The organism is Acinetobacter sp. S4400-12 (genome assembly GCF_024129495.1).
Taxonomy (GTDB): domain Bacteria; phylum Pseudomonadota; class Gammaproteobacteria; order Pseudomonadales; family Moraxellaceae; genus Acinetobacter; species Acinetobacter lwoffii_C.
In genome coordinates this window covers 1-57,671 of record NZ_JAMXYB010000013.1, presented here as the reverse complement: position 1 = coordinate 57,671, position 57,671 = coordinate 1, and the positions used below count along the sequence as shown (strand labels likewise).

Below are 57,671 nucleotides of genomic sequence, written 5' to 3'. Positions count from 1 at the left end.
CATGTACGGTTGCCTGTGGTAAAAGCTCAGGCAGGAAGGTTGCAATACAGGAAAAGCTATAGGCAGCAAGTGTACCTACTGCCACCAGCGAATTCATGTCCGGTGCCAGACGCAATAAGGCAGGAATTCCATGCTGATAAAAACGTCTTCCCGGAAAGACCAGAATCAGGGTGGTCAATACAAACTGTAAATACCAGCTATTCTGGGTCCCCAGAGTCTGCAAAATAAAATGATGAAATGCAGGAATTAGATGCGAACCCATTTCCAAAATAAATACCGGAATCGCCAAAGCCAGCGCCATCCACAGGTCACGCTTGAGTTCTGCGGTTTCCTCGGCTTTTTTCTCCTGAAACGCGGCATGAGTATCCATGGTTGCATGACTCAGCTCCCTGGCCTGAAAACCCGCCTTTTCGACCGCAGCAATCAGTTGGGGGAGCAGGCTGCGTGATGCCTGTACACACGCGGTTTCAGTCGCCAGATTGACCTGTGCTCCTTGAACACCTTCGACTTTAAGCAAAGCCTTTTCTACCCGTGCCACACACGAGGCACAGGTCATCCCTTCAATATTTAACTCAATGTGTTCCGCACGGACATGAAATCCTGCCTTTTCAATCGCCTGAACCAGAGTGGAGGTCTGCAGTGAGGAAAGAGCAATGACCTGTGCCTGTTCAGTCGCCAGATTAACTCGCGCATCCGTCACACCTTCCACCTTTTTCAAGGCCTTTTCTACCCGTGCCACACACGAGGCACAGGTCATGCCTTCAATGCCCAGATTCAATTGCTGGGTCGCCACAGCAAAGCCGGTTTTTTCAATGGCCTGTAGCAAGGTAGCGGCTGCAACGGGCTGCTGGCTTTTTACCCAGGCCTTTTCTGTAGCCAGGTTGACCTGTGCATCCGTCACGCCTTCCACCTTTTTTAAAGCCTTCTCTACCCGCGCTACGCATGAAGCACAGGTCATTCCTGAAATCTGCAATTGTTGTTCATACAGTTGGGGGCTATCGACTTTGCTCATCATGCTCTCCACTGGCTCATGGAATATATTTACTTTTATGAGTCTATAGCTTAAACATTCCCACTATGGGAAGGTCAAGTATTTCTCTATCTGGTGACTATAAAAATTAAAACCTGATTTTTAAAATAAAAGACCCGGAAGCTGCTCCGGGTCTTTTACATTTTGTGTGGTCTATTGCAAGTACGATGGCGAAATCAGCTTATTCAGCAGAGATGTCTTCAAACAGAATGGAAGATAGATAACGCTCACCACCGTCTGGTAAAATGACCACAATATTTTTACCCGCGTTTTCAGGTCGTGCAGCCAGTTGTGCCGCCGCCGCCATTGCCGCGCCACAGGAAATACCCACCAGAATTCCTTCCTGGGTTGCTGTCTTACGTGCCCATTCAACGGCATCAGTACTGTTGATGGCAATGACTTCATCGACCAGGTCCAGATCCAGATTAGCTGGAATAAAGTTCGCCCCAATTCCCTGAATTTTGTGTGGCCCTGGTGTCAGGGTTTCGCCACGCTTTGCCTGACCGATAATTGGCGATTCAGCAGGCTCCACTGCCACGGTATATAAAGGCTGGTTTTTAACCTGTTTAAAATAACGCGAAATACCCGTAATCGTGCCCCCCGTACCGACACCTGCAACCAGAATATCCACCTTACCACCAGTAGCTTCCCAGATTTCCGGTCCGGTGGTTTCTTCATGAATTTTCGGGTTGGCCGGGTTTTCAAACTGTTGTGGCAGGAAATACAGATCCGGATTCTCATTGAGAAGACGTGTGGCTTCGTCGACTGCACCTTTCATTCCTTTGGCCGGATCTGTCAGTACCAGATTCGCCCCCAAAGCTTTGACCACTTTACGGCGCTCAATACTCATGCTGGCAGGCATGGTTAAAGTAATATCATAGCCCTTGGCGGCAGCCACAAACGCCAGCGCAATACCAGTATTACCACTGGTTGGCTCAACAATATGCATGCCCGGCTTTAACTTGCCCGACTTTTCTGCATCGGCAATCAGCGCGGCACCAATACGGCATTTCACTGAAAAAGCAGGATTACGGCTTTCAACTTTTGCAAGTACCGTTGCCGCAGTCGAAATTACACGGTTAATACGAACTAGTGGTGTATTTCCAATCGCGTCTGCATTATTACTATATACGGCGATACCGAGATTTGAAGGAGTTGGAAAAGCTGGATCTGTACTCATGAGTATATCCCTAATGTTATAAGTTCAAGTGTTGGCACCATCATACAAGCATTTTTTCTGTTTGTAGATGCCCGATGACTTCTACACAAAATGGCGAGACTTTGCTGAAATAACATTTTTACTATGCATTAAAGTCTGCTTATATATTAACATCAAATACATAACTTTTTTTAATAACTGGATGCATTAAAAATAATAAAACTTAATCTTTTTGAGCAATGTAATCCCCTGTATGAGTTCATATAATCAGGGGCGCTGTAATTTTATAAATGGACATTCTGAATGAAAACCGATCTCGAAATTGACATCATGCGGGATTCAGCACAACAGGTCGTCGCTATTTTAAAGTCTCTGGCTAATACGGACCGTCTGCTTATCTTATGTCATCTTTCTCAATCAGAAATGAACGTCTCTCAAATTGAAGAAATGACCGAGATTAGACAACCCACCCTTTCCCAGCAGCTCATGATGCTACGCAGGAACGATATGGTCAGTACACGCCGCGATGGTAAACAGATTTATTATTCTATTAAAGATCCTCACTTGGTGGAAATGCTGAATACCTTATACCGGCTTTATTGCCCCCAGGAACTCTTGGGTTAAAGAATGGACTCTAATTTAAATTCCTAAAATACATTAAGTTATAGATGAAACCATTTTAAATGGAGGTTTAATCAAACAGTTTTAGACGATCAGGTTTCATCTAGGCTTTTTTACTCATGCTGCGTAAAATTTATCAGCTGCATTTTATTTTTAAGACTTCTTAGCAGAATTTGTGCATAATATATCTATATTTGTGATTTAGACCTTGATATGCCCAATTCCAAGTCCAAACTGCTGCATAAAATCCCTGCTTGGGCTTGGTTAAGCCAATATAATTCAATCAAATTTAAGTCTGATGCACTGGCTGCATTTATTGTGGTGGCTATGCTGGTTCCGCAAGGGATGGCTTATGCAATGCTGGCAGGATTACCACCCATGATGGGTTTATATGCCAGTATTCTGCCGATGATCATTTATGCCTTGCTCGGTGGCAGTTCTACTTTGTCTATTGGTCCCGTCGCCATCATTTCAATGATGACTTTTGCCACCTTGAATCCCCTGTTTGAGGTCGGTTCAGCGGCGTATATTGAAGCAGCCACATTGCTGGCTCTGCTGGTCGGTATCATTTCCCTACTTTTGGGTCTGCTCAGGTTTGGCTTCTTAATTCAGCTGATCAGTCATCCGGTCATTCACAGTTTTATTATAGCTTCCGCTTTACTGATAGCCTTGGGCCAGTTCAAGTTTCTGGTGGATTTACCCTTAAAAGCCAATAATATTCCGGAACTGGCGCTAAGCTTATGGGAATATCTGCCGCGTCTGCATCTGCCCAGCCTGATTTTCGGCATTTGTGCCCTGCTGATACTGATTTATCTTCCCAAGATTTTAAAATCGCAACGCATTCAGAGCCTGATCGGGTCAACTGACTTTCTGGTGCGCGCCGTACCGCTGATCTTGGTCTGTCTCGGGATTACTGCTGTGGTTTTTCTGGATCTTAAACTTCAAGGTATTCAGACGGTGGGAGAAATTCCATCTGGCTTTCCACCGTTGTCTTTTCCACACTGGAACGGGGATCTGGTGATCAGCCTGTTACCGGGTGCCGCCATGATTGCCATGATCAGCTTTGTCGAATCACTTTCCATTGCTCAAGCCACAGCCTTACAGCAACGCAGTAATTTAAACAGTAATCAGGAACTGATTGCACTTGGGGTGGCCAATATCAGTGCCGGAATCAGTTCGGCATTTCCTGTAACTGGCAGTTTGTCACGTACTGTGGTGAATGCCGATGCGGGTGCCAAAAGTCCTATGGCAGGTGTGCTGTCTTCATTGTCCCTGATTATTGTCAGCCTGTTCTTTACCAGTTTTTTCGAAGATTTGCCGCTGACCATTCTGGCCGCTACGATTATCGTTTCCATCTGGAAGCTGGTTGATTTTCAGCCTTTTGTAGATGCGTGGCGTTATTCCAAAGCCGACGGGATTGCGATGTGGATTACCTTCTTCAGCGTGGTGCTGATTGATATTAGTGCAGGCCTGCTGATTGGTATTGTGTCGACTTTTGCCCTGATGTTATGGAGAATCAGCCGGCCGCATATTGCCGTGCTGGGACTGGTAGAAGGTACGCAGCATTTTCGTAATATTCAGCGCCATCAAACCCGGACTTCTGAACGTGTCTTATCCTTAAGGATTGATGAAAACCTGACCTTTTTAAATGCCAATAGTTTTAAAGGGTATCTGATTAATCAGCTGAGCCATAATGATCAGTTGCAGCATGTTATTCTGAACTGCTCCAGTATCAGTGCGATTGATCTGAGTGCACTAGAAATGCTTGAAGAGCTGAATGCTGAATTGGCCAAGCTCAATATTCGCCTGCATTTTGCTGAAGTCAAAGGCCCGGTGATGGATCGTTTACATACCTCCAAACTGTTGACCTATTTAAGTGGTCAGATCTATTTGACCCATTTTCAAGCTATTCAGGACTTGGCCCCAGAAATTTTTGAAGCGCCTCAGGAGGATAATCTTTAAGTCCAATCCTGCTCAAACTCATGGTTAAAATGGACTTTCAACCATGAGTTATTTTATCTTGCATTCAATCATAATTTTAGGTGATTAATATTTAATTGCTATTTATTTGATAAATGAAAATCTGGAATTCTAGGTAAAATAAGCCCCAAAATAGATATTTTACGGACAGAATCGATTATTTTAAAAAAGGTTTTAACTATAATTTCCATTTCATATCAAGGGTTTATTTTTTATCTGAAAATATTTTCAATCCCTTTGAAATTTAAGTATAAAATAGTGCCAATTTTTTTTAAATTTCGCCCTCGTAATTTTCACAAGGCAACCTTATGTTTTCTGCCCTTTCGCGTATAAGTTTAGTCTCTCGAATCATTATCGCCATTATTTTAGGTGTAGCCGTAGCTGTGGTTTTTCCCGAAGCTGCGCCGTCACTCCGTCTGTTGGGTGATCTGTTTATTAAAGCACTAAAATCTGTTGCGCCGATTCTGGTATTCGTTCTGGTCTTAGCTTCAATCGCGAATTTTAAAGTTGGTCAGACCAATGTCGCGATTCGTCCCATCATGCTGATGTATGGTGCCGGCATGTTCTTGGCTGCACTCAGTGCCGTTGTGGCGAGCATGCTGTTTCCAAGCACGTTATTTCTGGACATTGCAGCCCAGGCTGACTTGCAACCACCGGGGAGCCTGGGTGAAATTTTGCAGAATTTAGTGCTGAGCTTTGTGGCAAACCCGATAGTGGCAATTTCGGAAGCCAACTTTATTGGCATTCTGGCTTGGGCAGTGGCTTTGGGAATGGCATTTCGCCATGCTTCGGACAGCAGCAAAACCTTGCTGAATGACACTGCTTCTGCCGTGAATCATGTGATTCGTCTGGTGATTAGTTTCGCGCCTGTCGGTATTTTTGGTCTGGTGGCAGTGACCTTTGCTGAAGCAGGTCTTGAAACCTTGTCCAACTACGCCCAATTGCTCACGGTTCTTCTGGGCACCATGCTTTTTGTTGCTCTGGTGATTAACCCCTTAATGGTGGCGCTGGTCACACGCCGTAATCCTTATCCTCTGGTCTTTACCTGCTTACGGGAAAGTGGCATTACCGCCTTTTTTACCCGCAGTTCCGCAGCGAATATCCCTGTTAATCTGGATCTGGCCAAGCGTTTAGGAGTGAGTGAGTCAACCTCAAGTGTAGCAATTCCCCTAGGTGCGACCATCAATATGGGCGGTGCTTCAGTCACCATTACAGTACTTACTTTAGCCGCAGTTCATACGCTGGGCATCAGCGTAGACTTTAGCACCATGCTGATTCTGTCTGTTGTTGCGGCGGTATCTGCATGTGGGGCCTCAGGTGTAGCCGGTGGCTCCCTGTTGCTCATTCCAGTAGCATGTGGCCTGTTTGGAATTTCTTCGGATATTGCCATACAGGTGGTTGCGATTGGTATGGTGATTAGTGTCTTGCAAGACTCGACTGAAACTGCCTTAAACTCCTCTACCGATGTTTTATTTACGGTAGCAGTAGACCGCGCTTTAAATTGATTTTATATTGATTAATCAATAATTTTTTTGTTAATGATGTTGTTATGCCGTTACAGCGTTTGCCAGTGTGGGTACAGTTGGGTGCGTTTTTACTTGCCCTGAATGCAGGTATGATTAACGTGCTGGGACTGCTGACCGTATTGAATCAGTCTGTTTCCCATATGACCGGTAATGTCAGCATGCTGACTATGGCTTTACTAGAATGGCAGCCAGAAATGATGCTATATCTGGTATTGATCATCCTGTGTTATGTAATGGGTTCTATGTATAGTGGCCTGATTCTTGGAAACAGCCACTTTCGCCTGGGGCGCCTGTATGGCTACCCTCTCAGTCTGGTGGCTTTTTTTATTTTTCTGTGCTGGTTATTACTGCCCTATTTTCCACGGTATGCCTTGCTTTGGGCCTGTGTCGCGATGGGTCTGCAAAATGCCATGGTCAGCCATTATAAAGGTACGATTATCAGGACCACTCATTTATCCGGTGTTCTCACGGACTTAGGTCTGGCTTTGGGCTATCGCCTGCGAAGGCTGGAAGTGGAATCTCGCCGCGTCATTCTGCATGGGCTGATTTTTCTTGGTTTTCTGATTGGTGGTATCCTTGCCAGTTGGACCTATCCTTATTTAAAATTGAATGCATTCCTGATTCCTACGGCGCTCAGCTTTCTGTTAAGCCTGAGTTACTGGATCATCTATTTGCGTTATCGGCATCAACACGACTAATTTCTGGAAATTCTCATGGTTAAAAATGCATTACAGGCACAATTGTTAAAAGCTGGCCTGGTCGATAATAAAAAAGCAAAAAAACTGTCTAAACAGGCAGTACATGAAAAACGTACGGGTGACAGCAGTGAAGCTGAAATCAAGGCGAAGATTGCACAGGACCAACAGGAAAAGCTGGCCAAAGATCAGGCCATTGAGCGAGCAAAAAAAGCCCAGTTACAGGAAAAAGAACTGCAAGCTGCCATCATACAGATGATCAATCAGCATAAAATCCGCGATACCGATGGCGAAATCAGCTACCAGTTCATTGACAATGATAAAATCAAAAAAGTCTATATCAATCAACAGATTTATAATGCCTTGGTGGCTGGCAGTCTGGTGATTGCACGTGACAATACCCAGTATGCTTTCCTGCCTAAAGCATTGGCAGAGCGTATCAATGCCAAAATGGAAGGTTTTATTCTGGTTAACAATTCAGAGAAAAATGAAAAAATTACTGATGAAGAAGATCCGTATGCAGCCTATGTCATTCCAGATGACCTGATGTGGTAGTTTGCTCTGCCACCTCGCCAGAAAACATCTGGAAATATAAACCGGCAAACCTGCCGGTTTTTTATATTCAATGAAACGATGAAGCTAAAAAAGTATAAGACCTAGAGGGATATGTTTTAAAAAGTTATCCAGGATTAAAAAGTCAGCTTCAAAGCTATAAACTCTATCAAATTTTTTAATCTAAGAGAAAGATCAGTTGGAACAGTTTAATTTTATTCAGAACATTCAGGATTGGACAGATCAGTATCCCTGGCTGGAAATGCTGTCTTCATTAAGCATCCTGATTCTATTTGCCCTTATTACCAATTTATTTGCTAAAAAAGTGGTTGTTCGTGGAATTCGTAAACTCATTTCCAAAATGCCTTTTGCCAATAACACGATTTTTGCTCAGCATAGCGTGATTCGCCGGATTGCCAATATTGTGCCGGCCATCGTGATCATGAATGGTATCAGTACCGTACCGCATTTATCAGATAAGGCTCAAGCCCTTATCGAAATGGGCGCACAAGCCTTTATTTTCCTGACCATTGCACTGGCACTCGGCGAGCTGCTCAATATTTTCAACCTGATTTACCAGCGTAATCCAAAATCACGTAATAAACCGATTAAAGGTTATTTACAATTGGTAAAGCTGATTATTTTTATCGTTTGCGGCTTGATGATTCTGGGCACTTTCCTGAGAAAGGATGTATTCACCCTGCTCGCCGGTTTTGGTGCGATGGCCGCGGTGCTGATGCTGGTTTTCCAGAACACGATTTTATCGCTGGTGGCTTCAGTCCAGATTTCCTCGTATGACATGGTACGTATTGGTGACTGGATTGAAATGCCTTCACTGAATGCCGATGGTGATGTCATTGATATGTCATTACATACCGTGACAGTGCAAAACTTTGACAAGACCATAACGACCATTCCCACCAACAAACTGGTCACGGATACCTTTAAAAACTGGCGCGGTATGCAGGAAGCGGGTGCACGCCGGATCAAGCGTTCAATCCACATTGACCAAAGCAGTGTGCATTTCATGAGTGCCGAAGAACAGACCAAGCTGAAAAATTTTATCCTGCTGGATCAGTATTTGAATAGTAAAAGTGAAGAAATAGAAAAATTCAACCAACAGTTACAGCATCATTCCCAATATAACCAGCGCCGTCTGACCAATCTAGGAACGTTCCGTGCCTATCTGGAGTTTTATTTACAGCAGCATCCCGGGATTGCCAAAGATTTTTCTTTAATGGTGCGTCAGTTACAACCGACCAGTGAAGGCTTACCGCTTGAAATTTATGCCTTTACCAATACCACTGCCTGGACTGAATATGAGAATATCCAATCCGATATCATGGATCATATCTTGGCGATTATTCCCGAGTTTGAACTGAAAGTGTATCAGGCTCCTTCAGGTCATGATCTAAAAGAAGCTTTTACTCCACCACCTTCGCCGATTATTCACTAAACGTTTCGCTGAATAGCGCAAGCCTAAATGCAAGCCTGAAATGATGCGTCATTTCAGGCTTTTTATATGCGTATTGTCTGCTGCTTTACCCAATGCCATCAAGTATTTCTTTTAAATACAGCAATAGACATACAACTCATCTAAGCGTTCAACCTGCAATCTAAAGTTTGATTTCGTTAATCATTGTGTGGCAATTTCACCCAATTGCAGACTTTAAAAAATAGAATCCTTTATACTTCCTGAAAAGCAGCATGCATGAGCAAAGAGTACGACAATGTTTCGATGGCTTGAACGGCTGGTGGACCCTTATCCCACCAAACATCTGAATCAGCCCTTGCCTACCCAGTTTTTTCCTTTTGTCTGGCAGGCGGCCTATGGAGTGCGCCGTTATTTACTGATTCTGGTGCTATGTACCGCAGGTGCTGCCAGCTTTGAAGCCGTGCTCTATTCCCAGATTGGCGAACTGGTCAACTGGCTCAGCCGCAGCCAGCCAGAGACTTTTTTAGAAGAACATGCCCGTAATCTTATCTGGTTAAGCTTTATTCTGCTGGCCAATATTTTATTTGCCAGTGCCCAGTCGCTTATCAAGCATCAGATTCTATACAGTAACTTTCCGATGCGCTTGCGCTGGCGCTTTCATAATCTGTTACTTAAGCAAAGTCTGGATTTTTTCCATAATGATTTTGCCGGACGCTTATCTGCCAAAGTGATGCAAACCTCTCTAGCGATTCGTGAATTCTGGGTGATTCTGGGCGATATGCTGGCCTATGTCCTGATTTACTTCATTACGATCAATATCGTACTAGGCGCCATTTCTCCTTTACTGGTTCTGCCCCTGTTATTATGGCTGCTGCTGTTTATTTGTGCTGCCTGTTACTTTATTCCAAAACTGAGTAAAATTTCCTCGCAACAGGCTGATGCCCGTGCAGTGATGACCGGACGGGTCACCGATGCTTATACCAATATCCAAACGGTCAAGCTCTTTGCTCATGCCGGACGCGAAAGTCAGTACGCCAAGTCCTCCATGCAGGAGTTTATGCAGACTGTTTATAAACAAATGCGTCTGGGCGCCCAATATGAAATCAGCATTTTATTTCTGAGCGTGATTCTGTATGGAGGTGTCTTGGGGACGGCGGTCTGGCTCTGGATGCAGGGACAGGCTGAACTCGGCATTATTGCAGCTACCACCGCCATGGTGCTGAAATTGAACAGTATTGCCGAATTTATGATGTGGCAAACCTCTGCTCTGTTTGAAAATGTCGGCACCATTCAGGACGGAATGCGTACGCTGGGACGTAAAATTTCTATTGAAGACCGTCCGGATGCGAAAGAGTTACAGCTCAAGCAAGGAGAAATCAGGTTTGAAAATATCACCTTTGCCTATAATGAAAAACCGGTCATTGACCAGTTTGATCTAACGATTCGTCCGGGTGAAAAAATCGGCATCGTTGGTCGTTCAGGTGCAGGAAAATCCACCCTGATTCAATTATTATTACATTTCTACCAGCTGGATCAGGGCCGAATCCTGATTGATGGTCAGGATATTGATCATGTCACTGAGGACAGCTTGCGTAAAAATATTGCCCTGGTAACCCAAGACACCTCTTTATTGCATCGTACAGTCGCAGAAAATATCAAGTATGGCCGTCCGGATGCGACCGATGAAGAAATGTATGATGCTGTGCGCAAAGCCAAGGCAGAAGAATTTATTCCGAACTTGAGCGACTTACGTGGACGTAAAGGTTATGAGGCTTATGTGGGTGAACGCGGCGTGAAACTTTCTGGTGGCCAGCGTCAACGTATTGCAATTGCCCGGGTCTTTTTGAAAGATGCCCCTATTCTGATTCTGGATGAAGCGACAAGTGCGCTCGATTCTGAAGTAGAAGCGGCAATTCAGAGCAGTCTGGATGACCTGATGCAGGATAAAACAGTGATTGCGATTGCACATCGCCTCTCGACCATTGCCCAGATGGATCGCCTGATTGTCATGGATCAGGGCCGCATTGCAGAGCAAGGCACGCATGAGGAGCTGGTCGCGTTAAACGGTATTTATGCTCATCTCTGGCAGCGACAAACAGGCGGTTTCCTGATCGAACAGCAGGCTCACAAAGCGCCATCGACCGATCTATAATTTTTTCAAATAGCTTTGATTTAAAAGAAATACTGCTTCCAAAGCCGCAGGCCTGATCCAAATGTACATCTTTCGGATCAGGCCTGCGGCTTTGGTTAAGACTGATTGTGATGTCTCTTTTTTTCATTCATTAAGCGGTCTGTTGACATGATTGCCTTTTAATAAAACGGTTTTGATTATTCTGAAAGAATAAATTTTTCTCTTAGATACATGAATTATATAACTTTTAGATCATTTTTTGGCTATAATCAGGCTCATTCTCTAATTTAAGCAGGACAATTTAGCCAGCCTTTGTCCAACAATATGAATGAAAAAATGACTGTTTCATGCCAATATCAGGGCATAAGTAGAAAAACTTGTATGAGTGCAACGGATCGCGCATGAAAATAATAGCCTCACGCCAAGACCAGGGTATTCCTGGTGTATACGGTCTTTTACTCCTCGATGTGATTTCTCGCTGGGGATATAACAGTGAATCATTATTTACACCATTTGGCCTAACCGCTGAACAATTGGCCGATCCTGATTTTCGGATCCCGACTCCTGTGGCCAATGAGCTGGTTAAGCATGCCCTTAAACTGACTGGTGAACCAACACTGGGTTATCATCTGGGTACGCAAATGCGGATTTCGATTCATGGCTTTATCGGCTATGCCATCATGACAGCTCACGATATTACGGATGCACTGGTACTTGCGAACCGTTTTATCCAGTTGCGTATGCCCTTTCTGCAACTATTTTTTTCAACCTTTGGCAGCAAGGCCACAGTACAGTTACAAACAGATATTCAGTTGGAACCCCTGCGTACCGAAATTTCCATTGCGCTGATTATCGGCATGATCAGCATGGCCAAAGCCATTACGGGCATTGATCATGTCTCCGGTGAAATTGATTTTGACTTTAAAAAGCCCGACGGCTTTGAACGTTTCATGGCGAAATTTCCAAATCACCAGTTCCGTTTTGAACAGCCACATTTAATTTTAAGCTTTGATAAAAGCTACTTAATGAACAAGCTGGTCCACGCCGATCCAATTGCCAGCCAGATCGCCATTAACCAGTGTGAAGCAGAACTGTCTGCACTGGGCGAACGGCACCGGATTGCGATGCGGGTTCGGGATATTCTGACACATTCGGAGCAGCACTATCTGAGTATTGAAAGTGTGGCAGATCGTCTGCATATGTCCGACCGCACCTTAAAACGCCAGTTGGCGGCTGAAGGCACTTCTTTTTCAACCCTGGTCGATGAAGTACGCTACCGGCATGCGACCTCACTGCTGTCGCGGACCGACTTTACTTTAGAACAGATTGCCGATGAGCTCGGTTATAGCGATGTGGCCAATTTTAGCCGGGCATTTAAACGCTGGAGTGGTCGTAGCCCAAGCAGCTGGCGTAAAGATCCTTATTTATAAAGGATCATAGCCTTTTGTTTTGACCAAAAAGAATGTATAAAACATGTTGAAAATGATCTTAAGATATTTAAGGAGTTATCAATGAATCATCCTTCAGAACTAAAGTACGCAAGTACACATGAATGGGTACGCATTGAAGGTGATCTTGTTGTGACCGGTATTTCCGACCATGCACAGGATGCACTAGGTGATTTGGTCTATGTCGAAGCACCTGAACTGAATGCACAGCTTACCGCAGGTCAGCAGGCCGGCGTAGTTGAATCGGTTAAAACCGCCTCTGATATTCATGCTCCTGTATCGGGCGTGGTAGTTGAAGTTAATGCTGATCTTGAAGATGATCCAGATTTTATTAATGACGACCCTTATGGCAAAGGCTGGATCTATAAAATCAAACCGGACAATATGGATGATGTGAGCAAGCTGCTCGCCAATACAGAATATGAAGCAGGCTTATAATTCCACTTTTTATAAAATAGTGGTCCATAAAAAAATCAGCTTAAGGGCTGATTTTTTTATATCAGTTCAATGGTATAAAAGTCCTGTGAGTATTCAATTTAATGGATCGTATTAAAATATTATTGTAATTTTCACGTATTTTTCTTAAAGTTCCTATACATCTTGCTTCGCTCCTAGATATGTCGTGCTTATTTATCACAATAATTTTTTCATATTAAGCCCCGCATCTCGCAGCACATCATTTTAGGAAAATCATGAATACTGCTCCATCGCCGTTATGGACCAAGTCCTTTGTACTTTGTCTGGCCAACAACCTGTTTTTATTTATTTTCTATTTTGCGCAAACGACAATTTTGCCTATTTATATCTTAAATGAACTTGGTGGCAACTTGACCCAAGCAGGTCTGGCCATGACTTTGTTTATGGTTTCAGCAATTGCAGTTCGCCCTTTTAGTGGCCTGATTATTGAAAAATTTGGGGTGCGTAAAACTCTGATTGTTTCAGAAGTATTCTTTAGCCTGTTTTCTTTGGCTTATCTGCTGGCAGATCAGCTGACTCTCCTGTTCATCATCCGATTTTTACATGGGATCTGGTTCAGTATATTGACCACGGTTTGTGTCCCTGTAGTCAATCAGTTTATTCCAGAACAGCGTAAAGGCGAAGGTATGGGCTATTTCGTCATGTCGGTCAATCTGGGCATTGTGCTTGGTCCATTGCTGGGGCTTAGCCTAATTGAATACTGGTCTTATGTTGAGGTGAGTACCCTGCTGATCGCTCTGGTCTTTATCGGTTTCGGTTTCTGTTTTCTGATTCCGGTCAAAGAACCTGAAAAATTCGCTGGTCATTCCAATCAAAAGTCTATTGCTCTGACAGATTTGGTGGAAAAGAAAGTTCTGCCAATTGCCGTACTGGCGATGCTAATTTCATTTTCTTATGCCAGTATCATGTCCTTTATCGCCCCCTTTGCTGAAAGCAAAAACTTAATGGCCTATGCCGGCTTATTCTTCGTGGTTTTTGCAATTTCCATGATGAGTTTACGCCCCATTACCGGAAAAATTTATGATCGTAAGGGGCCGCAATATGTGATTTATCCTGCACTGGTGGCCTTTAGTCTGGGCTTGTTTCTACTGAGCCAGATTCAAACTTTATGGGGGTTTATGCTGGCTGCGGTGATGGTGGGGGTAGGTTTTGGGAGCGTACAGCCCTGTATGCAAACGCTGGCCATTCAACGTGCACCTAAACACCGTATTGGCTATGCAACTTCTACTTTTTATACCTTTTATGATCTGGGCATTGCCATTGGTTCCCTGTTGATTGGCGCCATTATTGCAGCCTACAGTTACCAGTTCGCCTTTATCCTGTGTAGCTTGTTGACTCTAAGCAGCATTGTGTACTTTAAGCTGGTCATTCAGCGTAAATCAACCTAACAGGCTCCATATTAAAAATACAAACAGGCAGATCAATCTGCCTGTTTTTTTTAGAAGTTTAGGCCGGGATTTTAAGGGTGTACATAAATGGCAGGACACCTTATAGGAGAAGTTTTACTTAGATCAGCACTTACAATGATTTTTGCTCTTCTTGAGAATAACTGTCTGCTAGCTTGGTTTTTTTACCAGTTAAATCCTACTGATTAAACGGCTTTATCAGGCCTTGATACTTAATACTTGGCGGAAAATCTGCGGTAATAAATCAATAAAAAATTTGAATCAATGATTTTTTACGAATTGTGCAATGCTTTGTGCCAGAAGGCAAAACAATTTACTGACAATAAAAATATTATTTTAAAGGGGTGATAGATGTCATATTTATCTTGTTTTTATAAAGCCGATCAAGCGCTAAACGAAAAAGGACTTTCCTCGGGAAAGTCCTTTTCTCTGAATTTAAGCGCTACGTTTTAAACAAGTCGATGCCAGAGTATGAGCCACTTCCAGTAAAAGCTGCTCGGTTTTCTCCCAGCCCAGACAGCCATCAGTCACCGACTGGCCATATTGCATCTCCGTAGAAATTTTCTGGTTACCATCTATTAAATGGCTTTCCAGCATCACTCCGCGCACATTGGTTTTCAGACGTTCTGTCACAATCGTATGCAGCACTTGCGGCTGTAGTAATGGATTTTTCGAGCTGTTTCCATGACTGCAATCAATTACCAAAGCGGGCAACTCTGCTGCATGCTGGACCTTGATCTTTTCAATGTCGGCCAACTGGTAATTTGGTCCATTATTTGAACCACGCAGAATAAGATGAGCCTGAGGATTACCCGCTGAGTGAATCATGCAAGGCAGCCCCGACTGGCTCATGCCTAAGAACTGATGTGGCTTAGACGCGGACTGGATGGCATCCAGTGCAATCTGAATAGAACCATCGGTACCATTTTTGAAACCAATGCTATAAGGCATATAGCTGGAAATTTCACGATGAATCTGGGATTCACTGGTGCGAGCCCCAATCGCACCCCAAGCCAAAAGATCATCGAAATATACCGTTGCCATAGGACTCAAGACCTCTGAGGCAATCGGCAAACCCAGCTCAAGGATATTTAAGTAAAGTGCACGTGATCTTTCCAAGCCAAGCTGCATATCAGAAGAGCCATCCAGATTTGGATCGTAGAGAAAGCCCTTCCAGCCAACGGTGGTACGTGGTTTTTCAATATAGGCCCGCATGACCAGAAAAATCTGATCGGCAACTTGAGTCTGGAGCTGTTTTAATTTTTTTGCATAATCCAGTGCAGAAGCTTCGTCATGAATGGAACAGGGTCCGGTAATCACCAGCAAGCGCTGATCCTTACCTGTTAGAATATTTTGAATAACTTGGCGATGTTCAGCCACCTGAGCAGTCAATTGAGGAGACAGTGGCAAGTGCTGCTTAAGCTGCTGGGGTAAGCTTAGAATTGTTTCAGTTTGATTTTTTACTAATGTATTTGCGGTATTCATGACTTTTCATCCTGGGACTGCTACTCAGTCCCAACTTTTATTTGAGCGTTATGGGTCTGATCGAAGAAATCGAAAGAGTTACTAACTGGCTAAAATAAGACCAATAAAAGTTGCTAAAGTATGAATAGTTAAAGTTGGTCATGGCTGTCTCCGAAAAAATTGTTAAATTACATGCATAAAAAAACCTGATCAGGGTTGCCGATCAGGTATCAACTGGTGGGCAACCTTTTCATCGCCCAAACGCATTCAGGCAATTATCTAAACTGCCAAAAATAAAAATAAACGTTTGAAATGATAGGTTGCTTTAACATGTTTATGTCTGTTCATAAAATGTGGTTCTTAACTTAAAATACGCGCTCTGAACCGGTTTGACAAGCCTAAAATACAAAAAAATCTTTATGAGTTAGATGATTTTTACTTATTAATCCGATTATTGGTCAACTCAGTGCAAAATTGACAAGCACTGAATCCAAGCAGGTCTTGTCAATTTTGCAGCATTTCGTTGCTAAACAAGCAGAATTAGCGTGTCACGCGGTTCCATGCATCACGTACTGCATATTTTGCCTGTTCCCAGGTCAGACGTGATTCACCTTTCATTTGTTCCCATTTGAGCTTCAGATCAGACTCGGCATCTTCAAAACGGGTATTGGCATCATAAGCCCCGCGATTTTCATAACCCACACGATAAGCTATGTCATAGTCACGGTCATAATCCAGATCACTATAAGTGCTACGTGCTTCTGAATAATAAGGGGTATGTACTGAATTTTCACGCCAGTAAGCGGCTTCTTCAGTCGGATTTATCGCTTCACCGACTTCTTTACCAGCAAGACCTCCGACGACTGCCCCCACTACGCCGCCGACGACTGCTCCGACAGGTCCACCTGCAGCGCCAACAGCTGCACCTGCTGCTGCACCACCGGCAGCACCGACACCTGTCCCCACCGGATGAGCACCGGGTTCACCGGTAATTGGATCGGCATTTAAATCATCCCGGACTTCCTTTGGAGAGTTCTTTATTTCATCACGATCAAAATTATCATTCGACATAGTGCTTATCCTTATTTTTTAAAATGGTTTTAATCACGTATAAATACGTTCTTATCAGAAACTATTGACATTTCATAAATGGATTGTGGTGCAGCGCAAACTGAAAGAGTTTTAGCTGCAGCCTTTTAGAACCAGCATATTTGTTGCTGCTATCTCGTGATGAGTCATTCATTTAAAAGGGCTAAATTTACTGTCTCATGTCTTATACCAGCTAAAAAAACATGCGTTGTCGCAAGCATAGAAGAAGTGTCAACAGTTCCTAATATAAACATATGTCATGTAATCACCTTAGAAGGCTTGTGTTTTTTCAGTTAATCTATGTGCGGCTTTAATAGGCAAATGTATCCGGAAGCAAAAATATAAAAAAAGACCGGTCAAAGCCGGTCTTTTTTGAGTCAAATGACTTAGTCAAAATGAATGACACTGCGAATTGACTTGCCTTCATGCATCAAGTCAAATGCTTCATTGATCTGCTCAAGTGGCATGGTATGAGTTACAAAAGGCTCAAGCTGAATATCCCCCTGCATGGCTTCTTCCACCATGCCTGGTAATTGTGAACGGCCTTTCACCCCACCAAAAGCGGTTCCTTTCCAGCTACGACCTGTAACTAGCTGGAATGGACGGGTCGAAATTTCCTGACCTGCCCCAGCCACACCAATAATAATCGATTGTCCCCAGCCGCGATGCGCACACTCTAATGCCGAACGCATCACATTGGTATTGCCAATACATTCAAAAGAATGGTCGACTCCCCAGCCAGTTTTTTCAACAATCACCTCTTGAATTGGACGATCATAATCTTTTGGATTTAAGAATTCTGTTGCACCAAATTGTTCAGCCAATTTGAATTTTTCAGGATTGGTATCAATGGCAATAATACGGCTGGCTTTGGCTTTCTTGGCACCTTGAACTACGGCCAAACCAATTCCGCCTAAACCAAATACCGCAACGGTATCTCCCTCTTGAACTTTGGCGGTATTTTTTACTGCTCCCAAGCCTGTCGTTACACCACAGCCCAGCAAACAAACCTGTTCATGATTGGCTTCAGGGTTGATTTTTGCTAAAGAGACTTCAGCAACGACGGTATATTCACTAAAAGTCGAGCAGCCCATATAGTGATAAATCGGCTGGCCCTGATAAGAAAAACGGGTTGTACCATCTGGCATCAGGCCTTTGCCCTGAGTTGCACGGACAGCCACACACAAATTAGTTTTCCCTGACTGACAGAATAAACATTCACCACATTCTGCGGTATAAAGCGGAATAACATGATCCCCCGGTTTCACACTGGTTACGCCTTCACCGACTTCCACCACAACCCCTGCACCTTCATGACCTAAAACAGCAGGAAAAACCCCTTCAGGATCATCGCCGGACAAAGTAAATGCATCAGTATGGCATACTCCCGTATGCGTGATTTTAACCAATACTTCACCTTTTTGCGGTGGAGCAACATCAATTTCAACAATTTCCAAAGGTTGACCTGGACCAAATGCAACCGCTGCACGTGATTTCATAGATAACTCATCCTTCATTTAGTTCTTTAACAGTTGAGCTACAGTAACCTCTTTTTATTATCGGATTCAACCATTAACATGATGTTAATATATTGATAACTTAATGACTTCATAATAAATATGCAGATTAAACCACGCACTCAAGCTGCTTTACTTTCATCTGTAGTCATTACTTTGACAGGATGCAGTTTGCCTATGAATGAATCACAAAAGCAATTGCCTATTCAGGCGCATGCTGAGCATTGGTTAAATGGTGCAAAGGTGGATGAACAACTCGCCCAGGGTTTAAGTGCCTATTTGGCTTTGGATGATGCCTTTATTAGCATCGCATCGCGACTGCATCTGATTAACAAAGCACAGTACAATCTCGATTTACAATATTATATTTGGGAAGATGATTCGATTGGACAGCTCATGCTGGCTGAACTGCTCAAGGCAGCAGATCGTGGTGTCAAGGTCCGTTTATTGATTGATGACCAAAATGGAACTCAGCTGGACTCCAGCCTCAAACAATTAGCCCAGCATCCCAACTTTGAAATTAAAATTTTTAATCCCTATAAATTTAGAAAACTACGGGTGATTGACTACGCATTTCGATTCAAAAATATCAATCATCGTATGCACAATAAACTGATCATTGCAGATGGCGCTATTGCCGTTACTGGTGGTCGCAACATCAGCCGTGAGTATTTCGAAGCCAGTGACAACTTCCAATTTACCGATATGGATATTTTGTTTTATGGTACTGCGGTCAAGCATGCCAATACAGTTTTCCACCAGTTTTGGCATGACGATTTAAGCTATCCGGTTCCGCAACTATTAGGTGAAGGCCACCCTGAACAACTGGTTAGATTACGCAAGTATTATGAATTGACGGCCTTACAAAAAGACCAATTAAAGAGCCGCATTGAACTTGCCGCACAACAGATCAATGAGCATTTAAAAGCCCGTAAAATGAACTGGGCAAAAGCATATTTTGTGGCCGATGCCCCCGATAAAATTCGTGGTCAAGCTTCCCCAGACCAGCTGATTTACAGGCAGATGATCAATATTATGGGAGAACCCAAACAGCACCTGGAACTGGTTTCGGCTTATTTTGTGCCTACCCGTAAAGGCGCAGACTATTTGGCGACTTTAGTTCAAAATGGGGTCAATGTTCGGGTATTGACCAATTCATTTTTAGCCAATGATGTGCCTTTGGTTCATGCTTTCTATCAGCAATATCGCCAAGATTTACTGAAAAATGGCGTAAAACTGTATGAGTTTAAACCCTATATAGAGCGCACCAAAAGAACCTGGTACGAGATAGTGACCGGTAATGTAATTCCCGCTAAGGGTAAAAATGCATCCAGTTTGCATGCCAAATTTTTTGATATTGACGGCATGGTATTTATTGGTTCTTTTAATTTTGATCCACGCTCAGCCAATTTAAACACCGAAGTGGGATTGGTGGTCGAATCTGATCTTTTACAAAATCAGATTTCTACGGCTTTAAATACATATTTACCGCAAATCGCCTATGAGCTCAAACTCAATTCACAAGGTGAAGTCATTTGGCTCGACCATCATAAAGATGGTTCAAGTACAGAATATTCATACGATCCGGAATCTACTAAATTCCAGCGTTTTGCGATGAAAGCAGTGTCTTATCTTCCTATTGAATGGATGATGTAATGACATTATCAGCACAATTGATGAAAAGATGCATTGAAAAATAAAACTGACTTTAAACAGCTGAATATAAATCAAGCAAAAGAAAGAAACTGCACCAAAATATTGTACAGTAGCGAGGCGGTGCTTTAAAATCTTGGTTTTTAGTATTTTGCGAATTTTTGCCATTTTCTCCCATGCAATTTTTTGATTTAAGCCGTCAGTTTAAGCTCAGTGATATTCTTACACCCGTAAAAACTCTTCAGGATCTATCGCAACAGGAATGGTTCCTGAGCAAAATTCGAGTCGAACATGACTGTTTATCTAATTCGGACCTAATAGAAGGTCAAGTCGTCCTAAAATCTAGTGAAAATATTCAGCTAGAGCTGGAATGGCTGATTCAGGATACCGGTTATGAGTTGCAGGTACTCTTTAAGGGGATAGAAACCGAAGCTTCAGAAGAAACTCTAGTCGTGGTAAAAGGCGCCCAGCTGATTGATGAACAGCAGCAATTACTTTCTGCACAAGCCTTAAGCCTATGGCTTGATGGCAGCCTGTTACCGATGCTGCCGCATATACGCAAGGAAATAAAAGCACGACTTAATTTGTGGGATTATGTGGAATATGATGCTTAGTGCGTTGTTCATGAGTATTTAAAGTTTTTTCCCGATGGTGGTAGGAGGAACATGCCCCAAAAGAGAGGATGAGGAGCTTGTGATAAGAGCTTCTCCCTAAGCTTCTGCGACTATGAAAGAACACGAATGACCAATTATTTTAAAATCGTAAATTTAAATTAAGCCAACATGTTCAAACATCATCCGGTAGCTTTCAGCTTTTTTCTCTACAGACAAAGGATAAGCACGGGACGAAGATGGCATTCGGTATAAATAAAAATCACGACCTAAAAAGTGAGCCTGGGTGGGTTGGCCAATACTGGGTTTCAAGGTTCCTTCCGGCATGGAGAGCATCAAGGTGTCAGTCGCTTTATCACCAGTGGTCATAATATGATTACATTTAGGTATTTTCTTCAACAATTCCTGTAAATTAGCCGGTACGATAATTTCCAGAAACTTATCTGAAGCATTGCCTTTCAGACGTCTAATCTGATAGCCACTGTCAAAAATCGCAATCCCTGTTTCGGTTAAAAACTCCCGGATTAAAGCCTCCTGAAATTTTTTATTCGGTAAATCCAGAAAATAGTCTTTATTGTCAAAAAAGATTAATCCGAAAATTCGCCACATATCATTATTAAAATTTGGATAATAAAAGTCCATTTTCCAGCGTGTAGGAGGTGGTGGAAAACTGCCTAACATCAATAATTCGGCATTCGGCGGTAAAAATGGTAGGAATGGATGGGTTTCAATATCCGACATAAACTATTCCAAATTCAGGCATTTCGGTTAGTTTAAAATGCCTGGCGAATCCTGTGAGTTACTTCTTGTCCCCAAAGTGTATAAACTTCCTTGCTCGGATGAAAGCCATCCTGCGCCATCTGTAAATTTAATTGCTGATATTTTTCAAGATCATATTCAATCCATTGCATATTATTTTGCTCCCCTACAAACTTGGCCAGTTGCTGATTCATCTTTTGAGCATATTGTCCAAATAACCAGGCCAAAGGATGAGGCAAGGCTGGAAATAAGTGCATCGGTGGTACACCTGCTGCAATCACCAGCTTGGGGCTAAAGTTTTGCTGAATTTTTCCATAGAGTTGGTGTTGTTTTTCAATCCAGGTTTTGGCCGACATCAATTGAGTGACGTCATTTACTCCTACTGAAGTCACAACAACATCATAATGACGCTTTTCAAGCTGATCTAAGGCATGCAAGACTTTAGAAGTCGTATCACCAGTTTTGGCCTGGAGTTTCCATTCAATTTCAAAATCATTTTTTAATTGCTTTAAAATCGCCCCCAATAAGGCATCGTCCTGATGCTCCACCCCCACACCTGCTGCCGCAGAGTCACCCAGAATTAATAAGGACAGCTTTTTCCCTTTTCCGCTAATTCCTTCACGTTCTCCTAAAGGTTCGGAAAGTTTGAGCGTATTTTTTTTGACACGCCAGCCCTGAAGCACCAGTGCCGGAATTAACATAACAGTAATGGTTTTTAATAGCATATGATTTATTTTCTTGGCACAGATTTTATTGGAATATTAATATATTTTATTGCTTCTGGTGGACTGAATCATCTACTCATAAAAAATATGATTGTGGAATCAATGCTGCTTTTATCCTGTCGAACGCTTGGCCAGAACTCAAAAATATCTCAAATAAAAAAAGAGGCTCTTCTCGCCTCTTTTTAAATATTGCTTTGCAATCAACCCAGTTTATTGACCAGTTTTAATGGTAATAGTTTCATCGCCAAACCTAATGGCAACCAAGGCCATTGAGGTACATAAGCCTTAACTGGCGCTTTTTCAATAGCTTTGACCAGTAAATGTGAACCGGTTTTTTCATCGACTTCAAAAGGCAGTTTTTTTGCACCTTCATTTAGCTCGGTGCGAATATAACCCGGGAAAATGGTGGTCACTTTAATCGGTGTATCGATCAACTCTGCACGGATGCCTTCTGCCAGATGAGCAACACCAGCCTTGCTTGCTCCATACGCCGTCAAATGTTTTGGCATACCGCGCATTGCACTCATGGAAGAAATCATCACCAGATGACCTGAATTTTGGGCACGGAAAATCTCCACCGCCGCTTCACATTGTGCCAAAGCGGATATGAAGTTGGTTTCAACAGTGGCCCTGTTGATTGCAAAATTACCTTTACCAATCCGGCGGCCTTCACCAACCCCAGCATTGACAATAATCCGGTCAAGGGTGCCAAATTCTTCTTTAAAAGCACGGAAGACTTCAAAAACCTGATCGTAATTGGTGACATCCAGAGTTTTTGCAATCACTTTGATGCCATACTGGCTTTCAAGCTCCTGCTTTAATGCCTCCAGACGCTCCAGACGGCGCGCACAGATTGCCAGATTATAGCCTTTTTGTGCGAATTCACGTGCCATCCCGGCACCAATCCCTGAACTTGCACCCGTAATTAAAATTGTTTTTGTCATGTGTATACCCTTTACCTTATTTTTAATGGATTAAATCCAAGTCAGCAAATCTGGACGCTTTGCCTTGATATAGTGATGCTCATTTAAGCTTAAAAGCTGAGGCTCATTGCCCACCAAACGCAGCGTAGTCATGCTGGTATTGGCAATCGCCCAATTTAGGGCAAAGGTTTTAGTCGGACTCAGACCGAGAATTTTCCCTGCTGCAACAGAAATGACCCCACCTGACGTAAACACCACTGCATAACGCGGTTGAGAGGCAGCCAGTTGATCACATAAATTCTGTAATCCACTTTCTACTCGCTGCTTAAAGTCCGGCCATGCTTCTTCATATTCATGGTGATAGTCACCACCGGTCCAGCGTTCAATCGCACCTTCAAAGATTTTACTCAAATATGCCCGCGGATTGGCATGTTTTTCGACATCCTCTTTAAGTAGTTCCGGTTCATTGAAACGCGGCTCGTATTGGGCAAAAACCTGCTGATGGTTAAACTCGTTCCAGACAGAATCCGTTATGATTTTACTTTCCGGAAAGCACTGATCCAGACATAGCTGCGCCGTTTGCTGATGGCGTTGCATGGAGCCAGCTATTACATAAGGCGCTTCTTTTAAAATCTGGTCAAAATATTGTCCCAATAATTTCGCTTGTAATTCACCATTTGGGGAAAGCTGATCATAACTTTTTGCCCCAAAAGAAGCTTGACCGTGGCGAATCATATAAATGGTGGTCATGACGGCATCAAATCCTTAAATTTGGCGATATATTTTTGCGCCAATTCATTGGCTTCAATTTTCTGTAAACCAATCAGTTTTAAAGCACGAATATGCAACGCATGAATGATCACCCAGAAGTCCTTAAATACAGGATTAGTGGTTTGTTTATGGTAATAACGGTAATAAATCTGCTGGGCGATGACAGCTAGACGGAAAATGCCGAACACTTCATAAAATGTCCAGTTATCAGCCTGTAAACCTGTTTTTTCCAGATAATATTCCACGACTTCTTTACGGCTCAGCATGCCTTTTAGATTGGTCGGCTGACGGCGGGTCGCCTTAAAAAGTGTGTTGTCTGTATCTTCTACCCAATAAGCCAAAGCTGAACCTAAATCCATTAACGGATCACCCAGCGTTGCCATTTCCCAATCCAGTACGCCAATTACCTGAGTCGCATTGTTCGGATCTAAAATGACATTGTCAAAACGCCAGTCATTATGAATCACACAGGTTTTTGAATCCGCCGGAATATTGTCTTTAAGCCAGTTTCGTACATATTTAAACGAAGGCACATTGATGGTTTTGGCCTTTTCATAGCGACCATCCCAACCTTCGACCTGACGACGGCAATAGCCTGCCCCCTTACCTAATTTTTCCAGTTCCGTACCTTCATAAGGCACTTGATGTAGCTCGATCAATTTGTCGATTACATTGATACATAATTCCCGAACCTGAGATTCATCAAAGTTCAGCTCTTTAGGTAAATTGGCACGTGGAATAATCCCTTCAATGCGATTCATAACATAGAAATCACAACCAATGATGGATTCATCCTGACAAAGTGCCAGCATTTCAGGTACAACCGGATAATACTCGGCCAATGCTTTTTGTACATGATATTCACGTGCCATATCATGTGCAGACTTGGCTTTGGTGCCTTTAGGCGGACGGCGCAGAATTAAATCGGCATTGCTATATTTCAGACGATATGTCCAGTTTGAAGCGCCACCAGAATATTGAGTGACTTCCACCTGGCCTTGTAAATCGACACCTTGTGTTTTCAGCCAATGCTCTACCGCAATTACGTCTAGCTCTTCACCTGTACGGACATTTCCAGCCACATCAATAACTGACATTTTTATTTCCCTAAATCTTCAATTTTAAAAGACTTCTTAACTTACTTATTTATACCTAATTGATTTTCTATTCACAGCAACTTTTTTAGGCAAGTTGTAAGAAGTCTCAACAACTATTTCTCTAATTTAATCTTTTTGACGACGCGTACTATATCCACGTTTTGCCAGTTCCAGTTTGGCAATCATGCCTTTATGCACCTCATCTGGGCCATCGGCCAAACGTAAAGAACGTGCCTGGGCAAAAAATCCTGTCAATGGCGTATCACGAGACACTCCGGCACCGCCGTGGATCTGGATTGCCATATCCACCACTTTTTCCAGCACGCTTGGTGCAACCACTTTAATTGCCGAGATTTCAGTCAGTGCAGCCATGTTTCCTAAAGTATCCATTTTATAGGCAGCATACAAGGTCAAAAGTCGTGCCTGATCTATGGCCACACGTGCTTCTGCAACGCGCTCCAGATTACCGCCCAGTTTTAAGATTTCCTTGCCAAACGCAGTACGCGTCATACCACGATCAATCATCAGCTCCAGAGATTTTTCTGCGGCTCCAATACAACGCATGCAATGATGAATACGTCCCGGGCCCAAGCGACCTTGCGCAATTTCAAAGCCTTGACCTGCACCGCCAATAAAGTTTGAAACCGGGACACGTACATTGTCAAAACTGATTTCGCCATGACCATGCGGTGCATCATAATCACCGAATACTGGCAGCATTCGTTCAATTTTAACACCCGCCGTATTTATCGGAACCAAGACCATTGAATGCTGATGATGACGGTCTTTGCTTGCATCTGGGGTATGCGCCATAAAGATAATAACTTTAGCATTAGGATCGCCCAGCCCTGAAGACCACCATTTGCGGCCATTCAATACAATTTCCTCACCCTCCACCACCGCTGTAGCCTGCATATTGGTCGCATCACTCGAAGCTACTGCAGGTTCAGTCATACAGAATACGGAACGGATTTTTCCGTCTAACAAAGGCATTAGCCATTGCTGTTTTTGGGCTTCTGAACCATAACGCCATAAGACTTCCATATTGCCGCTATCTGGTGCATTACAGTTAAATACCGTTGGCGCAATCAGACTACGTCCGGAAAGCTCAGCAATATGCGCATATTCTTGAACGGATAGACCCTGGCCCAGCTCCGGGCAAGGCAAAAACATATTCCATAGGCCGGCAGTTTTGGCTTTGGTTTTTAAGGTTTCTAGTTCAGCAGGCCATTGCCAGGTGGTCCAGTCACCGCCCTGATTGAGTTCATGCAGCTTTTGCCAGAAATCAGTTTCAATCGGCTCGATTTCATTTTTAATAAATTGTTTGGTACGCTCAATATAGTCTTGTGCACGTGCTGATAATTCAAACATGCTGCTTCCTCTGAATATGATTATTTTGCTTTACAAGACCTTAACCCAAAAACTATTATGAATAAAATGATTTTATTCAATACAACATTATGAATTATATTCATCACAAAGCCACCATGGATTTACGTGCTTTTCATGGTATAGACATTAATTTATATCCGCTTTTTATTGCGGTATTTGAGCAAAAGAGTATTTCAAAGGCAGCTCATATTCTCTCAATTACCCAATCAGCAGCCAGTCATGCCTTGCAGCGTTTAAGACGGCAACTACAGGATGACCTGTTTGTCCGTACTGGTGCCAAAATGCAACCTACGCCCTTGTCTGAACAGATTTATCCTGAAATTAAGCGTGCACTCATCACGATACAGAATATTTCAATACCGCATCAGGTGTTTGAACCTAAAGCAGTGCAAAGTTTAAAAATTGCGGTACATGATGAAATTGAACCGATGGTTTTTCCTAAACTGGTTGCACATTTTCAGCAATTTAATCCAGAAATCCAGTTCAGTAGCATCAAGCTCGACCGAAAAAATATCATTGCTGATCTGGCTGCCCAGCAAGTTGATTTTGTGATTGACTTGGAACAGGTGTTAGGTGAAAAAATCAAGTTTGAACGTTTGATTCAAGACCAGTTTGTGGTGTGTACGCAGCAAACCGAGATGTCTGAACATATTTATCTGGCCTCACCTCATATTGGCGTTTCTTCACGTCGTACTGGTGTGTTGATTGAGGATTTATATTTAAGTCGCAAGCAACTATCGCGGCAGATTTTCCTGCGCTGTCAGCATTATTCAACTGCTCTGCAAATTTTGCAGCAGTATCCTACTGCCATGCTGACTCTGCCACAGAATATTGTGAGTCATTTACAGATTGAACATACACTCCATATTTTTAATGTGCCTGTTAAACTACCGCATATAAATATGGGGATGTATTGGCATAAAGATCTGGAAGAGAATAAAAGACATCAATTTTTGAGAAATGAAATTTCTAAAATTTTTGCTTAGGCTATTTTATTTATTAAATATTAAGAGGCTTAGGCTATTTAGGAAATCTTATTATTTATAAAACAATTTTTGGCTCTATATTTAGACTTAGGCTATTTCTAAGTACAAATCTAAATACTGACTGCTTAGCTTTTAAGCTACTCTCATGCAGGCTTTAATCTAAAATGTCTAAACTTTTAGTGCTGTTCTTGCACTAATTTCTGCTGATTTGGATCTTGCTCTTGCTACATCTTTCTCTCACCTGGCAAATTATGCTGGGCCTGGTTTTATTATGCTTTTCTTATTATCTGCTTTATAAATTTGTGGTTTATTTAAAGGATCTCTTTCGCCCGTTTAAAAAAAATAAAAAATATTGGTGCAGAGTCCGAAGCGTTAGTGATGGCGATACCCTAACCTGCTACCGCTTCAATGTCAGACGCTCTGAAACCAAATTGCGCTTTGCCCATGTTGATGCTCCCGAATCCAAGCAGGCCTATGGAAAAGAATCCCAACGTCTGGTTAAAAGTATGGTGCAAAATAAGATCGTACGGGTCAAAATTACCGATATTGATCGCTATGGCCGCTGTGTTGGGATAGTTTACCGTTACCGCAAGAATATTAATGAAGAAATTATCAAACGTGGTGCAGCTTGGGTCTACGAAGAATATATCCATGATAAGCATCATTTGACTTATATGCTTCAGCTACAAAACAAGGCCAAAAAACAGAAAAAAGGATTATGGAAAAGTAGCCGCCCAATTCGCCCAAGTGTGTACCGAAAGCAGCAAAAATCCTGATTTATCTATTCTCAACCTAGCAAAGTGATCTATACATCATGATCACTTTGCTAGTGAAATTTAATAAGCCAAATGCACCAGAAAGCGAAAAGCGCCTGCAATTAGTGCCAGAGTGAGAAATCCTGCCAGCCACAAGCCGACAAACCATAATAACTGTTTGCCTTTCATGATTGCTCCTCAATGATACCCATCATCACCCACACGGACTTTGTGACGGAACACCCAATACGACATACCGGTATAAATAATAATGATTGGAATTAACAGTAAGGCACCAATCAGAGTAAATAACTGGCTATTTTCAGGAGCTGCAGCCTGCCAGATGGTCACAGATGGCGGAATAATATAAGGCCATAAACTGATTAAAAATCCACTATAAGCCAGAAATACCAGAATTAGCATATAGGAAAATGGCCCTAATTCACTGCGTTTTTTACAGGCGCGTAAAGCCAACCAGGTAAAGAGCAAGACTAGAACCGGTACTGGCATAAAATAGGTTAACTGCGGTTGACTGAACCAGCGCTCGGCAATTGCCGGATGGGTCAACGGCGTATAAATACTGACTGCGCCCAGAATGATCAGCAAGGCAATAATCAGCTTTGGCATTAGCTGGTACATACGATCCTGCAGGCTGTCACCAGTTTTAAAGATTAGCCATCCACACCCTAGTGCAGCATACATGACAACCACACCCACGCCTGTGAATAAACTAAATGGCGTCAACCAATCTAATCCACCACCTACATATACGCCATTACGTGTTTCTATTCCCTGAATATAGGCTCCCAGGATTACACCTTGCAGGAAGCTGGTCAAGGTAGAGCCCCAAATAAAGGCTTTATCCCACCAGTGTTTGCTATGTTGGGCCTTAAAGCGGAATTCAAACGCGACCCCACGAAAAATCAGGGCAATAACCATGAGAATAATCGGCATATATAAAGCAGATAATACCGTTGCATAGGCCAGTGGAAAGGCTGCAAACAGCCCTGCTCCACCGAGTACCATCCAGGTCTCATTTCCATCCCATACAGGTGCCACGGTATTCATCATCACATCGCGCTCATCCTGATGTGAAAAGAAAGGAAATAAGATACCAATACCCAAATCAAAGCCATCCATAATGACATAAATAAATACGCCAATAGCAATGATGACAATCCAAACTAGTGATAAATCAATCATTTTTTATCCCCCTGATTTGGGTCTTCAGCCACATCTTCAATGCGTTCACGAATACTGCTGAGAGGTCGACGGGAAGCCTGAATGACGGCACTATCTGTTTTATCTTCCGGTGCGGAATGAATAAATTCCGGGCCTTTATGCATGAGACGGAGTATGTAATAAATCCCAATCCCAAAAACTACACAGTACACCAGCACAAAGATAATCAAGGTCAAACCGACCTGTTCTGCCGACACCGGAGATAGCGCATCACGGGTACGCATCACGCCATAGACCACCCATGGCTGACGGCCGACTTCAGTGGTAAACCATCCTGCAAGCAAGGCGATAAAGCCGGACGGTCCCATAATCAGCGCAAATCGATGCAGGCTACGAGACTCATAAAAGCGTCCTCGTTGACGCGCCCAGGCACCCCATACAGCCAGTAAAAGCATCAATATGCCCAGCCCCACCATAATCCGGAAGCTCCAGAATACAATCAGTGAATTCGGCCGGTCTTCAGGCGCAAAATCTTTCAGGCCGGTTACTTTTCCATCCATCGAATGCGTCAAAATCAGACTGCCCACATTTGGAATCCCGATCGCATATTTGGTTTTTTCGGCTTGCATGTCCGGTATACCGAACAGGTAAAGTGGCATTCCACCATCATGATTGGTTTCCCAATGCCCTTCCATGGCAGCCAGTTTGGCTGGCTGATGTTTGAGGGTATTCAGACCGTGTAGATCTCCAATGAACACCTGTAAAGGCGAAAGCACCAGAATCAGCCACATTGCCATGGAAAATGACGTTTTTACCAGAGCATCACGCCGCCCTTTGATCAGATGCCAAGCTGCCGTACCCGCGACCAGCAAGGCCGAGACTAAAAAGGCAGCAATGGCCATATGGGCCAGCCGATAAGGAAAGGATGGATTAAATACGATAGCGAGCCAGTCCTGTGGCACAATAATGCCATTTTCAATCGCAAAGCCTTGTGGAGTCTGCATCCAGCTGTTTGAAGATAAAATCCAGAACATCGAGATACAGGTACCGACGGCCACCATCAGGGTCGAGAAAAAGTGAGCACGCGGCCCCACTCGCCCCCAGCCAAACAACATGATGCCCAAGAAACCAGCTTCCAAAAAGAAGGCTGTAAGCACTTCATAAGCCAGTAAAGGACCGGTTACACTGCCCGCGATCCGGGAAAATTCACTCCAGTTGGTACCGAACTGATAGCTCATGACCACGCCGGAAACGACGCCCATGCCAAAGGCAACCGCAAAGATTTTGACCCAGAATTTAAACAGGTCCTGATAAATCGGGTTTCGGGTTCTTAGCCAGCGCCATTCCAATATGGCTAAGAAACTGGCTAACCCAATAGAAATGGCAGGAAAAATGATGTGAAAGGACACAGTAAAGGCAAACTGTATCCGCGCTAATTCTAATGCAGTTAGACCCAAGCTCATAAGTTTCACCTATGAATAAGTTATTAGGGTTGGTTGACAGTTCATATATGTCTGCGACGTAAAGAATATATTTCGCAAAATTTTTAGCTGATATAAGACAGGCAATTTAGTCACTCTCAATGAATGACTCATAACGAGATAGAAGCAAAAAAATATACTCGTCCTGAAAGGCAGTAGCTCAAACCAGCTCAGATTTTGTTATGAAACCGGGCAATAGTTTTGCTCTTCCCTTTGTTTCATACCTCATCTGCTCAAGGTGAGCTTACAGCGCAATCCATTTATGAAATCTCAACAAACCTTAAGTCGATATCCCTTAATTTTTAAGACACTAAGCTTTTAATTCTATTTAGCTTAGACCTAAGCCCTGCTTAAATATGTAGCAATTTGTCGATCATTCTTTACACAGCTTAACATTTAGCTAAATCTGTTCAGCTCAGTAAAAACGCTCGGCAGCTTTTTATTTCCCCAATCTTGTATCTATAAAAAAATAAGCGTACATTGAACAAAAATTAGTTAGCCAGGTTAACTATATGCAGCCTACTATGCTCCGGTTTCGTGCTCTGCTTTTACGCTGTGCACGGCTCATGAGTGATGAAATCAATATCATATTGCTGTCATCACAACTTAATTATTCTTTGTGGCAGGTGCTCTATGTGATTCAGTCACAGCAGCAATGTACGCTGGCCGACATTTCCAGCTATCTGAATGTATCTAAGCCCTGTATTACCAAACGGATTCAGTATCTGGTCGAATTAGACCTTATTTCTCAGCTTGAAACCCCAGACCGACGTCAGAAGCTTTTTACTTTAACCCCCAAAGGTCTTGAGACTTTTGCAGTCTGTTCCACACAGATCGATGCTTTTGAAGATCAGCTTCTGGCTCAAATTCCAGATAAAGAAATCGCTGCCAGCCGACATGTTTTATTGGAATTGATGCAGCAATTGCAGCCTACTTCGTCTCAAGGAGATGCCAATGAGCCAAGATAAAGCTCCTCTTTGGACTTCCAATTTCATCCTGATCAGTTTGGTGAATTTTCAACTGGTACTGGTTTTCTATTTGTTGGTGATTGTGATTGTCGGCTACTCTGTGGCCGAATTGGGCGCCAGTACAGCGCAAGCCGGTCTGGTTTCCGGCCTGTTTATTGTCGGGACCTTATTGGGCCGTATTATTATTGGAAAATTACTGAACCGTCTGGGTCTCAAACTTACCCTTCTATCAGGTTTAACAGGTTTTTTTGATCTTTTCCGGACTTTATATGATTCCGGTTCAGCTGGAACTTCTGTTGGGGATTCGCCTGATCCATGGCTTTATGATGGGGGTGGCATCAACTGTGCTGGGTACGGTGATTGCCCAGACTATTCCGGTAACACGGCGCGGTGAAGGAATTGGCTACTTCAGTATGAGCAATACGGTCGGCACCGCAATTGGTCCCTTTATGGGCATCTGGTTGATGTCACATTTTGATTATCAGATGATTTTTTTGGTGAGCAGTGTCATCGCACTGAGCAGCCTTATCTGTAGCGTATTTATCCAGCCGCCCCCTATTAAATCAAGGACATCAATTCAAGCGACTTCACAGGCTTCCAGTAAACTGGCGCAATATATTGAGCCGAAAGCCCTACCAATTGCAGTCATTGTCCTGTTGTTAACGACGTGTTATTCAGGCGTTTTGTCTTTTATCCATTTCTATGCCCAAGACATTGATCTGGTCGAAACAGCCTCTTTCTTCTTTCTGATGTATGCCATTGCCATTTTGCTATCGCGCCCTTTTACTGGTCCACTAATGGATCGTAAAGGTGAAAATATCATTATTTATCCTGCGATTATCCTTATGGCATTGGGTATTTTTTTGCTCAGTCAGACCCAAAACTCAGTCATGTTACTAACAAGCGCTGCGCTGCTTGGTTTTGGTTTCGGCAATATCCTGTCGGTCTGTCAGACGATTGCTGTAAAAAGTACCACTTTGCAGCGTATGGGTCTGGCAACTTCGACCTTCTTTATTGCTTTGGATGCCGGTCTAGGTTTTGGACCTTATTTTCTGGGAATGCTGCTGGATCAGATCGGCTATCGTCAGTTATATCTCGTCTTGGCCTTAGTCAGTATCAGCGGGTTAATCTGGTATTATCTGTTGCATGGCAGAACTGCTGCCAAAATCCAAACTTCAAGTGAATAACGTTTTAAAAGCGCTGGCTAAACCGGCGCCGATATTCTAAAGGAGTTAGTCCTGTTTTTCTATGAAACAAACGCCGGAATGAGCTGGGATCTTGATAGCCCACATACTGCATAATAAGATCGACGGCCTGATCAGTTTCTTCCAGCCGTTTGCGTGCTGCTTCAATACGGATGGCTTGCAAATATTGGTTTGGCGGTACATCTAATGCCTGCTTAAAGCGCCGGATCAGGGTTCTAGTAGTGACATTAAACTGGCCCGCCAGCTCATCCAGAACAAAATTCCGATCAAAGTTCTGCTGCAGCCACTCCTGTACCTTTTGTACCAGTTCGTCTTGATGCGGCTTGCCAATTTTCAATAAAGAATAAGACAATTGGCTATCACGCCGATAATCAATGACAAAAGACTTGGCGGATTGCATGGCAACTTCAAAGCCATGGAAACGCTCGATCAAATGCAATCCCAGATCAAACCAGGCCAAACCTCCACCCGCACAATAAATATGTTGATCGCGGCTAATCATCAAATCAGCATTCAGTTTGACCTGCGGATAGCGTAAGCGAAACATATCCTGAAAGCCCCAATGTGTGGTGGCGACACGATCGTCTAAAATTCCAGCCTCTGCAAGAAAGAAATTCCCGGTACAATTTCCAGCAATGAGAATTGCCTGCGTATGAGCGGTTTTAAGAAACTCGATCAGACTCCGATTCTGCTCCAGTACTTCCAGAATCGGAGCAGCAATTGTGGGCACAACCAGAATATCCGCATTCTTAATTTCGTGATAGGCACAATGGGCCTGCAATTCCAGACCATTAATGCAGCGGACAGCTTGCCCATCTGGACTGGCAACCTTAACTGTAAACCGACGTTGCACATGCTGCTGCTGAATCCGGTTCCAGCTCACACCGGCCATAGCGAATAAATCGGCCACTCCAGTAATTGCTGAAGCCAAAGCGCCATCAAAACCTAAAATTACTATCTGTTGCATCTTTGCTTTTTGTCACTTTTCACCCACTTCATGTCATTATTGACAATCCTCTTAAATAAAAGCAACTGCTAGTCTGAAAAGCTATCTCAAGGATGTTTTTTCAGGACCGAACCATGACTCAACTAATCAATGATAAAGATCTTAATTTCCTGCTTTATGATGTATTTAAACTGGACGCGCTAACCGAACTGGAGCGCTATCAGGATCATGATAAAAACACCTTTGATAGTATCCTGGATACAGCCAAAGGCATCGCAACTGATTATTTTGCGCCGCACAATGCCAAGGCCGATCAGCATGAGCCCAGCTTTGACGGTACAAAGGTAGAAACCATTGCTGAAGTCAAAGTAGCCTGGCAACAGTTTGCCAATGCCGGACTGCTCTGTGCGCAACATGATTATGTAGATGGCGGTATGCAATTACCGGTTCTGGTGAATATGGCGTGTAATGCCTATTTCATGTCAGCGAACCCTTCAACTGTGGCCTATTCTTTTCTGACTGCTGCCGCAGCCAATCTGATTCAGGCCTTTGCCTCGGCAGAACAAAAACAGCTGTTTTTACCACCTATGTTGAGTGGCCGCTTTGCAGGCACCATGGCAATGACTGAACCGAATGTCGGTTCTTCTCTAGGAGATCTGACCACGAGAGCTACTCCTCAAGCAGATGGCAGCTATCGCATTAAAGGTCAAAAAATGTTTATTTCTGGCGGCGATCAGGATATTACTGAAAATATAGTACATCTTGTTTTGGCCCGTATTCAGGATGCTCCGCAAGGAGTGAAAGGCATTTCCCTGTTTATTGTGCCGAAATTCCAAACCAATAGTGATGGTTTACTCGGTAAATCCAATGATGTACAACTGGCGGGTCTTCTGCACAAGATGGGTTATCGTGGAACCACGTCCACTATCTTGAATTTTGGTGAAAATGATAATTGCTTAGGCTATTTAATTGGTGAGCCAGGACAGGGCTTAAAATACATGTTCAAGATGATGAATGAAGCACGTGTCGGCGTAGGCCTTGGCGCTGCCATGATTGGTTATCGCGGCTATCTGGAATCGCTGGATTATGCCAAGAACCGTCCACAAGGCCGTCCGGTACATGAAAAAGGCACTGATATCAAACCCGTCAATATTATTGAGCACACGGATGTAAAACGTATGCTGCTGGCACAGAAGTCTTATGTAGAAGGCTCTCTGGCCCTTTGCCTTTTTGCAGCCCGATTGATTGATGAGCATCAGGCTGCACAAAATGAAGACAGTGCTATCTTGCTAGATTTAATTACACCTGTGGTCAAATCATTCCCGTCTGCTTATGGGGTTAAAGCCAATGATCTGGCAATCCAGGTTTTGGGGGGCGCTGGCTATACCCGCGAATATCCGGTGGAACAATGTTATCGGGATAATCGCCTGAATCCGATTCATGAAGGCACGTATGGGATTCAGTCGCTGGATTTGCTTGGACGCAAGCTCTGGCAGCACAATGGTAAGGGCCTGAGTTTGCTGATGCAGCGAATGCAGAAAACCCTGTCTGATATTCAGTATCCAACATTGATCGACTTGGCAGAACAATTTAAACAGCATCTAAATACGGTACAGGCAACTACACAGAAACTGGGTCAGGCCTTAATGCAGGGTCAGGTCAGTGAGTCCTTGGCGAATTCAGGCTTATATCTGGACATGATGGGCAAAACCATCATTGCCTGGCTCTGGCTAGAGATGGCTCATCAAGCTCAACACAAATTCGCCTCTTCCCCTCAGCAGGAAGATCAGGATTTTTTGGCCGGAAAAATGCAGGCGGCTCAATATTTTATTCGATGGGAATTACCTGAAATTGAACATCAGGCCAAGTTACTGATGAACTTTGATGACACCTGCCTGAAGATGCAGGCTGACTGGTTCTAAGATCTTTTGTATGTTTAATTAGCTGTTGAGCGCATATAAAATGGCTTTACTTTTAAAGTTTAAGTTCATGGATATACGATCCACTAAAACCTCTTCCGCACTGGTTGGAGGTTAGACTGCATGAAACTCGCTGTATTCTGTGATCTCAAATAAGAGCAGTATTTGACGGGTTTTAAGCTAAACAGCATAGCTTCACAAGATATCCGCCTTGTGAAGCTATGCTGCGCATATGAACCAAACCCAAATAATCAAAATAATTGCTGAAATTTAATGCAGAATGAAAAAATGCCAAATCAAAATCAGAACGTGTATCTCTAAACTTCTCATACAGAATAAAGCCAATTCAATTAGGCCATTGTCCTGTCTAACACACCAAATTTTTTAAAGATTTTAGCCCGTTTGGAAGGCAGAATATTAGCCTTGGTCAAATCCCCTTGATAATGCTGATACACGCGCTGATCCATCATTTTATACCATAAAGGTGGAATTAAAGCTGGGATCAGCATCGTGGCATAACCACCTGGCAATTCCGGTGCTTCATCAAAATGGCGTAGTGCCTGGAATGGCCGGCTTGAAAAAGCATGATGATCCGAATGGCGCTGTAACTGATATAAAAACAGGTTGGTCACAATATTGTTATTGTTCCAGCTATGTTCTGGCAATGTTCTTTCATAACTGCCATCGGCTTTTAGTCCGCGCTTCAGACCATAATGTTCAAGATAATTCACAATTTCGAACAGGCTGATGCCATAAAATGCCTGCGTCACAGTATAAGGAATAAGTTTCTTGCCATACGCCTTGAACATCAGGGCATGATAAGAGGCACTCATGGCCCAGCCATGAAACAGCTCGTTTTCCGTACTGAAGAACTTTAAACCTTTACGCTCCAAGCGTCTTTTTTCAATCTGAACTGCGGATTTCAGCCCCCCTATTACGGTGCGTGGCCAGAAACGATAAAAAGATTCGCCCATTTTTGAAGAAGCCGGATCTTCCGGGGTCGCTACCCGCTTATGATGCCCATATGGATGTTCAATACGAAAATGGTTGTAGACCAACGGCATCAGACTGGCATGTGACCAGTAATGGTCTTTTTTATGAGGACGATGACTCAGCTCATGGGCTGTGTTCACCCCGATGCCGTTAATCGCACCCATCGACATACCAAGCAGGATCTGGTCCAGCAAAGACACTTCCGGACGAGTCACCACATAGCCTGCAAAGGCATTAGCTGCTATTTGTAAGGGAATAAACAGTTTCACAATACGGTCATAATAAGGATCTTTAACCAGTACCTGAATCTGCATATCATCGGGATTATTGGCATCATCACCAATCAGGGCATCCAAGCTCGGAATAATTACATGCAGTAGTAAAGGTCCACCCAAGGCAAAAAATTTTTTAGTTGCCTTGGGGCCAAAATGATAACCAGCCAGAATTCCCATACCAATTACAGGCAAGCCGGGGCTGAGTAGCCAGCCAAAACGTTTCTTATCCAGTTGCCGCCCTTTGAGTGCGGGTGCATCCTGCTTGAACTGAACGGTTTGAATTTGTGCAGGGGCATTCATTGCGACCCTCCTTTTTTATGTTACTCTGCACATATAGTTCAATATTTCAGCATCGGCGAACAGTATTTAAAGTCCAGAAAAACTATGTCAGCGTCTTTGGCTCCATGGGCCAAATTTTGGCCCTCAATCACAAAAACCAGATCATTTGAAATAAACTGACTAAAATAGTCACATCGAGTTAGGCATGGATGCTTTAAGTAAAATTTTTGATGATATTCATTTGGAGAAATCAGAATACCTTTATATTAAGGTCTTTCATCCGGGTGGCTTTGCCTATCAGCATGAACCATCCATGCTGGCTTATGTACTGTTACATGGCCAAGCACAATTAAAATTCATGGACGGCAGTCTGCTTGAGCTGCAACAAGGCGATCTGGTGTTATTACCCGCGGGCACTGCACACCGCCTGTCTTGCCCGGATACCACCGACTTCTCTGAATACTTTCCGATTAATCCGTTTTTTCCGACCCATTCGCAGCAATGTGTAGATCTCAATCCGGATCAATCGGCAGAACACAGTTTTATATTGGCCATTCGCTCAAGTATGGATATTCAGATGGCTAAACCTTTGCTCAGTGCCTTACCCAAGCATCTGCATATTCAGCATATTCTGGGTGATACGGCCCCGGAATGGCTACAAATCGGCCTACAGTTTCTGGCCCAAGAAACCCAGCAGCAGCGTCCGGGACGTGATAAAATTTTGGACCATCTGGTCAGTATCTTACTGATTGAATGTGTCCGTGATCATATTCTGAATCTGGAAGATGCTTCAAGCTGGCTGAATGCCCTTTCACATCCTGAACTGTCGAATGCACTGGCAGTTATTCATGGCAAACCGGAACTACCTTGGACCGTTGAAAGTCTGGCCGGACAATGTCACATGTCCAGATCCAAATTTGCCCAACTATTTACTCAGGTCGTGGGTGAACCGCCTCTGGCCTATCTGCAACAGCACCGTCTGCGCCTAGCTGCCCAATATTTAAGAAATAGCGGATTTAGCATCCAGCGAATTGCCTATCTGGTGGGCTATTCATCTGAGACGGCGTTTAGTCAAAGCTTTAAAAAACAGTTTGAACAAACGCCAACCCGCTATCGCTCCAATTGCCAGGGCACTAAAGTTCGATTATTGGACTAAGTCTAGTATTGCCTTAACAGGATCTTCACTATTACTGGATAGCAACTGCTTGTGCATAGTGATGTGCTGCATAACCTGAATCTGAGCCACTTCAATACTCATCAGCTTTTCAATTTCGGTCGCCAGCTTTTCTGGGGTTGCTTCAGACTGGATGAGTTCCTGAATGACTTTTTTGCCCGCAATAATATTTGGCAATGAGAAATAAGGAATTTTCACCAACAGTTTGGCAATTCGATAAGTCAGCCAATGCAGTTTATAGAAGGTCACCATTGGTCGATGCAATAGCATCGCCTCCAGCGTCGCGGTCCCGGAAGCCAAGGCAATAATATTCGAGGCATTCATCACTTGACGGCCAATCTTTGACTCGCGACCGCTATTTTCTATGAGTCGTACCCGCGCTGTTAAACTGGCCGGATATTGCACCAACAAACTTTCAATTTGCTGTTTGCGCGCCTCATTAATGGCAGGAACCAGGAAAATATAATCGGGATGTTTCTGGTGTAAAAGGTTGGCTGCATCCAGGACCAATGGCCCTAAACGCTCAATCTCTCCCCGACGGCTTCCTGGCAGCAAGGCGATGTATTTCAATGCCGGATCCAGCCCCAGTTCTGTCTGAGCTTCGGTCAGATCATTTTTTAGCGGCAACTGACCTGCCAGTGGATGGCCGACAAAGGCCGCTGGAATATCCCACTTTTTAAAGAACACTTTTTCAAAAGGAAATAAACACAAGACCAGATCAATACTGGCTTTAATTCCATGCACACGTCCCTGACGCCATGCCCACACCGAGGGGCTGACATATTGCACGGTTTTAATCGGTAACTGCTTCTGCTTCAGGCTTTTAGAAAGACGCAGGTTAAAATCAGGCGCATCAATACCAATAAAAATATCGACCGGATCTTTACTCCAAATGTCCACCAGACCATCACGGACGGCAAACAGCTTTTTAATATCTTTGAGAACTTCAACTATTCCCATGACTGACAGAATATCAATTGGATAATAGCTCTTAAAGCCTTCGGCCAACATTTGCGGCCCGCCAATCCCTTCAAATTCCACATCAATACCCTGCTCTCGAAAACTACGGATGAGCTTTGCACCAAGCGTATCTCCCGATACCTCTCCCACCACGATTCCGATTTTAAGTTTCCGTTTTTGCAAGTGTATTCCCTCAGATGTGTTGAATGTCAGCCCTACAGGATTCTAACATAATCCACAATTTAATCCTGAGTAAGCAATATACAGCGAACCCCGCCGCCGAAATAAAAGAAAATGATGCGGTAAAAGTAATCTTAAGCAGTGAACTCCTTATCTAAAAGATCAAAGATAAAATGCTCAGGTATTAAAAAGTATTGAAGAAAACCGCCTAATTCTAAAACAGCACGTAGATAAATATTCTTGTATTAACTGTGCTTTGCGAAACCCACAGTGCCAATAATTTTCCAGCTCTCTGTATGGAAAACAGAGCTTGTATTTCTTCTGAGTTTAAATATTCAAGAAAATCTCACTGTTTCGGCTTTTATAATTTTACACTTCAGATTTGTTAAAACTGCGTTGGTAAGATTGAACTAATCACTTGAATATTAAGAATGAACCTTTAGTCAATAAAATCTTTATCTTTTTTTTAGAATAAGTAAATCATCAATAAAGACAACAATTTAAGCTTAAAAACCATAAGATAAGCTCGTTTTTTATTTTGGCATACATGCATGTTTGGTCCAATTGAATTTATTCTGGCAGGCGTTCTGGTGGGTTTTTGTGTAGGCATTACTGGTGTAGGTGGTGGCTCGCTGATGACTCCAATCCTGATTGGCCTGTTCCGGATTGAGCCGCATATCGCCATTGGGACGGACCTGCTCTATGCTGCCATTTCCAAATTTTGCGGTTCTTTTGTTCATGCCCAAAAAATGAATATTGTGTGGCCAATCGTTATCTGGCTGGCTGTAGGCAGTATTCCGGCTTCTTTTGCCACGCATTGGGTACTGGATAATTACCTAAGCCAATCGGCTCACTACAAATTAGTACTGACAATGGTTTTGGGTTTCATGCTCACCCTGACCGGCACCTCGATTGTATTTCGTAGCCAGATTGAAGCGCTATTTAATACATACCGTAAACAGGCATTTCCAGATATGACCCAAGAACTGGAGCATGTCAAACTGCAAGCCAATGATAAACGTGTCTTGATCATGATTATGGGGATTATACTGGGCGTGTTTGTCACCCTTTCCTCGGTAGGTGCTGGTGCATTTGGAATTATGGCACTGGTCTTGATGTTTCCCAATTTACCCATGATCCGCATTATTGGTTCTGACGTGGTACATGCGGTATTACTGACTTTAGTCGCAGGCCTTGGCCATATGAGTTCAGGTAATGTAGACTTTTATCTGTTGGGATGGTTGCTTGTCGGTTCTATTCCGGCGATTGTGATCGGTACTTTACTCAGCTCACGTATGCCGGAAAAACTGATCCGCAAGATTCTGGGAATCACCCTGTTTGCTCTTGGTATCAATTTCATGCTTAATCCGGTGAAATCTAAACCTGTGCAACCTGTTGAATCCGCAGTGATACTTCAACCCGACAAAATACAGCCTGTTTAAACTAACTATCCGATTCATCAATTTTTTTTCAAAGAAATATTCATCTTTTTTATAACAAAGTGACGCATCATTCATGTTATATTCAGGCTATTAAACAACCTTTTGTATGATCAAACCAGTGACGGCAATGAATACACTACAGTCAAAACCTATTTCAGCATCAGATATTGATGACGTGAATATCCAAAGCATGATTCCTCTGGTAACGCCTGCTCAGTTAAAAACAGAATTACCATTGACTGAAACTGCTTATCAAACCGTACTGCATGGTCGTGAAACGATTCGCAATATTCTAGATGGTCAGGATAAACGTCTATTTGTGGTCATTGGTCCATGTTCTATCCATGATCCGGCTGCTGCACACGAATATGCTGAACGCCTGAAAGTATTGAGCGAGAAAGTCAAAGATACGCTGTATATCGTGATGCGTGTTTATTTTGAAAAGCCACGTACGACTGTGGGCTGGAAAGGTCTGATCAATGACCCGGATATGAATGACTCTTTCAATATTGAAAAAGGTCTGCGTATCGGTCGTAAACTGTTAACGGAACTCAATGAAATGGGCCTGCCATGTGCAACCGAAGCCCTGGATCCAAACTCTCCGCAATATTATCAGGATCTAATTTCATGGTCAGCGATTGGTGCGCGTACCACCGAGAGCCAAACTCACCGTGAAATGTCTTCCGGCCTGTCTTCACCAGTAGGCTTTAAAAATGGTACTGATGGCGGTTTAACAGTTGCAACCAATGCCATGCAATCAGTTAAACATGGCCATAGCTTCCTCGGTTTGAATGATCAGGGACAGGTTGCTGTAATTCGCACCTCAGGTAACCCATATGCACATGTGGTACTCCGTGGTGGTAATGGCAAACCGAACTATGACGCCGGCTCGGTTGCTGATGCTGAAGCTGCTTTGGCCAAAGCCAAAGTCAGTAGCAAGATCATGATTGATGCCAGCCATGCCAACTCGAATAAAGATCCGTTCTTACAACCTCTGGTCTTAAAAAACATTACCGAACAAATTCTTGATGGAAACAAGTCAATTGTTGGTATTATGGTAGAGAGTCACCTGAAAGGGGGTCGTCAGGATATTCCAGCCAATCTGGCCGATTTGGAATATGGTAAATCAGTAACTGATGGCTGTATCGACTGGGATACTACAGAAAAAGTATTACTCGACATGCATGAGGCATTAAAAGACGTTTTACCGAACCGTTAAACGATCTAACAAACGCCATCGCTAAGATGGCGTTTTTTTCTGCACAAGGAAAATTTTATCTAATGAATGACATTGAAACTGCGCTCAGCCAAATTGAAAACTTTCAGTTCATCCATGAGCATCTGTTCAGCTCGGGCCAACCGACTGCCGAACAGCTAAAACTGATGAAAGAATACGGCGTATCCACTGTTATTAATGTGGCTTTGACCGACAGCGTCCAACATTTATTACATGAAGATAAAATTTGCCTTGATCTGGGTTTGAACTATATCCAGCTGCCCATTTCCTGGGAAAGACCTTCTGACGATCAATGTCTGTTAGTACTTGATCTGATTGATCATCTGGTAAAACAGCACATGGTCTGGGTACATTGCTCAAAGAATTATCATGTCAGCTGCCTGATGTATCTATACCGTCAATACTCAATGAATATAGATATGCCAGCTGCCCAGGAATATTTGCATGAAATCTGGGAACCCAATGAAACCTGGACCGGACTCATGCACGCAGTTGCCCTACAACTTCAAGGCCGTAAAGCAACCCATGAACTGGAATTGTCCTTGATTCATCCACATCACTTTGTTTGATGTTATTTATGATGACTAACCAGGACAGTCGCCGTGGCCAGGATACCTTCCTGACGTCCGGTAAAGCCTAATTTTTCAGTAGTGGTGGCTTTAATACTGATTTGAGTCACCTCCACATTCAACACATCGGCAATGCTCTGACGCATTTCCAGATTATGTTTGGCCAGTTTTGGACGTTCACAGGCAACCGTGATGTCTGCATTATTCAGTATATAACCCCGGTCCAGAATCAACTGATAGACATGTTTTAATAACACCTTGCTGTCCGCTCCTTTGAGTTGCGGATCGGTATCTGGAAAATGCTGACCAATATCCCCCAGTGCCAATGCCCCGAGTAAGGCATCACTCAATGCATGCAGAATCACATCACCATCAGAATGGGCCTTTAAGCCATGCGTATGCGGAATCTGGATACCCGCCAAGGTCACAAAATCCCCTTCCTCAAATGCGTGTATATCCAGACCCTGACCAATACGAATTTGTGCAACCACTGCTTTTATCCTTTAGAAATAACCAATTGAAATCTTGTATACTACGTTTCTATTTCGCTATAGTTAGACCAAGCGTAACACAGTGAAAGTATAAGCGATCATGCTACTGAAAACTGATCTAAATATGATGAAAATAATCGGTCTATGTTTCGGCACAGCAATGCTGGCGACGACCAGCGGCCATGCAGAATTACCGGATTGCGTGAAGCAAAGTAATAATAATGCCGCGATAAAAAAAATGTGTTCGTCAGATCTGGATGAGCCTCGGGAAAAACTGGCCAATCAATATCTGACCGCTTTTTTAATTACCGATGCGCCGCTGTATTTACTTAAAGATACGCATCAGTTATGGGCAAAACGCATACAGCAATGCAAAACCTTGGACTGTTTCAAGCAGCAGTTTGAGCTGCGTCTGGATGACTTAAATATTTATATTTCTCTTAACCAGAGCCTTACCCAGCATTATCTGAAATTTGAAAATGGATACATGGCCAAACAGCCCGTACATCTCAAAATCCACCAACTGAGCAAAGACCGCATCAAGATTGAAGGAATCGCCTATCGTAGTCCAAATAACCGCCCTGAAACACAGACTGTTCCTTTTTTGGCCTATAGCACACCAGACACGAAAACCCAGATTTTTGACAATGAACATGATTGCAAATATCAGTTTCGCTATGACAAAGCCATCTTGAAAGTCAGTAGTCCACAAAAAGGCTGTGAACGCTTTAATGGAATATACCGTCTGTATGACTAAATAACTAAAACCGATTATTTCTATACAATATTTAATTATATTTCAGTAAATTAGACAATTAATTTTCTACCCACTAACACTTTCTTATTTTAAAGGCACTGAAGCGGGTTAAGCCTTTTTAGGCAGGATACTGCCGGAGAATCTGTTGACTAATCATAGCCGCTGTTGCAGCTGACAGGGTCCAGCCCAAATGACCATGACCAGTATTATAAAATATCCTTTCCCGTTTACCCTGACGTACCACAGGCATCATATCCGGCATCATAGGACGCAGCCCTGCCCAAGGAAGAACATGCTCGGTACACAAATTTAAATTACGCTGTGTCCAATCGATCAAAGGCTGAATGCGGTCTGCACGAATATCCCGGTTATAACCATTAAATTCAGCTGTTCCTGCAACACGCAGGCGCTCTGGGCCTAAACGCGATAAAACAATTTTGGCACTTTCATCCAGCAGACTGACCCAAGGTGCGTTGTGCTGACTTTGCTGATCATTTAACTGTACTGTAATTGAATAACCTTTGACCGGATAGATATTGACCCGCTCACCAAGCAGATTAGCCAGTTGATAACTACCTACCCCTGCACAGACCACAATCGCATCTGCCTTTATCTCTACAATCTCATTACGATTTGCATGTACATTTTCAGTACTTGGCCGGTACTTCAAGGTGACATGCTGTAGCTGATACGCTATTGCAAACACATCCTGACCAAATTCAAACCTCACTCCTTTTTGCATACAGACTTTGGCAAGACCTGTACTGAATTTATGAATATCCCCTGATGCATCATTCTGACTGTAGAAACCGGCATAGTAATTTCCCGTTAATGCAGGCTCAATCTGCTTGATTTCTTCATTGCTAATCGCATTACGTTCCAGACCTCCGCTACACAGCAGGTCATTCACTCGAATCGCCACATCATAATCGGCTTTATTATGGTAAAAATGTAGAATCCCGCGCTTTTCCAGATCAAAGTCGATTTGCTCGATTTCGGCAATCTCAAACAGACGCTTTCTTGCCAGTAGAGCCAATTTGACCGTTTCCCGGGTATTGGCTTCATAGTTTTTGATATTCCCCAAAAATTCCATCAGCCAGCTGTATTTATGCAGGCTAAAAGAAGGATTTAGAAGTAAGGGAGCTGTTTTTTGTGACATCCATTTAATGCCTTTCAGCACAGTCGCTTTCTGGTTCCAGACTTCTGCATTACAAGCGGAGAGCTGACCGCCATTGGCGAAGGATGTTTCCATTGCCGGATAAAGATGACGATCAAGCACAGTGACCTGATACCCGAGTAAAGCCAGTTCGTAGGCTGTGATTATACCAGTAATGCCTGCTCCAATTACGACCACATGACGCATAGGCACCTCCTTGCTTTATGATGTCTTCCTATCTGTCAGGTATACCTGAGAGCTTCGGTCACTGTATAGCACTCAGAGCAGCCTTCCCCCCTTCGTTCGGTGAGTGATTAAACACTTCTCTCCAGAGTTTTTATATTATTGCAGTCCTTTTGCCTGAGAGTATTCTGGGAGCTTGCTCCTTCGGCGAATGCAGCAGCATTTCTCTCCTGCAATAATATTTTTATTATCTTGAGCAAGATATGTATCATTTTATAGAAAAAGAGAATTTTTATTTATGTTAATTCACGTGATGGAAAGCGTGATGTATCTGTGTCAGATATTCAATAAAAAACATTGAGTGGATGAAAGAATTTGAGTTTTTTCTATCAATCAGTATTAGATTTTCTGAATTTATAAAAGGTCACTAAAATAAAAAGAATAGCTGCTATTTGCTTAGGCTATTTAATAAGTTAAAAATACAGTGATATGGCTTTAAGATTCTGAAGTTAAATCAGCCAGGAAAGCACTAGCATTAAAGAACCGGCCGCCACCACCGTCTGTACACTGATTATACTGGCCATCAGCTGACTGTCCCCGCCATAAACCCGAGTTAGTACATAAGAGGCTGAAGCAGTCGGTAAGGCAAAAAACAGAACCAATACCTGAGTAGTTAAGCTATCAATTTCAAATAATTGACAAATAAAAAATGCAGCCAGCGGCATGCCCAATAGGCGTCCAAATGTAGATAAACTAAGCGGTAGAATATCCCGTTGAAGTCCTTGGAATTGTAAGGCAGCCCCCACACACATCAGACCTAAGGGTAAACTGCATAAGGCAAGCTGCTTTAAAAACAGTTCCAGACCTGGCCAGAGTGACCAGCCTGAAAAGTTAAATAGTCCCCCAGCAATACAGCCCAATATTAGTGGATTTTTTAACAGATCTATCAGGATTTTGCTGATCTGCATGTCATGGCTACGAGTAAATGCCAGTACGGACAGGACATTCACCAGCGGAATACACAATACCATCACGACGGCAAAAATAGTCATCCCCTGCTGCTGAAACAAAGCGTTGACTGCTGCGAGGCCAATATAGGTATTAAAACGTAGCAAGCTCTGAACATAGACCCCGAAACGTGCATAACCAATCTGGTAAATCTGTCGCAAAATATATAATGCAATATTGACCACAGTCACGAGGCTAAAAATCACCAGAGCCACATCCTGAATAACCTCTATCTTAATCTTTGCGGCAGCCAGATTTAAGAACAGCATTACAGGAAATAACACATAATAATTTAACTTTTCTGCACCCCGCCAAAAATCTTCACTCAACCATTGAGTACGCTTCAGCAGATAACCAAAACTGATCAGCCCGATGAGAGGAAATAAAGAAGTTAAAATAATATGCAGCATGGCCTATCCTGATCGGTATCTATCTATTGATCCCTTATCTTGAGACAGTAAACAAAACTTAGCATATGAAGCCGCTGAATCACCATTTAATTCAAATAGAAAAAACGTGAATTTTTATTAGCTCGTCATTTATTCTAGTAATTTTTCTAAAACCACCAAGTGCACTTGAACCAACGGCTTCCCAACCTGTTGATCTATTGGATATGCTTCAGTTTTTTCAGTGACCTGAATAATGCCTGATTCAGTAGTCCAACCACCCTGACCGCGGTAAGCAGTATTTATCAATAGACTCAGCTCAGAAATATCTGCGCTAGTCACTAAACGTATATTCTTCTTTTGCATTATTTTCAATATAAAAAAGTCAGACCGGAGTCTGACTTTAATTATATTTACTGAAGATGAAAAGCAGATTATTTTGGTTCGATTGGTGAAAATGGTGCCACCACATCGGCATTTTGCGCACGATGACGCATGAAGTGGTCCATGAGTACTATCGCCAGCATCGCTTCAGCAATCGGTGTTGCACGCACACCTACGCAAGGATCATGACGGCCTTTGGTCAGTACATCTGTATCTTCACGGTTAATGGTAATGGTTTTACCTGGCGTGGTAATTGACGCAGTGGGTTTCAGCGCAATCGAAACACGAATGTCCTGACCACTGGAAATACCGCCTAAAATTCCCCCAGCATGATTAGCAAGGAAACCGTCAGCTGTCAGTTCATCACGGGTTTCATGCCCAAACTGCTCAGCCACACCAAAACCGTCACCAATTTCCACACCTTTGACGGCATTAATCGACATCATTGCATGAGCAATATCCGCATCAAGACGGTCAAAAACCGGCTCCCCCCAACCAACCGGAACTCCAGAAGCTATAATTTCAAGACGCGCACCGCAACTGGTGCCTTGTTCACGCAAAGATGTGACTAAGGCTTCAAAACGCGGAACGGCATCCACATCACCGCAAAAAAACGGATTGTTTGGCACTTCATTCCAGTCCAGTTTTTCAGCTTTTTCAGTGCCAATCTGCGTCACATGACCACGAACTTCAATTCCGAATTTTTCAAACAGAAATTTTTTGGCAATTGCACCCGCCGCCACACGCATTGCAGTTTCACGCGCACTAGAGCGGCCACCACCACGATAATCACGAAAACCATACTTCTGGGTATAGGTATAGTCTGCATGTCCAGGTCGGAAAGTTTGCGCAATATTGCCATAATCTTTAGATTTCTGGTCAGTATTACGAATCAGCAGACCGATAGAAGTTCCAGTCGTTTTACCCTCAAATACCCCAGAAATAATCTCAACTTCATCTGGTTCTTTGCGCTGGGTTGCAAATTTCGAAGTCCCCGGCTTACGGCGGTCCAGATCCTTTTGTAAATCAGCTTCAGACAGTTCAATTCCTGGTGGAACCCCATCAATAATGGCCATCAGGCCAACACCATGAGATTCACCACAAGTCGTTACACGGAAGAGTTGCCCTATACTATTACCTGCCATGTTCAACGACTCCTTATGAATGAACAGATTGAATGAATAAATCGCGATATTGGCGGCATTGTGCTGCTGTCAGTGCAAAAATACCTGAACCGCCGCGCTGAAATTGTAGCCAGTAAAAATCGACTGTATTAAAGTTTTGACGCATGGCCCATTCCGAATTTCCGACTTCAATCACGATCAGACCATCTTCAGTCAGATAATCGGCGGCTTGAGCCAGCATTTTACGCACCAGATCCAGACCGTCTTGACCCGCTGCCAATGCCAGTTCTGGCTCATGATGGAATTCATCTGGAAGATCAGCCATATCTTCTGCATCGACATACGGTGGATTAGACACAATCAGATCATATTGATTTTCAGCAGGAATTTTCGCAAACAGATCAGACTCCAGCAGTGCCACCTGATACTGCTTGTTATGATGTTCACAGTTGATCTGTGCAACCTCCAGAGCATCCTTGGAAATATCGGTAGCATCTACTTCTGAATCAGGGAAAGCATAAGCCAATGCAATCGCAATACAGCCTGAACCTGTACACATGTCCAGAATACGTTGCGGTGTTTTTGGATTCGGATTTTCTGGCAAGTTATTTACTGCTGCTCCCTTTTCACCATTTTCAGTCAGGCAATAGGGCGCAAAACGGTTTTCAATCAGCTCGACAATCGGAGAACGTGGAATCAGGACGCGTTCATCGACATAAAACGGTTTGCCGAAGAAATAAGCCAGATTCAATAAATAAGAAGTTGGCACTCTTTCATTGATACGACGTTCCAGGAGACTGAGAAATTCAGCCACTTCGCTTGGCAACAGTTTGGAATCCAGAATTTCTGGATCAGCATTCCAGTCCAGCGACAAGGTTTGTAATACCAGTGCCGAACTTTCAGCAAAATAATCTTCTGTACCTTGGCCTAAATGCGCATCGTATTGACGTAATGCTGTAACACCAAAGCGAACAAAGTCACGAATGGTCGTTAAATTTTCAGCGGCTTCCTGCAAATGTTCAGGGCTAATAGTCGGTCGATCCACTTAAGGCGTCTCCAAGGTCATTTTTTAAAACGCTTTATGATACCTTGTTTTAACGGCTTTTATAATGCCAAAACCATGAAAAACGTGAATTCTCCATGGCTGCTTAATCTGCCGGATTTCTGCCCTTACATCCATTCAACCTTTAGTTTCTGATACAGGCTACAACTCTTCGACCGGTTTATTGGCCTGAAAATCCTGTTAAAGCCCTCTACTATAAGAACGGGATTGATACAGACTGGCCTGATCCACGACCAGCGCTAGCCTGCATTGGCCTTGTTGAATCTGTGCATATTGCCCAGTCATTCCCAAGTTACATTGCTGGGACATTTTTCGTTCCCATAGCGTATGCTGAGCACGGATATTATTTTGATAAGGCGAATTCAATTTCAAATAAGTTTTATAGTTTTTCTTCAAGCGTTTTTTTTGCGCTTTTAATTCTTTTTTGACACATTTTTTTGCTTTCGCGGTATTACCATAACTGAAGTTCATACACTGAGTATATGCCTTAGAATAACCTTCTGCTGCCTGAACCTGTAGCCCCAATGCCGCCAAACAACCTGCAACTAATAAACATGCAAAACGCATCATATCCCCTTTAGCCAAACTGGTCTGCTTCAAATTAATTTTGAACAATAAATCTTGTATAAATTATTGCCCGATACTAACCCAGTCCTTATTAAAATCCTATCGTTTTTTCGCTTAAAAAGATGTCACATTTAAAGGTTTGAAAATCTGTAATCTGCCTCCATATCATCTGGCAATAAAGTCCAAACGAGCCCAGACCTTATGAGCTATAAGCACAATAATCTTATGGCAATGCGCCAAAATTACTGGAATGATCAATTGTCCATTCAGGTGCAGCAAGAAAAGATATTTTTACAAACGACTTTAATACAGCAAGGTGTATTTGATAGTGCAACTTTGGAAGATGCCAAATACCTGTTCTTTAGCTTGCCCAGTATTGTTATTGTAAAAGGTTATGCACTGGGCTTTATGCATGAAGTAGTGCAGGGTCTGATTCATCAACACATTCAAACAAATAAACAACACTTACAGCAACGATCTGAATTAAAAATCCAATTTCAAATGTCATAATAGCTGTCCTACACTGGTCTAAGTTGGTAAGTGACCAAATCTTGCTAAGGTTTTACTGTGAATTCAACGGCTCAAACTGTTTTAATATCTGTAGACACGGTAATATTCACTACAATGATTTATTTTGCTTTATGCTGATGAAAGGATTGAGTTTACATGTCAGATCAGAACGATAAGCTTAAACAACTGAAAACTTCCTCAATGGATCGACGCTTATCGATCGCAAAGGCATCCTTATTGGCAGGTACGCGCTGGGCGGCATCGAGCGCGAGTTCCATGTTCTCTAGCGAGGAAGAAAAAGAAAGAAAACGCAAAAAAGCTATGAAAGAACAGGCTGATTATCTGGTTGCAGAAATTGGTAAACTAAAAGGCTCAATCGTCAAAATTGGCCAGATGATGGCGCTTTATGGCGAACATTTTCTGCCCGAAGAAATTACTCAGGCTCTCAATACCCTGAATAACCAGACCGTTGCTCTGGCATGGCCGGCAATTAAAGCTCAATTACAACAGCAGCTGGGTTCAAAGCTAGATGATCTGACCGTGGATCATGAACCTTTGGGTACCGCCTCTCTGGCCCAAGTTCACCGTGCTATTCGTAAATCAGATGGCATGGAATTGGTCCTTAAAATTCAGTATCCAGGTGTGGCTGAAGCGATCGATTCCGACATGAGCCTGTTCAGGAACATGCTGAAGCTGACCCGCATGGTGCCGCAGACACGTGAATTTGACCAGTGGTTCGATGAAGTCCGTGAAATGATGCATCGTGAGGTCAACTATAAAATTGAAGCTGACACTACGCGCCGTTTCGCTGCTCGTTTAAAAGAAGATCCGCGTTATATCGTGCCTACGATTATCGATCAATATTGTACTGACCGTGTGCTGTGCATGACCTTTGAACGTGGTGTGCCAATTAATAGTCCCGTTATGCTGTCCCTGCCTCAGGAACGCCGCAACCAGCTTGGTGAAGCCTCTTTAGAAATTGCTGTACGTGAAATTTTCGAATGGGGCGAGATGCAGACCGATCCGAACTTCGGTAATTACCTGGTTCGCTTAGGTAATGGTGAAAATATTAGCGACAAAATTGTCCTGCTGGATTTTGGGGCAATTCGTCAGTTTGACCAGCATCTGCTAAACGTTGCGCGCAACCTGATTCAGGCAGGTTATCATCATGATGCGGATATGATGGTGAAAGCAATGACCGGTTATGAGTTCTTTGACTCAATCCCGCATAGCATTAAACCGGATATGGCCAAAGTCTTTTTATTAGCCACTGAAGCATTTAGTTCACCCCTTAATAATAAAGACCTGCCTGCCGGAGTTATGGATGAATATGACCGCTATAACTGGAAAAAAAGCCAGCTACATAGCCGTGTGATGCAGCAAGCTTCAAAATCAATGGCTTCACGTTATTTCAGTGTCCCGCCCAAAGAATTTATGTTTATTAGCCGTAAATTCATTGGTGCCTATACTTTTATGACCGTGATTGATGCCAGAACGAATGTACGCAGCATGATTAAACGTTACCTCTGATGTATTAAAACCAGCTTTGAGCTTTAAGCCTAGACCCGGATGATTCTGTCATCCGGGTCAATTATTATAAAATCCAAAATTTCAAATATTTTATTTTTCTGTTAGTTTTCAAATATTTAACTATTTAGTTAATCATTTTGATTTGATTGTAAATTGACAATATTTCATGTCATTGATGACATGGTTTTTTCTCCGACTACGTGTCAGCATTAAGAAAACAACATAATATTCCACAGGATAATCAGAATGAATAATATGGTAAATAAAGCTCAAGGATTTGGCTTGTCTCTTCTAACCAGAGTGGCTGGCAGCGATTTACTTGACCAATTCAGGTTACGAAAATTTTTAGAAAAATCTCTGTATCAAAGCTCAAAGGCTGGCTTTAAGACGCTCAGCCAGACACAAAAAATCCTAAAATCTGGTCAAACACTCCAAAAGCAACGTCTCCCACATCAGCCCAAATCACTATTTGACTTGAACTTGACGCAAGAACAGCAAATGACCTGTGATGCCATGCAGCAGTTTGCCAGAGAAGTGCTTTATCCTCTGGCATATAAGGCAGATCACCATGAAAACTTCCCCGAGGAACTCTGGCAATATTCAACTGATTTAGGCCTCAACCTTTATGCCCTTCCTGAAGCTTTAGGTGGTGTGGCATCAGAGCAGAATATTGTCAGTAATGTTCTGATTGCCCAAAGTCTAGCCCAAGGTGATTTCAGCTTGACAGCCGGGTTGCTATCTACCTTTAGTGTCATCAATGCCCTTACTCACTGGGGTTCGGAACAGATCCAGACAGATTATCTTTCTGCCTTTACTGAAGACCCTCAGCTAAAAGCCACTTTTGCAGTACAGGAAGCAACTGCCGCATTTAATCCATATCAGCTAAAGACCACAGCCACCCCCCATCAGGATCATTATCTGATCAATGGGGAAAAGACGCTGGTCATTCTGGGAGAAAGTGCTGACCTTTATCTGGTCAGTGCCAGTTTGAATGGAACGGCCGACATCTTTGTTGTACAGCGTGACCAGACCATCACTGCACAAAAATCTCCAGCCATGGGCCTAAAAGCCACTCAAACCATGAGCTTGAAATTTGCTAACACACCAGCTCAGCGCTTAGGAGATGAAGATTTTGATTACACCGCTTTTGTGGACCTAGGCAATTTAATGTGGTGCGCGATGGCCGTCGGTACTTGTGAGGCCGTGAAAAAATACTGCATACAGTATGCCAATGAACGGACGGCCTTTGGTGAACCAATTTCACATCGTCAAAGCGTGGCTTTTATGATTGCAGATATGGCAATTGAAATAGATGCCATGCAGATGCTGGTCCTGAATGCTGCGAGCCTGGCTGAATCTGGTCAGAGTTTTCATCGTGAAGCCTATCTGACGCGCCTGCTGTGTGCAGAAAAATCTATGAAAATTGGTACAGATGGCGTACAGATTCTCGGAGGACACGGCTTTACCAAGGAGCATCCGGTCGAACGCTGGTATCGGGATTTAAGAGCAACTGCCATCCTGCATTCTGGTTTGCATGCGTGAGCAAAAATAAGGGAAAAAAGAGATGAACTTACAAAATCCTAAAAAATTTAAAATGCTGATTGATCAAGCCCATGAAGTTGCAGTAAATGTACTCCGCCCTATTTCACGTAAATATGACAAAATTGAACATACTTATCCCAAAGAGCTGGACATGCTGGCTTCTGTCGTCGATGGCATGAATCAAGGTAGTGAAGGCATGAATGCCGGTGCTGCGGTGAACAAGCGCGGTGATAGCGACGAAAGTAATAAAAATGGCGTCAATATGTCTACAGCGCTCAGTATTGTCGAGATGTGTTATGGCGATACTGGTCTATTGTTATCCATGCCACGTCAAGGTTTAGGAAACTCTGCAATTGCTGCAGTTGCCAATGATGAACAGTTACAGCGCTTTCAGGGAATTTGGGCGGCTATGGCAATTACAGAACCGGGTTGTGGCTCAGACTCGGCAGCCATTCGTACAACGGCTACAAAAGATGGCGATGACTATATTCTGAATGGCGAGAAAATTTTTGTGACTTCTGGAGAACGTGCCGATGCGGTTGTAGTCTGGGCAACTCTGGATAAAAAACTGGGCCGTGCTGCCATCAAATCTTTTGTGGTCGCTAAAAATACGCCTGGCATGAAGATTGAGCGTCTGGAACATAAACTGGGTATTAAAGCTTCAGATACCGCAGCAATTAGTTTTATTGACTGCCGTGTTCCAGCTGCCAACTTGTTAGGGCATGAGGAAATCGATGTCGCCAAAGGTTTTGCGGGAGTAATGGAAACCTTTGACAATACCCGTCCATTGGTCGCTGCCATGGCAATTGGCTGCGCAAAAGCATCTCTGGAGCGTATTAAAGAAATTTTCAAAGATGAACTAGATGCCCACTACAGCACGCCATATTTACAAAGTTCCAATATCGCTGCACAGATTTACCGTATGGAAGCGGAATGGGAAGCAGCACGTTTATTGATGTTAAAAGCTGCCTGGATGGCAGATAATCGCAAACCTAATTCACGTGAAGCTTCAATTTCTAAGGCCAAAGCTGGCCGGATCGGTAATGAAATCACCTTAAAATGCGTCGAGCTGGCAGCTACATTAGGCTACAATGAAACCGAACTTCTGGAAAAATGGGCACGTGATTCCAAAATCTTGGATATTTTTGAAGGTACTCAACAGATTCAACAACTGATTATTGCCCGACGTGAACTGAATAAATCCTCTAGTGAATTAAAATAGTTTTTACTTTGCTGATAAATCAAACAATTAAATTGATTAAATGGTGGATTTTTTAAGCATTTAAGGCTATAAAAATTCATCATTTTTTATTTCACCATTCAATAAATTTATATGTATTCTATTCGCCTAATCCAACCTGAAGATAATGCTCAAATTGCTGCCATTATTCGTCGTGTTTCCCAAGAATTTGGACTGGCAGCTGAATCCGGTTTTGCTGTAGGGGATTCTATTTTAGATAAACTTTATCAGGTTTATCAGCAATCCAATTCAGCTTATTGGGTAATTATAGATAAACAAAATATAATCTATGGTGGTGGTGGAATTGCTCCACTGCAAGGTGATGCAAATATTTTAGAAATTCAAAAAATGTACTTTCTACCTGAAATCCGTCGGCAAGGATTAGCTAAAAAAGTTTTAGAGTTAGCATTTGAATTTGCACAGGCGCATCACATTAATGCAGTCTATTTAGAAACCACTAAAGCACTGTGGCAGGCGGTCAGGCTGTATGAAAAACTGGGGTTTGAGCATTTAGACTCTCCTAAAGGAAATACTGGACATAGTGAAGCCTGTGAAATCTGGATGTTAAAAAAGCTTTAAATTAAGTAATTTGCATTATTTATTGCGGTAGTACTTGTATAGACTGATTGATTTCAATATCAATTTAAAAAATATAAATCAATAAGATCTTGTTTAAATTGTAGCCTAATGAAAGCAAAATATAAGTTTTATCAATTCAGTCTTTTAAAGCTTTATAGCTCTATTTAAAAATAGAGAGTTTTTGCTGTTTCTCGGGTTGACTCAAATGGATTGCTTACATACCATCTAAACGTGTAATTTAGGCATGGAACTTAAGTTTTGCTTTTTTCTCGTTATTTCACTGATTTTAATCTTAAATCTCCATTATCTCGTTCGACTTCATTTAAACTTTCTTCTATTGTACTCACTACTTTAGTTTTTACTGGGTGCTCATCCCTAGGTGGCGGATCTATAGAAAGACGTGCTGCCAAATTATCAAAAGGTATTCAGACTGCTTATTCAACACCTGCCAGTACTGCTGAGCGAGTATCTCACATGATCGTGTTACATTCAGAACGTCAGGGGCTAGATCCACTTTTAGTTGCTGCTGTAATTCGCCAGGAATCGACATACCGGAGTCAGGCAGTCTCGCCTGTAGGTGCAGTAGGACTCATGCAAGTGATGCCACGCTACTGGCAGCAAACTTGTCCAGGCAACTTATATAATGAAAATAACAATATTCAATGTGGATCTTATATATTAACTAAATACCATCAATCCGCAGGAGACTGGGAAAAAGCACTCGCTTATTACAATGTTGGGCCTTCAAATTACGAAAATAATCGTAAGATGAGAAAACAAGGTAAACGCTATGCCAAGCAAGTTAAACAACATAAACAAGCTTTAAAAAGTGCACTTTAATCCCTAAAGAAAACGAATTGACCCAAAACCGCTTAGGCTATTTCATTTGAAATATATTGAATAATATTAATGAGTAATGGTTAGCTTAACCCTACTTAATAAAATCAAAGCATATTTAATGAAAGATAAATTCCTAAGCAGTTTAATACGAGCCAGAACAACAATAGCTCTCTTGATAATAACTTCTTTTCTTTAAAAGAAAACAAACTCTTATATAAATTTAAATTATTAATTTGGATGAAGATCAATTCCAACTACTTATCCGTATTACAACTACAAACTCAATTTTGGTTTTTATTGATGAGTTAATTATAGTTTTTAAATTTTTCAATCTATGCAGATTCAAGTCACAAGTGTGACACATTTGTAGTTTGTTGAAAAAGTTAGGGGCATTCATAGAATCATTAGACTTTTTTAACTCGCAATTGGAAAGCACACAATGAAGAAATGCACTCAACTTTATCAAGATGATAAGATACGAAATTTATCCAACTTTAAAAAGTAAAAGTTTAATCGCTACGCTTGCTCGACTTAGGACGTTCACGATCAACCATCTATCCTGAATTAAAAAGAAATACTGGGCAATGTGGATATAGAGCTCAACAAGCAGCAAAATTTGCAAATCAAAGACAGTATCATCCTTCATCACAAATAATTGTGTTTACTTTCGCTTATGTTGATTATTTGATTGGCTCAAACTAGTCACCTGAAAAAATTTCAGGTGCTTTAACATAATGGGATTGATTAGATGTACCTTTACAGGAGTGGATTTAACAGTACATTTATCAAAATAAATCAAAAGGCGCTAAACTTCATCTTCATTTAAGATATCAAAAAAATATCGTAAACATGGCTATAGAAATACCGATATTAGAGGATAAGTTTTTGATAAAACTAGCATTCAGTGCCGAGATGAGGTTGTTGATCAACGACAATGTTTAGGAGACCTCGGAGGTGATACTGTAATAGGTAAGAATTATCAGGGAGTATTCTTAACTTTGGTTGAACTCAGAAAATACGAATGGTCTGATCAGACAATATCTGCCAAAATCATCATCGTTTAATGGCGTGTCAAACCAACAAATAGAGCAGATAGAATTTGCACTATATTCCCCTAGCAGATGTATCTGATAATTAGTCTGGATAGATATAATACTATATCTCTAGTTGAGTGCTGCGGATGACTCATATAGATAACGATGTAATTCTTTTATTTCTTTTCTTTTTATAAAAAAAGAAATCCCCCTGCTTTTTAGCAGGGGGATTTTGAATAATGAGCTGGCGATGACTTACTCTCAC

Annotated in this window: 51 protein-coding genes, 2 pseudogenes and 1 riboswitch (1 of these 54 running past the window's edge); of the genes and pseudogenes, 29 read left to right on the top strand and 24 right to left on the bottom strand. The window is 42.7% G+C overall.

The features are described from left to right. Nucleotides 1-1,012, bottom strand: the 5' end (the start) of a protein-coding gene (locus NI461_RS07495) for a heavy metal translocating P-type ATPase (protein ID WP_174659826.1). 1,676 nt of this gene lie to the left of the window's left edge; 1,012 of the gene's 2,688 nt are visible here — the first part of the coding sequence; the start codon lies at nt 1,010-1,012; its stop codon lies beyond the left edge, outside the window. A 199-nt stretch (nt 1,013-1,211) separates the two neighbouring features. Next, nucleotides 1,212-2,210, bottom strand: a complete 999-nt coding sequence (cysK, locus tag NI461_RS07490; protein WP_174659825.1) for a cysteine synthase A — start codon at nt 2,208-2,210, stop codon at nt 1,212-1,214. A 282-nt stretch (nt 2,211-2,492) separates the two neighbouring features. On the opposite strand from cysK, the gene NI461_RS07485 reads away from it, so the two are divergent. The 10 genes from NI461_RS07485 to NI461_RS07440 all read left to right on the top strand — a co-directional run bounded on the left by NI461_RS07485 (nt 2,493) and on the right by NI461_RS07440 (nt 14,442). Further along, nucleotides 2,493-2,813 (top strand): helix-turn-helix transcriptional regulator, encoded by a 321-nt coding sequence (locus NI461_RS07485; RefSeq protein WP_151206368.1) that lies wholly within the window; start codon nt 2,493-2,495, stop codon nt 2,811-2,813. A gap of 210 nt (nt 2,814-3,023) precedes the next feature. Beyond that, entirely contained in the window at nt 3,024-4,772 is a 1,749-nt protein-coding gene (locus NI461_RS07480; protein WP_174659824.1) for a SulP family inorganic anion transporter, read from the top strand. 326 nt (nt 4,773-5,098) lie between these two features. Next, entirely contained in the window at nt 5,099-6,295 is a 1,197-nt protein-coding gene (gene sstT / locus NI461_RS07475) for a serine/threonine transporter SstT (RefSeq protein ID WP_174659823.1), read from the top strand. Between the two features lie 44 nt (nt 6,296-6,339). Next, nucleotides 6,340-7,014: a YoaK family protein gene (locus NI461_RS07470; protein ID WP_174659822.1), complete on the top strand. Its 675-nt coding sequence runs from the start codon at nt 6,340-6,342 to the stop codon at nt 7,012-7,014. 15 nt (nt 7,015-7,029) lie between these two features. Beyond that, nucleotides 7,030-7,566, top strand: a complete 537-nt coding sequence (locus NI461_RS07465) for a DUF2058 domain-containing protein (protein ID WP_151203386.1) — start codon at nt 7,030-7,032, stop codon at nt 7,564-7,566. Nucleotides 7,567-7,762: 196 nt separating this feature from the next. Next, a complete protein-coding gene (locus tag NI461_RS07460; RefSeq protein ID WP_151203385.1) occupies nt 7,763-9,019 on the top strand; it encodes a mechanosensitive ion channel domain-containing protein in 1,257 nt (418 codons plus the stop codon). A gap of 274 nt (nt 9,020-9,293) precedes the next feature. After that, nucleotides 9,294-11,150, top strand: a complete 1,857-nt coding sequence (locus NI461_RS07455) for an ABC transporter ATP-binding protein (RefSeq protein WP_151203384.1) — start codon at nt 9,294-9,296, stop codon at nt 11,148-11,150. Nucleotides 11,151-11,530: 380 nt separating this feature from the next. Beyond that, nucleotides 11,531-12,559, top strand: a complete 1,029-nt coding sequence (locus tag NI461_RS07450; RefSeq protein ID WP_151203383.1) for an AraC family transcriptional regulator — start codon at nt 11,531-11,533, stop codon at nt 12,557-12,559. 81 nt (nt 12,560-12,640) lie between these two features. Then, nucleotides 12,641-13,015 (top strand): glycine cleavage system protein GcvH, encoded by a 375-nt coding sequence (gcvH, locus tag NI461_RS07445; protein ID WP_151203382.1) that lies wholly within the window; start codon nt 12,641-12,643, stop codon nt 13,013-13,015. Between the two features lie 254 nt (nt 13,016-13,269). Next, nucleotides 13,270-14,442 carry an MFS transporter gene (locus tag NI461_RS07440; protein WP_174659821.1) on the top strand — a complete coding sequence of 391 codons (1,173 nt, stop codon included), beginning with the start codon at nt 13,270-13,272 and terminating at the stop codon, nt 14,440-14,442. Between the two features lie 453 nt (nt 14,443-14,895). Here NI461_RS07440 and NI461_RS07435 read toward each other — a convergent pair whose 3' ends face one another. The 3 genes from NI461_RS07435 to NI461_RS07425 form a co-directional block, all read right to left on the bottom strand. Beyond that, nucleotides 14,896-15,945 (bottom strand): 3-deoxy-7-phosphoheptulonate synthase, encoded by a 1,050-nt coding sequence (locus NI461_RS07435; RefSeq protein ID WP_151203380.1) that lies wholly within the window; start codon nt 15,943-15,945, stop codon nt 14,896-14,898. A 519-nt stretch (nt 15,946-16,464) separates the two neighbouring features. Further along, on the bottom strand, nt 16,465-16,995 hold the full coding sequence (locus NI461_RS07430; RefSeq protein ID WP_174659820.1) for a hypothetical protein: 531 nt from the start codon (nt 16,993-16,995) through the stop codon (nt 16,465-16,467). A 404-nt stretch (nt 16,996-17,399) separates the two neighbouring features. Then, nucleotides 17,400-18,512: an S-(hydroxymethyl)glutathione dehydrogenase/class III alcohol dehydrogenase gene (locus NI461_RS07425; protein ID WP_151207687.1), complete on the bottom strand. Its 1,113-nt coding sequence runs from the start codon at nt 18,510-18,512 to the stop codon at nt 17,400-17,402. A 120-nt stretch (nt 18,513-18,632) separates the two neighbouring features. Between NI461_RS07425 and NI461_RS07420 the strand changes: the two genes are divergently transcribed. Both NI461_RS07420 and NI461_RS07415 read left to right on the top strand, forming a co-directional pair. After that, nucleotides 18,633-20,186, top strand: coding sequence for a phospholipase D family protein (locus NI461_RS07420; protein WP_174659819.1), 1,554 nt, complete (start codon nt 18,633-18,635; stop codon nt 20,184-20,186). Nucleotides 20,187-20,359: 173 nt separating this feature from the next. Further along, entirely contained in the window at nt 20,360-20,797 is a 438-nt protein-coding gene (locus NI461_RS07415; RefSeq protein WP_174659818.1) for a hypothetical protein, read from the top strand. A gap of 153 nt (nt 20,798-20,950) precedes the next feature. On the opposite strand, the gene NI461_RS07410 is transcribed toward NI461_RS07415, so the two are convergent. The 6 genes from NI461_RS07410 to NI461_RS07385 all read right to left on the bottom strand — a co-directional run bounded on the left by NI461_RS07410 (nt 20,951) and on the right by NI461_RS07385 (nt 26,440). Continuing rightward, the gene (locus NI461_RS07410; RefSeq protein ID WP_151207681.1) at nt 20,951-21,535 is read right to left on the bottom strand and encodes a uracil-DNA glycosylase family protein; all 585 of its coding nucleotides are present in this window, start codon (nt 21,533-21,535) and stop codon (nt 20,951-20,953) included. Nucleotides 21,536-21,567: 32 nt separating this feature from the next. Next, entirely contained in the window at nt 21,568-22,278 is a 711-nt protein-coding gene (locus NI461_RS07405; protein WP_174659817.1) for an SGNH/GDSL hydrolase family protein, read from the bottom strand. Between the two features lie 200 nt (nt 22,279-22,478). Next, nucleotides 22,479-23,222, bottom strand: coding sequence for an SDR family oxidoreductase (locus NI461_RS07400; protein WP_174659816.1), 744 nt, complete (start codon nt 23,220-23,222; stop codon nt 22,479-22,481). 30 nt (nt 23,223-23,252) lie between these two features. Further along, a complete protein-coding gene (locus NI461_RS07395; RefSeq protein ID WP_174659815.1) occupies nt 23,253-23,951 on the bottom strand; it encodes a histidine phosphatase family protein in 699 nt (232 codons plus the stop codon). Beyond that, a complete protein-coding gene (locus tag NI461_RS07390; RefSeq protein ID WP_174659814.1) occupies nt 23,948-25,069 on the bottom strand; it encodes a phosphotransferase family protein in 1,122 nt (373 codons plus the stop codon). Before NI461_RS07390 ends, NI461_RS07395 begins: the two co-directional genes overlap by 4 nt. A 126-nt stretch (nt 25,070-25,195) precedes the next feature. After that, nucleotides 25,196-26,440, bottom strand: coding sequence for an acyl-CoA dehydrogenase family protein (locus NI461_RS07385; protein ID WP_253156873.1), 1,245 nt, complete (start codon nt 26,438-26,440; stop codon nt 25,196-25,198). Nucleotides 26,441-26,529: 89 nt separating this feature from the next. On the opposite strand from NI461_RS07385, the gene NI461_RS07380 reads away from it, so the two are divergent. Together NI461_RS07380 and NI461_RS14280 are read left to right on the top strand one after the other, a co-directional pair. After that, the gene (locus NI461_RS07380; protein ID WP_174659812.1) at nt 26,530-27,447 is read left to right on the top strand and encodes a LysR family transcriptional regulator; all 918 of its coding nucleotides are present in this window, start codon (nt 26,530-26,532) and stop codon (nt 27,445-27,447) included. Nucleotides 27,448-27,668: 221 nt separating this feature from the next. Beyond that, on the top strand, nt 27,669-28,223 hold the full coding sequence (locus NI461_RS14280; protein WP_151205201.1) for a thermonuclease family protein: 555 nt from the start codon (nt 27,669-27,671) through the stop codon (nt 28,221-28,223). Nucleotides 28,224-28,283: 60 nt separating this feature from the next. Here NI461_RS14280 and NI461_RS07370 read toward each other — a convergent pair whose 3' ends face one another. From NI461_RS07370 to NI461_RS07360, 3 genes are read right to left on the bottom strand one after another with little or no spacing between them, the layout of a single operon-like run. Then, nucleotides 28,284-28,391: a DUF2474 family protein gene (locus tag NI461_RS07370; protein WP_151205200.1), complete on the bottom strand. Its 108-nt coding sequence runs from the start codon at nt 28,389-28,391 to the stop codon at nt 28,284-28,286. A 9-nt stretch (nt 28,392-28,400) separates the two neighbouring features. Next, nucleotides 28,401-29,405, bottom strand: a complete 1,005-nt coding sequence (gene cydB / locus NI461_RS07365; RefSeq protein WP_151205199.1) for a cytochrome d ubiquinol oxidase subunit II — start codon at nt 29,403-29,405, stop codon at nt 28,401-28,403. Further along, a complete protein-coding gene (locus NI461_RS07360) occupies nt 29,402-30,847 on the bottom strand; it encodes a cytochrome ubiquinol oxidase subunit I (RefSeq protein WP_151207663.1) in 1,446 nt (481 codons plus the stop codon). Before NI461_RS07360 ends, cydB begins: the two co-directional genes overlap by 4 nt. A gap of 542 nt (nt 30,848-31,389) precedes the next feature. Between NI461_RS07360 and NI461_RS07355 the strand changes: the two genes are divergently transcribed. Together NI461_RS07355 and NI461_RS07350 are read left to right on the top strand one after the other, a co-directional pair. Further along, nucleotides 31,390-31,833, top strand: a complete 444-nt coding sequence (locus NI461_RS07355; protein ID WP_227548032.1) for a winged helix DNA-binding protein — start codon at nt 31,390-31,392, stop codon at nt 31,831-31,833. Continuing rightward, nucleotides 31,820-33,020, top strand: a pseudogene (locus tag NI461_RS07350) (MFS transporter). Before NI461_RS07355 ends, NI461_RS07350 begins: the two are co-directional and overlap by 14 nt. 4 nt (nt 33,021-33,024) lie before the next feature. Here NI461_RS07350 and NI461_RS07345 read toward each other — a convergent pair. After that, nucleotides 33,025-34,005, bottom strand: coding sequence for a GlxA family transcriptional regulator (locus tag NI461_RS07345; RefSeq protein ID WP_174659811.1), 981 nt, complete (start codon nt 34,003-34,005; stop codon nt 33,025-33,027). A 113-nt stretch (nt 34,006-34,118) separates the two neighbouring features. Between NI461_RS07345 and NI461_RS07340 the strand changes: the two genes are divergently transcribed. Next, a complete protein-coding gene (locus NI461_RS07340) occupies nt 34,119-35,906 on the top strand; it encodes an acyl-CoA dehydrogenase (RefSeq protein WP_174659810.1) in 1,788 nt (595 codons plus the stop codon). A 347-nt stretch (nt 35,907-36,253) separates the two neighbouring features. Here the strand turns inward: NI461_RS07340 and NI461_RS07335 are convergent, their stop codons facing one another. After that, the gene (locus NI461_RS07335; RefSeq protein ID WP_174659809.1) at nt 36,254-37,471 is read right to left on the bottom strand and encodes an alkane 1-monooxygenase; all 1,218 of its coding nucleotides are present in this window, start codon (nt 37,469-37,471) and stop codon (nt 36,254-36,256) included. Nucleotides 37,472-37,655: 184 nt separating this feature from the next. Between NI461_RS07335 and NI461_RS07330 the strand changes: the two genes are divergently transcribed. Next, nucleotides 37,656-38,606, top strand: coding sequence for an AraC family transcriptional regulator (locus NI461_RS07330; protein WP_174659808.1), 951 nt, complete (start codon nt 37,656-37,658; stop codon nt 38,604-38,606). Here the strand turns inward: NI461_RS07330 and lpxB are convergent. Beyond that, complete coding sequence (gene lpxB / locus NI461_RS07325; protein WP_174659807.1) at nt 38,595-39,767, bottom strand: lipid-A-disaccharide synthase; 1,173 nt, start codon at nt 39,765-39,767, stop codon at nt 38,595-38,597. The two genes, NI461_RS07330 and lpxB, sit on opposite strands and share 12 nt — an antisense overlap. A 548-nt stretch (nt 39,768-40,315) precedes the next feature. Between lpxB and NI461_RS07320 the strand changes: the two genes are divergently transcribed. From NI461_RS07320 to NI461_RS07310, 3 genes are all read left to right on the top strand, one after another. Further along, nucleotides 40,316-41,206, top strand: a complete 891-nt coding sequence (locus tag NI461_RS07320) for a sulfite exporter TauE/SafE family protein (protein ID WP_174659806.1) — start codon at nt 40,316-40,318, stop codon at nt 41,204-41,206. Nucleotides 41,207-41,333: 127 nt separating this feature from the next. After that, entirely contained in the window at nt 41,334-42,425 is a 1,092-nt protein-coding gene (locus NI461_RS07315) for a 3-deoxy-7-phosphoheptulonate synthase (RefSeq protein ID WP_151204388.1), read from the top strand. 62 nt (nt 42,426-42,487) lie between these two features. Then, nucleotides 42,488-43,012 carry a protein tyrosine phosphatase family protein gene (locus tag NI461_RS07310; RefSeq protein ID WP_151204387.1) on the top strand — a complete coding sequence of 175 codons (525 nt, stop codon included), beginning with the start codon at nt 42,488-42,490 and terminating at the stop codon, nt 43,010-43,012. A gap of 2 nt (nt 43,013-43,014) precedes the next feature. Here NI461_RS07310 and ispF read toward each other — a convergent pair whose 3' ends face one another. Continuing rightward, nucleotides 43,015-43,503, bottom strand: a complete 489-nt coding sequence (gene ispF / locus NI461_RS07305; protein WP_151204386.1) for a 2-C-methyl-D-erythritol 2,4-cyclodiphosphate synthase — start codon at nt 43,501-43,503, stop codon at nt 43,015-43,017. Nucleotides 43,504-43,603: 100 nt separating this feature from the next. Between ispF and NI461_RS07300 the strand changes: the two genes are divergently transcribed. After that, complete coding sequence (locus NI461_RS07300; protein WP_151204385.1) at nt 43,604-44,260, top strand: hypothetical protein; 657 nt, start codon at nt 43,604-43,606, stop codon at nt 44,258-44,260. 118 nt (nt 44,261-44,378) lie between these two features. Here the strand turns inward: NI461_RS07300 and NI461_RS07295 are convergent, their stop codons facing one another. The 6 genes from NI461_RS07295 to NI461_RS07270 form a co-directional block, all read right to left on the bottom strand. Further along, nucleotides 44,379-45,623, bottom strand: a complete 1,245-nt coding sequence (locus tag NI461_RS07295) for a D-amino acid dehydrogenase (protein WP_174659805.1) — start codon at nt 45,621-45,623, stop codon at nt 44,379-44,381. Nucleotides 45,624-45,754: 131 nt separating this feature from the next. After that, a riboswitch (glycine riboswitch) is annotated at nt 45,755-45,842 on the bottom strand. Nucleotides 45,843-46,108: 266 nt separating this feature from the next. After that, nucleotides 46,109-47,017 carry an AEC family transporter gene (locus NI461_RS07290; RefSeq protein WP_151204383.1) on the bottom strand — a complete coding sequence of 303 codons (909 nt, stop codon included), beginning with the start codon at nt 47,015-47,017 and terminating at the stop codon, nt 46,109-46,111. A 129-nt stretch (nt 47,018-47,146) separates the two neighbouring features. After that, nucleotides 47,147-47,359, bottom strand: coding sequence for a hypothetical protein (locus NI461_RS07285; protein WP_151204382.1), 213 nt, complete (start codon nt 47,357-47,359; stop codon nt 47,147-47,149). Between the two features lie 68 nt (nt 47,360-47,427). Next, entirely contained in the window at nt 47,428-48,522 is a 1,095-nt protein-coding gene (aroC, locus tag NI461_RS07280) for a chorismate synthase (RefSeq protein WP_151204381.1), read from the bottom strand. A 13-nt stretch (nt 48,523-48,535) separates the two neighbouring features. Continuing rightward, nucleotides 48,536-49,546, bottom strand: coding sequence for a 50S ribosomal protein L3 N(5)-glutamine methyltransferase (gene prmB / locus NI461_RS07275; protein WP_151204380.1), 1,011 nt, complete (start codon nt 49,544-49,546; stop codon nt 48,536-48,538). Between the two features lie 198 nt (nt 49,547-49,744). After that, the gene (locus tag NI461_RS07270) at nt 49,745-50,131 is read right to left on the bottom strand and encodes a lysozyme inhibitor LprI family protein (protein WP_174659804.1); all 387 of its coding nucleotides are present in this window, start codon (nt 50,129-50,131) and stop codon (nt 49,745-49,747) included. Nucleotides 50,132-50,332: 201 nt separating this feature from the next. Between NI461_RS07270 and NI461_RS07265 the strand changes: the two genes are divergently transcribed. From NI461_RS07265 to NI461_RS07235, 7 genes and pseudogenes are all read left to right on the top strand, one after another. Beyond that, the gene (locus NI461_RS07265; protein WP_151204378.1) at nt 50,333-50,641 is read left to right on the top strand and encodes a hypothetical protein; all 309 of its coding nucleotides are present in this window, start codon (nt 50,333-50,335) and stop codon (nt 50,639-50,641) included. A 156-nt stretch (nt 50,642-50,797) separates the two neighbouring features. Next, entirely contained in the window at nt 50,798-52,171 is a 1,374-nt protein-coding gene (locus tag NI461_RS07260) for an AarF/ABC1/UbiB kinase family protein (RefSeq protein ID WP_174659803.1), read from the top strand. 246 nt (nt 52,172-52,417) lie between these two features. Continuing rightward, nucleotides 52,418-53,713, top strand: coding sequence for an acyl-CoA dehydrogenase family protein (locus NI461_RS07255; RefSeq protein WP_174659802.1), 1,296 nt, complete (start codon nt 52,418-52,420; stop codon nt 53,711-53,713). 22 nt (nt 53,714-53,735) lie between these two features. After that, complete coding sequence (locus NI461_RS07250) at nt 53,736-54,935, top strand: acyl-CoA dehydrogenase family protein (RefSeq protein ID WP_151207625.1); 1,200 nt, start codon at nt 53,736-53,738, stop codon at nt 54,933-54,935. Nucleotides 54,936-55,046: 111 nt separating this feature from the next. Then, nucleotides 55,047-55,532, top strand: a complete 486-nt coding sequence (locus NI461_RS07245; RefSeq protein WP_174659800.1) for a GNAT family N-acetyltransferase — start codon at nt 55,047-55,049, stop codon at nt 55,530-55,532. Nucleotides 55,533-55,868: 336 nt separating this feature from the next. Then, entirely contained in the window at nt 55,869-56,372 is a 504-nt protein-coding gene (locus NI461_RS07240) for a lytic transglycosylase domain-containing protein (RefSeq protein WP_228723989.1), read from the top strand. A gap of 439 nt (nt 56,373-56,811) precedes the next feature. Next, a pseudogene (locus tag NI461_RS07235) lies at nt 56,812-57,479 on the top strand (IS30 family transposase); the annotation flags it as partial. Nucleotides 57,480-57,671 lie beyond the last annotated feature (192 nt).

Excerpts from the sequence above, each read along its gene's own strand:
- cysK (WP_174659825.1), bottom strand. The coding sequence starts at position 2,210 with ATGAGTACAGATCCAGCTTTTCCAACTCCTTCAAATCTCGGTATCGCC.
- NI461_RS07485 (WP_151206368.1), top strand. The coding sequence starts at position 2,493 with ATGAAAACCGATCTCGAAATTGACATCATGCGGGATTCAGCACAACAG.
- NI461_RS07480 (WP_174659824.1), top strand. The coding sequence starts at position 3,024 with ATGCCCAATTCCAAGTCCAAACTGCTGCATAAAATCCCTGCTTGGGCT.
- sstT (WP_174659823.1), top strand. The coding sequence starts at position 5,099 with ATGTTTTCTGCCCTTTCGCGTATAAGTTTAGTCTCTCGAATCATTATC.
- NI461_RS07470 (WP_174659822.1), top strand. The coding sequence starts at position 6,340 with ATGCCGTTACAGCGTTTGCCAGTGTGGGTACAGTTGGGTGCGTTTTTA.
- NI461_RS07465 (WP_151203386.1), top strand. The coding sequence starts at position 7,030 with ATGGTTAAAAATGCATTACAGGCACAATTGTTAAAAGCTGGCCTGGTC.
- NI461_RS07455 (WP_151203384.1), top strand. The coding sequence starts at position 9,294 with ATGTTTCGATGGCTTGAACGGCTGGTGGACCCTTATCCCACCAAACAT.
- NI461_RS07450 (WP_151203383.1), top strand. The coding sequence starts at position 11,531 with ATGAAAATAATAGCCTCACGCCAAGACCAGGGTATTCCTGGTGTATAC.
- gcvH (WP_151203382.1), top strand. The coding sequence starts at position 12,641 with ATGAATCATCCTTCAGAACTAAAGTACGCAAGTACACATGAATGGGTA.
- NI461_RS07440 (WP_174659821.1), top strand. The coding sequence starts at position 13,270 with ATGAATACTGCTCCATCGCCGTTATGGACCAAGTCCTTTGTACTTTGT.
- NI461_RS07435 (WP_151203380.1), bottom strand. The coding sequence starts at position 15,945 with ATGAATACCGCAAATACATTAGTAAAAAATCAAACTGAAACAATTCTA.
- NI461_RS07430 (WP_174659820.1), bottom strand. The coding sequence starts at position 16,995 with ATGTCGAATGATAATTTTGATCGTGATGAAATAAAGAACTCTCCAAAG.
- NI461_RS07425 (WP_151207687.1), bottom strand. The coding sequence starts at position 18,512 with ATGAAATCACGTGCAGCGGTTGCATTTGGTCCAGGTCAACCTTTGGAA.
- NI461_RS07420 (WP_174659819.1), top strand. The coding sequence starts at position 18,633 with ATGCAGATTAAACCACGCACTCAAGCTGCTTTACTTTCATCTGTAGTC.
- NI461_RS07415 (WP_174659818.1), top strand. The coding sequence starts at position 20,360 with ATGCAATTTTTTGATTTAAGCCGTCAGTTTAAGCTCAGTGATATTCTT.
- NI461_RS07410 (WP_151207681.1), bottom strand. The coding sequence starts at position 21,535 with ATGTCGGATATTGAAACCCATCCATTCCTACCATTTTTACCGCCGAAT.
- NI461_RS07405 (WP_174659817.1), bottom strand. The coding sequence starts at position 22,278 with ATGCTATTAAAAACCATTACTGTTATGTTAATTCCGGCACTGGTGCTT.
- NI461_RS07400 (WP_174659816.1), bottom strand. The coding sequence starts at position 23,222 with ATGACAAAAACAATTTTAATTACGGGTGCAAGTTCAGGGATTGGTGCC.
- NI461_RS07395 (WP_174659815.1), bottom strand. The coding sequence starts at position 23,951 with ATGACCACCATTTATATGATTCGCCACGGTCAAGCTTCTTTTGGGGCA.
- NI461_RS07390 (WP_174659814.1), bottom strand. The coding sequence starts at position 25,069 with ATGTCAGTTATTGATGTGGCTGGAAATGTCCGTACAGGTGAAGAGCTA.
- NI461_RS07385 (WP_253156873.1), bottom strand. The coding sequence starts at position 26,440 with ATGTTTGAATTATCAGCACGTGCACAAGACTATATTGAGCGTACCAAA.
- NI461_RS07380 (WP_174659812.1), top strand. The coding sequence starts at position 26,530 with ATGAATTATATTCATCACAAAGCCACCATGGATTTACGTGCTTTTCAT.
- NI461_RS07370 (WP_151205200.1), bottom strand. The coding sequence starts at position 28,391 with ATGAAAGGCAAACAGTTATTATGGTTTGTCGGCTTGTGGCTGGCAGGA.
- cydB (WP_151205199.1), bottom strand. The coding sequence starts at position 29,405 with ATGATTGATTTATCACTAGTTTGGATTGTCATCATTGCTATTGGCGTA.
- NI461_RS07360 (WP_151207663.1), bottom strand. The coding sequence starts at position 30,847 with ATGAGCTTGGGTCTAACTGCATTAGAATTAGCGCGGATACAGTTTGCC.
- NI461_RS07355 (WP_227548032.1), top strand. The coding sequence starts at position 31,390 with ATGCTCCGGTTTCGTGCTCTGCTTTTACGCTGTGCACGGCTCATGAGT.
- NI461_RS07345 (WP_174659811.1), bottom strand. The coding sequence starts at position 34,005 with ATGCAACAGATAGTAATTTTAGGTTTTGATGGCGCTTTGGCTTCAGCA.
- NI461_RS07340 (WP_174659810.1), top strand. The coding sequence starts at position 34,119 with ATGACTCAACTAATCAATGATAAAGATCTTAATTTCCTGCTTTATGAT.
- NI461_RS07335 (WP_174659809.1), bottom strand. The coding sequence starts at position 37,471 with ATGAATGCCCCTGCACAAATTCAAACCGTTCAGTTCAAGCAGGATGCA.
- NI461_RS07330 (WP_174659808.1), top strand. The coding sequence starts at position 37,656 with ATGGATGCTTTAAGTAAAATTTTTGATGATATTCATTTGGAGAAATCA.
- NI461_RS07320 (WP_174659806.1), top strand. The coding sequence starts at position 40,316 with ATGTTTGGTCCAATTGAATTTATTCTGGCAGGCGTTCTGGTGGGTTTT.
- NI461_RS07315 (WP_151204388.1), top strand. The coding sequence starts at position 41,334 with ATGAATACACTACAGTCAAAACCTATTTCAGCATCAGATATTGATGAC.
- NI461_RS07310 (WP_151204387.1), top strand. The coding sequence starts at position 42,488 with ATGAATGACATTGAAACTGCGCTCAGCCAAATTGAAAACTTTCAGTTC.
- NI461_RS07300 (WP_151204385.1), top strand. The coding sequence starts at position 43,604 with ATGCTACTGAAAACTGATCTAAATATGATGAAAATAATCGGTCTATGT.
- NI461_RS07295 (WP_174659805.1), bottom strand. The coding sequence starts at position 45,623 with ATGCGTCATGTGGTCGTAATTGGAGCAGGCATTACTGGTATAATCACA.
- NI461_RS07290 (WP_151204383.1), bottom strand. The coding sequence starts at position 47,017 with ATGCTGCATATTATTTTAACTTCTTTATTTCCTCTCATCGGGCTGATC.
- NI461_RS07285 (WP_151204382.1), bottom strand. The coding sequence starts at position 47,359 with ATGCAAAAGAAGAATATACGTTTAGTGACTAGCGCAGATATTTCTGAG.
- aroC (WP_151204381.1), bottom strand. The coding sequence starts at position 48,522 with ATGGCAGGTAATAGTATAGGGCAACTCTTCCGTGTAACGACTTGTGGT.
- NI461_RS07270 (WP_174659804.1), bottom strand. The coding sequence starts at position 50,131 with ATGCGTTTTGCATGTTTATTAGTTGCAGGTTGTTTGGCGGCATTGGGG.
- NI461_RS07265 (WP_151204378.1), top strand. The coding sequence starts at position 50,333 with ATGAGCTATAAGCACAATAATCTTATGGCAATGCGCCAAAATTACTGG.
- NI461_RS07260 (WP_174659803.1), top strand. The coding sequence starts at position 50,798 with ATGTCAGATCAGAACGATAAGCTTAAACAACTGAAAACTTCCTCAATG.
- NI461_RS07255 (WP_174659802.1), top strand. The coding sequence starts at position 52,418 with ATGAATAATATGGTAAATAAAGCTCAAGGATTTGGCTTGTCTCTTCTA.
- NI461_RS07250 (WP_151207625.1), top strand. The coding sequence starts at position 53,736 with ATGAACTTACAAAATCCTAAAAAATTTAAAATGCTGATTGATCAAGCC.
- NI461_RS07245 (WP_174659800.1), top strand. The coding sequence starts at position 55,047 with ATGTATTCTATTCGCCTAATCCAACCTGAAGATAATGCTCAAATTGCT.